Raw genomic sequence first — 56,505 nt, 5'->3', positions numbered from 1 at the left:
CCGTCCGATCCTCAAAGGCATCAGTTTTGAAGTTCCGGCAGGGAAGACAGTGGCGATTGTCGGACCGTCGGGTGCGGGAAAATCGACCATCTCGCGGCTCCTGTTCCGCTTCTATGATGTCCAGTCCGGGTCGGTCTCCGTCGACGGGCAGGATGTCAGGGATGTTACGCAGGAAAGCCTGCGCAAGGTCATCGGCATGGTGCCGCAGGATACCGTGCTGTTCAACGATACGATAGCCTATAATATTCGTTATGGCCGTCCCGATGCCACGACTGAAGAAGTGGAAAAGGCAGCCGAACTGGCGCAGATTTCGGGCTTCATCAAGCATCTGCCGGAAGGCTATCAATCCATGGTCGGCGAACGCGGCCTCAAGCTTTCAGGCGGAGAGAAACAGCGTGTTGCCATTGCCCGCACGATCCTGAAGGCCCCGCCGATCCTCATCCTCGATGAGGCTACCTCCGCACTCGATACGGCAACCGAGCAGGAAATCCAGTCGGCACTCGACATTGTCAGCCGGGGCCGGACCACGCTGGTTATCGCGCATCGCCTGTCGACGGTGATCGGCGCGGATGAGATCATCGTCCTGAAAGACGGCCTGATCGCCGAAAGAGGCACGCACCGCATGCTGCTCAAGCACAAGGGGCTTTATGCTTCCATGTGGGCTCGCCAGCGCGAGGCCGATGAGGCGGAAGAGCGTCTGCGCCAGGTGCGGCAAAGCGACGAACTGGGCGTCGTTTCGCGCGGTGTTCCGGCGGCGGAATAGCGGGTTCGCTGGTGGTTAGTTGTATTAGGGCATGATCACGTGCCCTAACAGCCGTGAATAATTTGCGAAATGGATTTTGATTCCGGATAGGATGAGGTAAATAACGGCCAAACTCAAAGGAAGAGCGATGAGCCTTACTGACACTATCCGCAATACTTTCGTGCCGATCCACCGGGAAGGCTATCCGTTTATCGCGGGCTTTTTCGTTGTTTCGCTCATTCTCGGCTGGCTCTGGGACCCGCTGTTCTGGATCGGCATGGTGCTGACCGTCTGGTGCATCTATTTCTATCGTGATCCCGAGCGCGTGACGCCGATGGACGACGATCTGGTCATCAGCCCAGCCGACGGCAAGGTTTCCTTCGTCGGTCTGGCGGTCCCGCCCGTCGAACTTGACCTCGGTGCCGAACCACGCATGCGCGTGTCGGTCTTCATGAATGTGTTTTCGGTCCACATCAACCGCTCGCCGGTGCGCGGCAAGATCGAGAAGGTCGTGCATCGTCCGGGCAAGTTCCTCAACGCGGAACTGGACAAAGCCAGCACCGAAAACGAACGCAACAGCGTCCTGATCGAAAGCCCGCACGGCAAGATCGGCGTTGTCCAGATTGCAGGTCTTGTTGCCCGACGCATTGTCTGCTGGTCCAATGAGGATGATGAATTGTCCGTGGGCGAGCGGTTCGGCCTGATCCGCTTCGGATCGCGCGTCGATGTCTATCTTCCGGCAGAAGCGACCGTTCGCGTCGCTGTTGGCCAGACGGCTGTGGCCGGTGAAACCGTGCTGGCCGATTACGGCAGCGTGCGCGGTGAGCCTGTGGTGCGGATCGGCTGAGCCGATGGAAACACCTTTTCCGCCTTTTGAGCCCAATGGCCGCGTGGATTCATCGCGCGGCCCGAAGCTGTCGCAGATACCCCTGCGTATCGTCGTTCCCAATGTCATAACGGTTCTGGCTATCTGCGCCGGCCTTACCGGCATCCGTCTGGCCTTCGAGAACCGTTTCGAGCTTGCCGTTATGATGGTGCTCGTCGCAGCTTTTCTGGACGGCATCGACGGACGGGTCGCGCGCATGATGAAGGGATCGTCGAAGTTCGGCGCCCAGATGGATTCATTGGCCGATATCGTCAATTTCGGCGTGGCGCCTGCCTTGGTGCTCTATGCCTTCATGCTTGATCAGGCGCGCTCTTTCGGCTGGATCGCGGCACTTCTCTACGCCATTGCCTGCTGCCTGCGGCTGGCGCGTTTCAATGTCATGCTGGAAGACCCGAACCGTCCCGCATGGCAAAGCAACTATTTCATCGGCGTGCCTGCGCCCGCCGGTGCGATGCTCGTCCTGCTGCCGGTCTATCTTGGCTTTCTCGGCCTCACCCCGACACGCGCGCTTGCTTTCGGGGTCGCGGTTTATACCGTGGCCATTGCGTTCCTGCTGGTAAGCCGCCTGCCGGTTTATAATGGCAAATCGGCTGGCAGCCTTGTCCGGCGCGATATCGTCATGCCGCTGATCCTGTTCGTGGTGGTGTATGTCGCGTTCCTGATGAGCTTCACCTGGCAGACATTGAGCATCACGGCGCTCGCCTATCTTGCGTTTCTTCCGTTCAGTCTGGCAGCCTGGAACAGGCGCGAAGCCGCCGACCGCAAGTCTGAGGAAAAGGCCAGCACCGAAGAGGATGTGCCGTCAGGCGACAACTGATGGCAAGGCCTGCTTGATGAAATCGACGCGCTCCTGGACCGACACTTTCGGCAGGAGCGCGATTTCATATCCGAGCCGCCTGTAGGTTTTGTCCATCGCATCGAAAGTGCGTTCGGCTTCCTCGAAATCCTGCTTGCGCTCTGCATCCTGCCCGAAGATTTCCGCCCATGGCGGCGCCAGGAACACGGTTCTGTTATATCTGACCTGGAGGGCAGCTTCTTCCATGTGTTGCTGAACCGGCAGGTCGCACAGCGTCAGATAGCCGATCACGTCGGGAACACCGCGATCGAAGAAAACCGTACCAGGCTGTTGTTCCGCCATCGCGTGCGAGCGCATCTCCCAGCAAAGCATCAACTCGGCAAAAAGCGTGCGATCCTTCCAGGGCAGGGCATTGCCGCTGATAGCGACCTGATCCTGAATAATGGCGCGTCCAGCTTCAACGGTACGGGCGAAGCCGTCCTTTTCAAGCGCATCGATCAGCGTACTTTTACCGGATCCCGGCCCGCCGCTGATGATGATGAAACGTTCGTGATTTCTGGTCATAGATCCTCCAATAGCAAAGGGCACGCGTGCCAAGATGGTTCGCGCGTGACGAAGGGGGCTGGAAGTGGGGGGAATTGTCCGCTGAAAGAAGCGCCGCCAGGCGGCAAGAAGCGGAAGACAATGCAATAAATAGAACCGGCCTCGCTTGCAGGCAAGGCCGGAAGAAAGAAATCAGCTCGGCAGATGATAGTCGAGGAAGCGGTCCTGTCGGACGTCGAAAAGTTTGCCGCTAACTTCGAGTTTCGGATCGGCAAGCTTGACGATCTTTTCTGCAACCGATTGCGGCGTCGGCAGTGTTTCCGGATCTTCGCCCGGCATGGCCTGCGCGCGCATTGCCGTACGGGTGGCACCCGGATTGACGGAGTTGATCTTGAGTTTCATCTGCTTCGTTTCTTCAGCCCAGCTGCGCGCCATGACTTCGACAGCAGCTTTCGAGGCAGCATAAGGCCCCCAGAAGGCGCGGCAGGTATGCGCCACGCCGGAAGAAAGCAGAATGGCACGCCCTGCATCGGAAGCGCGCAGCAGCGGATCGGTAGAACGAATGAGGCGCCACACACTGGTGACGTTGACGTTCATGACTTTCTCGAAAGTCTTGGCTTCGACATGGCCGATGGGCGATATCGTGCCGAGAACGCCCGCATTGGCGACCATGATATCGAGCTTGCCCCAGCGCTCATGAATGGAGCCGCCGAGGCGATCGATCGCTTCCATGTCGGTAATGTCGAGAGGCACCAGCGTTGCGCTGCCGCCGAGTTTGCGAATGTCGTCGTCCAGCTCTTCCAGTCCGCCGACCGTGCGCGCAACCGCGAGCACATGCGCGCCGCGTTTTGCCAGTTCAAGCGAAAGAAAATAGCCGATACCGCGCGATGCGCCTGTTACCAGTGCAATGCGGCCCGTAAGGTCGATGCTCATCTAGTCCCCATATGTCATTCAAACACAAGAAACAGGCGGCCTTTTGGGCCGCCTGCGTGAAAGGATTGGGCGATCAGCCGTTGCTGGCGAGGAGAGACAGCGTATGGACGTTGCTCTCGCCTTCCTGATCGAGAAGACGGGTTGGATATTCGCCCGTAAAGTAGTGATCGGTAAAGGCCGGTGCTTTCGGATCACGTGGCTTTCCGCCCACAGCCTTGTACAGACCGTCGATGGAAAGGAAGGCCAGAGAATCCGCGCCGATATAGCGGCACATGGATTCGAGGTCTTCATGCTGGTTTGCCAGCAGCTTATCGGCATGGGGGGTGTCGATACCGTAGAAATCCGGGTGGTAAATCATGGGACTTGCCACGCGAATATGTACTTCCTTTGCGCCTGCATCGCGGATCATTTGCACGATCTTGACGGAAGTGGTGCCGCGCACGATGGAATCATCCACCAGCACCACGCGCTTGCCTTCAATCATGGCGCGGTTGGCCGAATGTTTCAGCTTCACGCCCAGCGCGCGAATTTGCTGCGTCGGCTCGATGAAGGTGCGGCCTACATAATGGTTGCGGATGATGCCATATTCGAACGGAATGCCGCTGGCCTGCGCGAAGCCGAGAGCGGCAGGTGTGCCCCCATCGGGCACTGGCACAACGACATCGGCCTCGATACCGGCTTCCTTGGCAAGCTCCATGCCCATGTTCTTGCGCGCAACATAGACGCTGCGACCGCCGACGACCGAGTCAGGGCGGGCGAAATAGACATATTCGAACAGGCAGAGCCGTTCTGGCTGCGGATTTTCAGCCTTGATGGATTCGGTCGTGATGGAGCCGTCTTTCTGGATCTCGCAGATAATCACTTCGCCGTTTTCGACGTCGCGAATATATTTCGCTCCAATAATGTCGAGGGCGCAGGTTTCCGAGCAGAAGATTGGTTTCCCGTCCAGTTCGCCCATGACGAGGGGACGAATGCCGATTGGATCGCGCGCGGCGATCAGCTTGGTGCGGGTCAGCGCCAGCATGGCATAGCCGCCTTCAACCTGCCGGATGGCATCGACGAAACGGTCGGACGAGGATGAGTGGCGCGAGCGGGCAATCATATGCAGCACGACTTCCGTGTCGGATGTCGCCTGAAAGATCGCGCCGGAAGCGATCAGCTGCTTGCGGAGCGTGAGGCCGTTGGTGAAGTTGCCGTTGTGAGCGATGGCGATGCCGCCAACTTCCAGTTCCGCGAACAATGGCTGCACATTGCGCAGGATGGTCTCGCCGGTGGTGGAATAACGCACATGGCCGATGGCGCGGTCGCCTGGCAGACGGTGCAGCGTCGCCGCATCGGTGAAATGGTCGCCGACGAGGCCCATATGACGCTCGGAATGAAAACGGCGGTTGTGATAGGAAACGATGCCGGCGGCTTCCTGTCCGCGATGCTGAAGGGCATGCAGGCCCAACGCGGTCAACGCGGCTGCGTCTTCATGGCCAAGAATGCCAAATACGCCGCACTCTTCATGCAGGGTGTCTTCATCCAGCATAAAGGAGGCATTTTCAGAAGAATGGCTGGTCATTGCCGCAAGGCCTTTCGATTGCAGAGGCAACTAAAGCGCCTCTCTATCACAAGATGGCTTTTTGTTAAAAGCGAAGAGTTCGCCGCTGCGTCGATATAGTCTCATGAATATCAGTATCGCACGATGCTCGCGAATAATCTCGCAAATTCCCGCCTGAAATATGATCGCGGAACTGAAATGACAATGTTTGAGCGTCAACTTGGCTATTTTGGTTCCAGAATCAGAAAAGCCGCCAGTGTGGCTGACGGCTTCCCGATAATCGAAAACGGCTTATTGCTGCGCAGGCGTATCGTCCGGAACCGGCGCTTCTTCCTGCTCACCAGAAGCGGGAGCATTGTGCTGCGGCTTGAACCTGTCGATCATCTGGTCAGGATTGGCTGGAAGAAGATCAATCAACTGCTGGCCAAAGGAATCGAGCATCGGCTTGGATTTGGCATTGGTTACCCATGCTGGCTGGTTGGTCGGGACAAGCCAGTTGAAGAACAGCATGGCAACGACAACGAGAAGCACGCCGCGCACGCCACCGAACAGAAAGCCCAACGTGCGGTCGAGCGCGCCGATACGGCTGTCGATGATGAAATCGGCAATCTTCATGGTGATCAGCGACACGACAATAAGCACGACGAGGAAAACCGCGCCAGCGGCGGCGATCTTCGCAATGGTTTCGTTGTTGATATAGGGCTGCACGAAAGGTAGAACCGGCTGGTAGAAGAGATAGGCCGCAGCCGCTGCTGCCGCCCACGATACCAGCGACAGCACTTCGCGGGAGAACCCGCGAACCATCGCCAGAACGGCTGAAACCAGCGTTATCCCGAGTAGAATTCCATCAAGCATGGTTATCGGCATTCTGGCCTGTCCTCAGTTATTTTGCGCAATCATTTCAGTGCGCAGGGCAGTCAAAGATGCTGGAGCTTATCACCGGAAGGTTGACAGATTCTTCCAGTCATAAAACTCCAGATTTATTGCTTCTTTCCGGAGCCTGAAGCCGCAATACGCGCCACAAGATCGGGCAGAGCCGAAGTTTCCATCAGACGGAAGCTACGATCTTTCCAAAGTTCGCCGCTGCCGCCGGGCACTTCTGCCTGCCGGAAGCCGAGTTTCTCCGCTTCCTTGAGCCTCTGTACCGCATGCGTTACCGCACGAACAGCACCGGAAAGGCTGATTTCGCCGAAATAAACACAATCTGGCGGAAGGGCAATACCGGCCATGGATGAAACCAGTGCGGCAGCCACAGCTATATCCGCAGCAGGCTCGCTGATGCGATAACCGCCTGCAACATTCAGATAGACATCGTGCTGGCCGAAACGAACGCCGCAATGCGATTCGAGAACGGCAAGGATCATGGCAAGTCGCCCGCCATCCCAGCCGACGACCGCGCGACGCGGCGTGCCGAGCGAGGAGGGCGCGACAAGCGCCTGGATTTCCACCAGCACTGGGCGCGTGCCCTCCATACCGGCGAAGACGGCGGCGCCGGGAGCCTTGGCATTGCGCTCGCCGAGGAAAAGCTCAGACGGATTGGACACTTCGCGCAAGCCGCCATCGGACATTTCGAAAACGCCGATTTCGTCGGTCGGGCCGAAGCGGTTCTTCACCGTTCTCAGAATGCGGTAGTGGTGACCGCCTTCGCCCTCGAAATAAAGAACGCCGTCAACCATGTGCTCGACCACGCGGGGACCGGCGATCTGGCCCTCCTTGGTCACGTGGCCGACCAGCACAACCGCTGCGCCCGTCTGCTTGGCATAGCGGATCAGCGCCTGTGCTGACGAGCGTACCTGCGTGACCGTGCCGGGCGCGGAATCCGCCATGTCGGTCCACAGCGTCTGGATGGAATCGATGATGACGAGATCGGGCCGTTTGGCGTCTGAAATGGTGGCGATAATGTCTTCGACATTGGTCTCCGCAGCAAGCTCCACCGCCGACGAGGCCACGCCCAGACGCTGGGCGCGCAAGCGGATCTGTGCGACCGCTTCTTCACCTGAAACATAGACAATGCGATGACCGCGATTGGAAAGGGCAGCGGCAGCCTGTGTCAAAAGCGTGGATTTGCCAATACCGGGATCGCCGCCGATCAAAAGCGCAGAACCGCGCACGAAACCGCCGCCGGTAACGCGGTCAAGCTCGCTGATGCCGGAAATGATGCGTGGCGCGTCCTCTATATCGCCGGAAAGCGAGGTGAGGGCGACAGCGCGCCCCTTGCGCTTGGACAGCATGGCGCCCGGCCCGGAGCCGATGCCGCTATTCGTGCCTTCCTCAACGAGCGTGTTCCACTCGCCGCAGGAGTCGCACTTGCCCGCCCAGCGCGAATGGACCGTGCCGCAATTCTGGCAGATGAACTGAACACGCGCCTTGGCCATCAGACGCGCTCCATCGCGAATGTGAGTTTATTCATATTGTTCCGGAAGATAGGAACCCTCGGCCAAATCTGCAAATCGCGTGAATTCAGACTGGAACGCGAGTTTGACGGTGCCAGTAGGCCCGTGACGCTGCTTGGCGATAATGACGTCAGCAGTGCCGCGCACTTTTTCAAAATGCTGCTTCCATTCTTCATACTTCGGATCGAATTCGTCGCGCGGCTCAAGGTTCTTGACGTAATATTCCTCGCGGAACACGAACAGCACCACGTCGGCATCCTGTTCGATGGAGCCCGATTCACGAAGGTCGGAAAGCTGCGGGCGCTTGTCGTCGCGGCTTTCCACCTGACGAGAGAGCTGTGAAAGGGCAATGATCGGAACGTTCAGTTCCTTGCCGAGCGCCTTGAGACCGGTGGTGATTTCCGTGATTTCCTGCACGCGGTTTTGTGCCGAAGCTTTCGACGAGCCAGTCATCAGCTGCACATAGTCGATCACCAGAACGTCGAGACCGCGCTGGCGCTTGAGGCGGCGCGCTCGTGCTGCGAGCTGGGCGATGGAGATGCCACCGGTCTGGTCGATATAGAGCGGGATTTTCTGCATCACCTGTGAGCAGGCGACGAGCTTTTCAAAGTCGGTCTCGGTGATGTCGCCGCGGCGGATTTTCGAAGACGAAACTTCCGTCTGCTCGGAAATGATACGGGTGGCGAGCTGTTCCGCCGACATTTCGAGCGAGAAGAAGCCGACGACGCCGCCATTCACGGCCTTCATCGACCCATCGGCCTGCTGTTCGCCTTCATAGGCATTGGCGATGTTGAAGGCGATATTGGTGGCAAGCGAGGTTTTGCCCATGCCCGGACGACCGGCAAGAATGATCAAGTCGGAGGGCTGTAAACCGCCCATCTTGCCGTCGAGCGTGTGGATGCCGGTCGAAATGCCGGAAAGATGCCCATCGCGCATGAAAGCGGCGTTGGCCATGTCCACGGCGGTTGTCACCGCGTCCTTGAAGGGCAGGAAACCGCCGTCATATCGGCCCGTTTCGGCCAGTTCGAACAGGCGGCGTTCGGCGTCCTCGATCTGTTCCTGCGGCGCCATGTCGACAGGCGCATCATAGGCAACATTCACCATGTCTTCGCCGATGCCGATCAGCGCACGCCGGGTCGCCAGATCGTAAATGGCGCGGCCGTAATCTTCGGCGTTGATGATGGTGACGGCTTCAGTTGCGAGACGGGTCACATATTGGAAAATCGTGAGATCGCCCACCTTGCCTTCAGTGGGCAGGAAGGTCTTCATCGTCACCGGATTGGCCATCTTGCCGACGCGGATAAGATCGGTCGTGATCTCATAGATGCGGCGGTGCAGCGGCTCGAAGAAATGGGTGGGCTTGAGGAAGTCCGATACCCGGTAAAACGCATCGTTATTGATCAGAATGGCGCCGAGCAGCGCCTGTTCCGCTTCAATATTGTGGGGTGCTTCACGATAGAGCGCGTCTTTCTGCTCCCGCGCGTCGTCGAGTTTACGTACCGCCGCTTCCGCCATGATTCCAATTCCTGTCCCTGATGCAACCAGCTAACCCTCAAGCGATGCCAAACGCAACGACGCTTCGGGTGATTCCTGCTGGAAGAGACAAGCTATACCATGATTCACACTGATCCACAGTTGGGATCGTCGTTTGGTCAGCCCGCTATTGACGCGGACTGACATATCGAATCGGCGGAATTAAATTGAGGCGTTCATGCTTTTCTTGACTGCCCGCACCTCGCTATTGGCCCCTTTCGGTGCGCTGTCGAGGCGTTTGAGGCGCTTCTCCTCGGCCTCGATATAGTTGCGGGTCAGCGGAACGGATTCCTGCTTGTGCGCGATCTGGATGTGGAACACCATCATGTTCTGCCAGCGGAATGCGCTTTCCGATGCAGCAAGATAAAATTCCCACATGCGGCAGAAGCGCTCGTCATAAAGTGCCTTTGCCTTGTCGCGATTGGCCATGAATGCCTCTCGCCACGCCTTCAGCGTTTCCGCATAGTGCAGCCGCAGGATTTCTACGTCGGTGACATAAAGTCCGGCCTTCTCGATATGCGGCAGAACCTCTGAAAGCGCCGGGATATAACCGCCGGGGAAGATGTATTTGCGGATGAACGGATTGGTCGCTCCCGGCCCATCGGCACGTCCGATGGCGTGCAGCAGAAAAACGCCATCCGGCTTCATCAGCCGCGCTACATGCTGAAAGTATTCGGCAAAATGCCCGACACCGACATGCTCGAACATGCCGACAGAAACAAGCCTGTCAAACTTGTCATCGATATTGCGATAATCGGTCAGCTCGAATTTCGCCCTATCGGCCAGTCCCTCATCCTTCGCGCGCTGGTTGGCGATAGCGTGCTGCTCTTCGGATAAGGTTACGCCCGTGACATTGGCCTTGAGATGGCGGGCGAGATAAAGCCCCATGCCGCCCCAGCCGCAGCCGATATCGAGCACCTTGTCCCCTTCCTTCACCAGCATCTTGGCGGCGATGTGGCGTTTCTTGGCGAGCTGTGCTTCGGCCAGCGTGGCGTTTGGCGGATCGAAATAAGCGCAGGAATATTGCTTGTCGGGATCGAGAAACAGGTCGTAGAGCTCGCCGGACAGGTCATAATGACTTTTGATATTGCTCGATGAACGTGAAATCGTGTTCATCTGCTGGAAACGGCGGAAGAGCACGCGCAGTTTTCCCGCAGCTTTCATCCATGGCTCGGTTGCCGCCGTCGGTCCGGTATTTTCAAACACCACCTGAAGCAGCGTATAGATATCGCCTTCCAGAAAGTCGATCTCGCCATCCATGAAACATTCGGCGAGCTTCAGTTCCGGGTCGAGCGCAACGGCGCGCTCGGCATGCTTGGTCTTGAACTGTACATGAACCGGCGCGCCGGTCTTGTCGCCATACTGAAATCGCGACCCTTCGGAATCGGTGACAGTCAGATCACCGGTTTTAATCATATGCGAAAGAACAGTACGCAACATTCCATACATCGGCCCCATCTCCTCTCCAGGATTGAAGCGAGTGCACGTCCATGCGTTTGCATGGCAGGCGGCGGTGCATGGTATCAGAGCCGCTCTGTCATCAGATTTCAGGCAATATCCCAGTCGGTCAATCGGCCTTGGGAGTCGTGCCCAAGCAACGCAGACGTTTCCGTCGGCACCCTCTGCAATCCAACACTAATGAACAGAATAGGGAGTTTTACCGATCTGAAAAGAGAAAATGCCCGACGGAGGCCGCCGGGCATGATCATATAAAGTTTACCACGATGGGAATGCGAGCCATCGGGCAGGCCATTCCCACGGATAATAGGCGGCTAATTAAGCCTGATCTTCAGCTTCGTCTTCGTCGTCGAAAACTTCTTCCGACAGAGGCTGTTCTTCGATGCCGTAGATGGCTTCGATCGAGGTCAGGTCTTCACCCTTTGCCTGACGTTCGGCTTCTTCGGTCGAACGGGCGATGTTGACCGTAACCTGAACCTGAACTTCCGGGTGCAGCGAAATCGAGACTTCGTGCAGGCCGATCGTCTTGATCGGGTGGTTCAGTTCAACCTGATTGCGGTGCAGGGTGAAGCCATTGGCGGAGATGATCTCGGCAATGTCACGCGTCGAAACGGAACCGTAGAGCTGGCCGGTTTCACCAGCTGAACGCACGACGATGAAGCTTTCGCCATTGAGCTTTTCAGCAACGGCGCTGGCTTCGTTCTTGCGTTCCAGGTTCTGGGCTTCGAGCTGAGCGCGCTGGCCTTCGAACTTCTTCTTGTTGGCTTCGTTGGCACGAAGAGCCTTGCCCTGCGGCAGCAGGAAGTTGCGGGCATAGCCGTCCTTAACCTTGACGGTTTCGCCCATCTGGCCGAGGCGGCCAATGCGTTCCAGAAGAATGACTTCCATTGGAGTTTCCTTTCGAGTTTCTATTGGGTTTACTGACTGTCGGTGCCAGGCATTTTCGAAACCGGCGCGCCGCGCGAAGTGTCGAAAAGTCCAAGAACCATGAAGACGAAAAGCAGGAATGCGAAAAGTATGATCGCAAAGTAGGCAAGCCACAGCGCCACCGGACGCCAAATCTTGCCGCGTGTGCGAAAATGCATGATGGCAAGACCTGATATCATGAAGCCTGCGCTAAGAGCACCAGCGACGACGGTTGCAATCAATCCGGCGCCGCCGGGAAGAAATGCGACCGCAAGAGCGACCGCGAAGACAAGCAAAGCCGGACGCGGCATACGCAGCGTCGCAGGCCAGTCGTCACGCGGACGGCGCTGCCGACCCGACATGGAGATCAGACGCTGCGCCAGATAAAGATTGCCGACGAGAATAGCGAGGCACGTTGCCGGCTGGATTGCAGGCAAGGCGACCATCAGCAGCGCGGTCACATTGTCCCGAATGTCCTCGCTGGCCGTGAACTGGGGATCGGCTTCGGCAACCCGGTCAATGAGCGTGCTTGCAAGTTCGCGCGCCATGTCCGGGCCGAAGCCGAGAATTGCACCGATAACGACGAAGCTGAGCGCCACCATAAGGGCAAGCCGGAACACGATGTCCGACAGCGGATACCAGACGAGAATATCCTTTGGTCCGCCGACTTCTTCCGCTGGCCGCGCGAGGCCGGACAGATAAGCGCCGATTGCTGCTGGAATGAAGCTCGTCAATGCCATCAAGAGGGCTGCGAGCGGGACGGCGACAACGCCGACGGCAACCGTGGCGGTGGCAGCGGCAACGATACCGGCGCTCGACCCCCAGCCAAGGGCAACAACGAAGATGGGAAGCGGTGTCAGGAAATAGAGAACCATGGCCATGGCAGCGGCCATCGCGCCACCTTGAACGATGACGCCGGACGACATCAAGGCTGAGGCAAGCCCCGCCAATATGCCGATACCGATAATGGTTCCATTGAATTTCATCAGTTTCGCTGTCCTGCTCCGGTCTGGCCGGTCCTGCAGTTAGAGACGGTCGACAAGTGTCGTCTCAACTTGGGTTTTTGGTACGTCCGCCACGCCCATCGCAACGGAGGAAACGGGAGGAGGCGAGCCACCTCCCGAATTTAGTTCTTACTTCACAACGTAAGGCAGCAGGCCGAGGAAACGAGCGCGTTTGATCGCCTTGGCGAGTTCACGCTGCTTCTTCTGGCTGACAGCCGTAATACGGGAAGGAACGATCTTGCCGCGTTCGGAAATGTAACGCTGCAGAAGCTTGATGTCCTTATAGTCGATCTTCGGTGCGTTTGCGCCGGAGAATGGGCACGTCTTGCGACGGCGATGGAAAGGACGACGGGTCGGGATCTGATTGATATCAACCATGATTATGCTCCTTCACCAGCTTCGTTGTCACGCGGGCGGCGTGGGCCGCGATCACCGCGGTCGCCTCTGTCACCGCGGTCGAAACCGCCTTCACGGCGACGCGGACGATCATCACCATCGCGTTCGCGACGGTCGTCACGGCGGGTGAGCATGGCCGACTGGCCTTCTTCGTGTTCTTCAACGCGAACGGTGAGGAAACGAAGAACGTCTTCGTTGATGCGCATCTGGCGTTCCATTTCGGCAACGGCTGCAGCCGGAGCGTCAATGTTTACGAGCGTGTAATACGCCTTGCGATTCTTCTTGATGCGGTAGGTGAGGGGACGCAGACCCCAGCTTTCGACCTTACCGACCTTGCCGCCATTAGCTTCGAGGACACCCTTGAACTGTTCGACGAGAGCGTCGACCTGCTGCTGGGAAATGTCCTGGCGGGCAAGAAGCACATGTTCATAAAGAGCCATTGGCTTTGCCTTTCTTCTGTTACAACATGCTGACACCAGCGGCTAAGCCTCTGCGACTTCTCTTGATCCGGTAAACCGGAGAAGAAAGGACGCGCAAACTTGAGACGGTCGAGAGCGGAGACACGGGAGGCAGAAGCGCTTATGACTTCCACGGACAAAAGTGCAACTACTTGCACCATTTGACCGGCCCTCCGTTCAGCCCCCAGCTGGTGCCGAGCAATGAACGGGCGGCTATTACGTGTTTTTCCCCGGCTTTGCAAGGCGCAAACGGCACAAAAACCGGGAAATACTTGACTTTGCTGCCCGCGCTGGGGCACATCGCGCCAAATTGCGCAATTGGAGCGCATCCTGAAAAGTGTGAAACGGTTTTCGGATAAGATGCGCGTTATAATAAAAATTAGGGCGCCGTTCTGATTCAGTCAGATCGAAACGCGCTTTAATTGCAAAGATGAAAGAGGCTTTCATGGCGGTAGCATTCACTTTTCCAGGGCAGGGCAGCCAGGCTGTGGGCATGGGCAAGGCTCTGGCAGAGCAGTTTGCAGAAGCGCGCGCCGTCTTTGATGAAGTGGACGCGGCGCTTGGCGAAAAGCTTTCCGCTACCATGTTCGATGGGCCGGAAGATGTGCTGACCCTGACCGCCAATGCCCAACCGGCGCTGATGGCCGTCTCGATGGCCGTGTTGCGTGTCATGGAAGCGCGCGGCTTTTCGCTGAAGGACAAGGTTTCCTACGTCGCCGGGCACTCGCTTGGCGAATATTCGGCACTTTGCGCGGCCGGGACATTCTCGCTTGCCGATACGGCACGTCTCCTGCGCATTCGCGGCAATGCGATGCAGAAGGCTGTTCCCGTCGGTGAAGGCGCGATGGCTGCAATCATTGGTCTCGAACATGGCGATGTGGAAGCCGTCTGCGCGGAAGCAAAAGCTTCCGGCTCGGTCCAGATCGCCAACGACAATGGCGGCGGCCAGCTGGTGATTTCCGGCTCCAAGGCTGCGGTCGAATTGGCTGCAAAACTGGCGTCGGAAAAGGGCGCAAAGCGCGCAATCATGCTGCCGGTGTCCGCGCCCTTCCATTCGACTTTGATGGCGCCTGCTGCTGACGCCATGCGCGAAGCGCTCGCCTTGGTCGAAAAGCGCAATCCGATTGTGCCACTTATCGCCAATGTGCGCGCAGCACCGGTCACTGATGCCAATGAGATTGCTGATCTGCTGGTCGAGCAGGTTACGGGCCAGGTGCGCTGGCGCGAAACGGTGGAATGGTTCGCAGCCAATGGCGTGACCTCGCTTTATGAAGTAGGTTCGGGCAAGGTTCTGACTGGTCTGGCGCGCCGCATCTCGAAGGATGTGTCCGGTGCAGCCGTTGGTTCAGCGGAAGAAATCGAAGCGGCGCTCGACGCCCTCAACGCTTAAAAGGGACTTCGCATGTTTGATCTGACTGGCCGCAAGGCTCTGGTAACCGGCGCGACCGGCGGTCTTGGTGAAGCGATTGCCCGCGCACTTCATGCGCAGGGGGCAATCGTCGGCCTGCACGGCACGCGTGAGGAAAAGCTGAAAGAGCTTGCCGCTGAACTTGGCGAGCGCACTTTCATCTTTCCGGCCAATCTTTCCGACCGCGAAGCTGTAAAGGCTCTCGGCCAGAAGGCCGAAGAGGAAATGGGCGGCGTCGACATTCTGGTCAACAATGCCGGCATTACCCGTGATGGTCTTTTCGTGCGCATGAGCGACGAGGACTGGGATGCTGTTCTTAACGTCAACCTGACGTCCGTCTTTAACCTGACGCGTGAACTGACCCATCCAATGATGCGCCGCCGCAATGGCCGCATCATCAACATCACGTCCATCGTCGGCGTCACCGGCAATCCCGGTCAGGCGAATTACTGCGCATCGAAGGCCGGTCTTATCGGTTTTTCCAAGTCGCTGGCACAGGAAATCGCCAGCCGCAATGTTACAGTGAACTGCATCGCTCCCGGCTTCATCGAATCGGCCATGACCGACAAGCTGAATGAAAAGCAGAAGGATGCGATCATGAGCAATATCCCCATGAAGCGCATGGGCGTTGGCGGTGATATTGCGGCTGCGGTTGTCTATCTGGCAAGCGATGAGGCGGCCTATGTGACCGGCCAGACCTTGCACGTCAACGGCGGCATGGCCATGATCTAACCCTCCTTCTCCCCTCAATTATGGTATAAAATGCCTTAATACGGGGGGTGGAGAAGGAAAAGGCGCTTTGCCTTGCTCAAGAAGCATGGTAATGCGCCCATCGAGAATTGCGGCATTCTGAGTAGAAGCGCTGCGATCCTGTTCCGAAAGGAATATCCACAGGATGACTGTCCGGGCGGCTTCGCTCGAAACTTGGCAGACATCTTATAACTTGATTACAATCCTGCATGCCGCTAACCAAGGCAGAGCAACAAACACACAGGTCGAGGTTCCGACATGAGCGATACCGCAGAGCGCGTCAAGAAAATCGTTGTTGAACATCTGGGCGTAGATGCCGACAAGGTCACGGAAGGCGCAAGCTTCATCGATGACCTCGGCGCAGACAGCCTCGACACGGTCGAGCTGGTCATGGCTTTCGAAGAAGAATTCGGCGTTGAAATTCCTGACGACGCTGCCGAAACGATCCTTACGGTCGGCGACGCTGTGAAGTTCATCGACAAGGCTTCCGCCTAATCTGAACTTGAGCATTGGGCTGGGGTTCTCGCGAATCCCGGCCCTGCTTGTCTTTGGTCGTGCCTTTCGTCTTCGCGACCGGGACGCATATGAATGAAGGCCGTTCAAGGCCTGAATCTGCCCGAGCGTTGGTCGAGATCGCGTTCAATGTGGCAGGCTCCGTTTTAACAATTGGAGCATCATCCCTTCCAGTCAGGCCCGGACATCTGTTCTGCCGGTTAAAGCCTGCGGGGCGCGGTGCTCGTGACATAACAGAGTTTTAAGGGGTGGATATGAGGCGTGTCGTCATCACCGGTCTTGGTCTGGTGTCGCCGCTTGCCAGCGGTGTCGAAGAGACCTGGAAGCGTCTTATTGCCGGTGAAAGCGGTGCTCGCCGCATCACGGAATTTGACGTTGATGATCTGGCCTGCCAGATTGCCTGCCGCATTCCGGTTGGCGATGGCACAAATGGCACCTTCAATGCCGACCTCCATATGGAGCCGAAGGAACAGCGCAAGGTTGATCCCTTCATCGTCTATGCCGTCGGCGCTGCCGATCAGGCGCTGGACGATGCTGACTGGCATCCCGAAAGCGATGAAGACCAGGTTCGCACTGGTGTTCTGATCGGCTCCGGCATCGGCGGCATCGAAGGCATTGTCGAAGCGGGTTACACGCTGCGCGACAAGGGCCCGCGACGCATCTCGCCATTCTTTATTCCCGGCCGTCTGATCAATCTGGCTTCCGGTCATGTTTCCATCAAGCACAATCTGCGCGGTCCAAACCACGCCGTCGTCACCGCCTGCTCGACCGGCGCGCACGCCATTGGCGATGCTGCCCGCCTGATCGCTTTCGGCGATGCGGATGTGATGGTCGCTGGCGGTACGGAATCTCCCGTAAGCCGTATTTCGCTTGCAGGTTTCGCTGCCTGCAAGGCGCTCTCCACCAAACGCAACGACGATCCGACCGCTGCATCCCGTCCATATGATGAAGACCGTGACGGCTTTGTCATGGGTGAAGGTGCTGGCGTCGTGGTTCTCGAGGAACTAGAACACGCATTGGCGCGCGGCGCGAAGATCTATGCCGAAGTCATCGGTTATGGCCTTTCCGGCGATGCCTATCACATCACCGCGCCAAGCGAGAACGGCGAGGGCGCGCAGCGCTGCATGGAAATGGCCATCAAGCGCGCCGGAATCACGCCGGACCAGATCGATTACATCAATGCGCATGGCACTTCGACCATGGCCGATACGATCGAACTGGGCGCTGTCGAGCGCGTGGTCGGTGACGCCGCATCGAAGGTTTCAATGTCGTCGACCAAATCGTCCATCGGTCATCTGCTGGGTGCCGCCGGTGCTGCCGAAGCAATTTTCTCGACACTTGCCATCCGCGACAACATTGCGCCTGCGACGCTCAATCTGGACAATCCGGCGGTCTCCACGAAGATCGATCTGGTTCCGCATAAGGCCCGTGAACGCAAGATCGATGTGGCTCTGTCGAACTCCTTTGGGTTCGGCGGGACCAACGCTTCGCTGATCCTGCGCCGATATTCCTGAGCTATATCGCCGTAATAAAATCTCAGATTTAAAAAACGCGGGGATTTCTCCGCGTTTTTGCCAAATTATAACCGGATGCGATGTTTAAAATCGCGAACAGCGGTTAGTGTAGTCACAACTCCGAAGAGTTTTACCCGCTCTGAGGAAATCAAGTGCATAGCCGTTCTGGGCGGGCATTCGACGGGGATGTCGGAAGGCTGCGCCAAAATAGACAGACGGAGCTTTTCGTATAGTTTGGTTTAACTATTCAGAGCTCTGGACCGAGGTGATTGAGTGAATTCAGAGGCACCATCCGGAACACCGCCCGCGGACGAGCAGCCAACGGGCGCAACGCAGGAAACGAACGCGACTTCAAAGCCGTTCGTGCCCAAATCCGCGTCTGAAGCGCTGCGCCCCGAGCCGGGAACGCCGCCGCCGCGCAAGCGTTCGCGCCATGCGCGCAGCCAGATCGTGGTTTTCATGAATTTCATGCTGTCGCTGGTCGTGCTGGTTTTGCTCGGCGCGTCTGCCCTGTTCTATTTCGGCAAGATGCAGTTTGACGCTCCCGGCCCGCTCGCGACTGAAACGACATTTCTCGTCAAGCGCGGCGCTGGTATCGCTGAAGTCTCCAACAGCCTGGAAAACCGCGAGATCGTCAGCGATGCGCGCATCTTCCGCTATGGTATGCGCACGCTCGGACATGAAAATGATCTGAAAGCGGGCGAATACGCTATCCCCGCCGGTGCGACGATGCGCGACGTGATGAATATTCTCATCAGCGGCAAGTCCATCATGTATCCGCTGACCATACCCGAAGGTCTGACGGTGAAGCAGATATTCGACCGTATTTCGGTTGATCCGATTCTTGTTGGCGACATGCCGAAGGACATGCCGCCGGAAGGCTCGCTTTTCACCGATACGCTGAATTTCACGCGCGGCACGACGCGTTCGGAAATCATCGAACGTATGGTTGCCTCCCAGAAGAAGCTCGTGGACGAAGCTTGGGCGAAGCGTAATCCTGACCTGCCGGTCAAGGATAAGAACGAATTCGTGACGCTGGCCTCCATCGTGGAAAAGGAAACCGGCATCGCCTCCGAGCGCCCTCACGTAGCCTCCGTCTTTGTGAACCGCTTGAAGAAGGGCATGCGGATCCAGTCCGATCCGACCATCATCTATGGTCTGTTCGGTGGGGCTGGCAAGCCTTCTGACCGACCCATCTTCAAGTCGGACATCGAGAAGCCTACGCCTTACAACACCTATGTGATCAACGGTCTGCCGCCGACGCCGATTGCCAATCCGGGCAAAGCCGCGCTGGAAGCTGTGGCCAACCCGCTGGATACGGAAGACCTTTACTTCGTCGCTGATGGAACGGGTGGCCATGTGTTCTCCAAGACGCTGCAGGAACACAATGCCAATGTTCGCAAATGGCGTTCCGTGGAACAGCAGAGGAATAATGGCAGCGTTCCAAATCAGAGCGCCGGACAGTAGAGAGGCCTCTGGTGAGTTTGTTTTAACCGGAGCCGGCGGCAAATGTCGGCTTCGGTTTGGTTGTTGAGTAAATCCGCATCACTGCGGACCTGAGTTGAGGGGATGGATGCATGGCGCTCCAAAGCATGACCGGATTTGCACGCCATGCCGTGCAGCACACCGTGAACGGCGGAGACGTGCGCATTGTCTGGGAAGTGCGTTCCGTCAACGGCAAGGGGCTCGACCTCCGGCTGCGCCTCCCGCAAGGTCTGGAAGCGGCCGAACACCCGGTCCGCTCAATGCTGGCACGCCATTTTTCACGCGGGAATTTTCAAGCAAGCCTCAGCGTGGAACGCAGTGAAGCTCAGGCCGGTTTCACCATCAACCAGGCGATGCTCGCCGAGGTCCTCGAACTGGGTGCAGATTTACAGGCCAGGCACGGTCTCGCGCCTGCGAGCGTAGATGGCATTCTTTCGCTGCGTGGCATTATCGACCAGGTGCAGGTGGCTGACAACGAAGATGAACGCGGCGTTTTGGAAGCTGCCATCGTCTCAAGTTTTGAAGAGGCGCTCAAGGCGATTGCGGATGCCCGGAAGCAGGAAGGTAAGGCTCTTTTTGCCATTCTGTCCGCGCATATCGATACTATCGAGCGACTGACCGAGAGCGCCCGCCGTGATCCGTCACGCAGCACCGACGCGATCAAAGTCCGCCTCGCCGGTCAGGTGGCTCTGTTGCTGGATGCCGCGCGTGAACTCGATGAAGCGCGGCTCTATCAGGAAGCGGCGTTTCTGGCGACCAAGGCTGATATTCAGGAGGAACTTGACCGGCTGGAAACTCATGTGGCGTCCGCTCGCAAGCTTCTGGCTGATGGCGGTCCCGTTGGGCGCAAGCTCGACTTTCTTTCACAGGAATTTAATCGTGAAGCAAATACACTGTGTTCCAAATCGAATGCGGCGTCGATCACAGCCATCGGTCTGGAACTGAAGGCGGTCGTGGATCAGTTTCGCGAACAAGTACAAAATCTGGAGTAACAGGTATCATGGCCATCTCTTCGGTTGAAAATGGCGTCGCACGCAGAGGCTTGATGGTGGTGATCTCGTCGCCTTCCGGGGCCGGGAAATCGACCATCGCCCGGCTGCTGCTGGAAGACAAGAAGATGAACCTTTCGTTGTCGATCAGCGTGACGACGCGCCAGCGCCGCCCGAGCGAGATCGAAGGGGTTCACTACCATTTCAAGACGATCCGCGAATTTGAACGCCTGCGCGACAATGACGAACTGATCGAATGGGCCGAAGTTCACGGCAATTTCTACGGCACGCTTCGTGAAACTGCCGAGATTGCTCTGGCCGATGGTCAGGACATGCTGTTCGACATCGACTGGCAGGGCGCCGATCAGCTCCAAGCGAAGATGCCAGCCGATGTGGTTTCGATTTTCATCTTACCGCCCACCATGCGCGAACTGCAGCAGCGCCTGAACCGTCGTGCGGAAGACACACCGGAAGTTATTGAGACGCGCCTGCAGAATGCCCGCTTCGAGATCCAGAAATGGGTGAAGTACGATTACATCGTCATCAATGAAGACCTTGACCGCTCCTTTGCCGCGATCAAGTCAATCATCGAGGCCGAACGTCTTCGCCGCGACCGCCGCCCGGGACTGTTCGATTTTGTAACCGGTTTGCTGGAAGAAGAGCCGGGAATCTAAAGCATTTCGAGGAAATCAGTCCACCGAACTGATTTCTGATCCCGCAGGTTAAGGCGAAAATACAAAGAGCGGCTCCGACGATTCTGTTAAAACAGGAACCGCTCTGCCGTTGGCAGTGGCTCGTCAGTGCTCTATTTCTCTGCAATCAGTTTTATAGATGGACAGCATGTCAGCCTAGCAGGATCAGCAGGCCATCCACCATGCCAAGGACGAGGATGAGCGCACCCATGACGATGGCCGTCGCGACCAGCACCCGCCTTTGCCGGTCACGCTTTTCCGTTTGCTTGCCCGTCCAGTCATAGGGCGATTGAGGCATTTCTCTCTCCAGATCGGCGCGGCAATGAACGTCGCCATGCTGCCGTATCGGTAACCTGCACTTTACTGCCCTTTTTCGCAAGCAAGATAAGGCTGACAAATGCGCATCAGCCCGGGGCGTGACGGCTTGACTATACAGCCGTGCCGCCCACTGTTACCTGATCCATGCGCAGATGTGGCTGTCCGACGCCGACCGGCACCCATTGCCCGCCCTTGCCGCAATTACCGCTGCCCGTATCGAGCTTCATGTCATTGCCGATCATCGAAATACGTTTCATCGCATCCGGTCCGTTGCCGATCAGCATCGCGCCCTTGATCGGGGCGCCGACTTTGCCGTCCTCGATCATATAGGCTTCCGTGCAGCCGAACACGAACTTGCCGGATGTGATATCCACCTGACCGCCGCCGAAGGAAACCGCATAGATGCCTTTTTTCATCGAGGCGATGATCTCTTCAGGCGTCTTGTCGCCTGAAAGCATGTAGGTGTTGGTCATGCGTGGCATTGGCGCATGGGCATACGATTCACGGCGCCCATTGCCGGTTGCTTCCATGCCCATGAGGCGCGCATTCTGGCGATCCTGCATGTAATTGACGAGTTTGCCGTCCTCAATCAGTACGGTGCGATTGGTCGGCGTGCCTTCGTCGTCAATGGTGAGAGATCCGCGACGTTCGGCAATCGTGCCGTCATCGACGACCGTCACGCCCTTGGCGGCAACCTGCTGTCCAAGCAAACCAGCAAAAGCAGAGGTCTTCTTGCGGTTGAAATCGCCTTCCAGCCCATGCCCAACCGCTTCATGCAGCATCACGCCCGGCCAGCCGTTCGCCAGGACGATGTCGAATGTACCCGCCGGGGCAGGGATGGCGTCCAGATTGACGAGCGCCTGACGCAGCGCTTCGTCCGCGGCGTGCTGCCAGCTTTCGGTCGTGACGAATTCGCCAAACCCTTTGCGCCCGCCAACCGTATGCGAACCTGATTCCTGGCGATCGCCATTACCCGCCACCACGGACACGCTAAGGCGCACCATGGGCCGTATATCGCGCACGAAGTGACCGTCGGCGCGCAATATTTCGACCTGTTGCCATGAGCCTGCCAGCGAGACGGAAACCTGTCTCACCTTGGGGTCTTTGGCGCGCAGATAGGTATCGATCTGCTGCAACAGTTGCACTTTGGCGTCGAATGTCGGTGAACCGATGGGGTTCTCGTCCGTATAAAGATGACGATTGGTACCGGCAGGTGCCGCGGAGTAGTTTCCGCCATAGCCCTTCAAAGTCGCCGAAACGGCATCGGAAGCGCGTTTCAAGGCGGCGAGCGAAAGATCACCCGCATGGGCATAACCAATGGCTTCGCCAGCGACCGAACGCAAGCCGAAGCCTTGATCCTGATTGAAAGAGCCGGTCTTGAGACGGCCATTGTCGAAAACGAGCGCCTCGGCTTCGCGGTATTCCACGAAGAGTTCGCCATCATCGCTGCCTTTCAGGCTTTGGGCGACAAGGCGCTCGATGTCGTCGCGAGGTGCGTCGAAACTGTCGATCAGGCTTTTCATAAAAATACATCCTGCAGCATGTGTTTGCTGCAGGATGTAAGCCTTAAATCGGTTGAGAACAACTACGCGATGCAGTACTGTTGAGATTCTGGTGATGGCGAGGCGAAAACCCTGTGTCGCCAGCGCCGGAATATCGGTAGTTCTTAAGGGAGGGCGTCGAAGCCTTCGCCGAAGCCCTTCAGATCGACGGGAATGCCCACGCCTTCTTCCGGTGTCTGGAAGACGATGAAGGTGGCAGCCTTGCCCGAGCGCAGCGTCTTGAGGAGATCGTCTTCCAGGATCACCTCGGCGTAGCAGCCATCTTCAAAGCAACGGACGAAATAGGCGCGGCCAATATCCTTGCCGTCGACATTGAGGCCAAGCCCGTTGGGCAGCAGGACACCAAGCGGCGCCAGAACGCGAAGGATGCGGGCCTTGTTGTCTGCGGTTTTGAGAACGACAACCGAAAGGCCGAGCTCGGGGCGCTTTGCCGCGACCACGTTCTGGATCAGCGCGCATTGTTCAGTCTTTGCGCCAGCGGGCGTGTCACAGAGAACCGACCAGGCGCCGTGCTGCGACTTCAGCTTGCCGCTCTGCTGCGGGCTGGACGGAGCCGCCTGCGACTGTGCCGCAGGAGCCTCTTGCGGGGTTTGTAACTGCGCCGGTGCTTGCTGCGCAACCGTGGGAAGCGTTGCAACGGCGAGGGCCATGCTGGCGCCTGTTGCAAGAATTGCGAGGCGCTGGCTGATCGTGCGGCGGACAGGCATGCGAAAAGTCATGAAATCTCCAGATCGAATCACCGGGACGTTAACGCGCTGCATTGGCCATGAAAAGCGCCGTGACGGGCGTTTGTCGGTCCTGGCCATCATAGCAACGGTGATACCGTCTGTTGCATCGATTGTCACGCGGCACGTTAAAGGAAACGTCTTGTCAAATCATGGCTTCATTATGGGTTTCCTGCGGTTTTCCCAAGTTTTCGCGGAGGAAGCGGACGCTTCTGTTAAACCGAATAAACTTGAATATTCGCTCTTTCTCATGGGGCTGCGCGCAAAAATGCCGCACAGGAACATATTCGCCTTCCTTGCGGTGTGCGCTAAGGTGTGGTTTGAACGCCGACGGGGGATGCGGCCGTCTTTAACGTCCGGCGTCCAGCTCGAAAGGGCGAAAAGGGAGAGAGTTCTGGTGGATAAGATTGTTGCCACAACGAAGGGCGCCTTCGGCGGCGCTCTTGCAGTGCTGTGGACGACTGGTGCCGCTTTTGCGGACCAGCCACGTCCCTGGGAATGGAGATTTCAGGACGCAGCGACTGGGATTGCCGAACAGATTCATTGGTTTGAGCGCTATACGCTCTGGTTCATTATTCCGATTACCCTGCTGGTTCTGTTTTTGCTGGTCTGGGTCGTGCTTCGCTTCCGCGCAAGTGCAAACCCCGAGCCGTCCAAAACCAGCCATAATACCGCTATTGAGGTGATCTGGACCATCGGGCCGGTCATCATTCTGTTGTTCCTGGCGGTTCCGTCATTCCAGCTTCTGACGGCGCAATATTCGCCTGAGGATCCAACGCTGACGGTCAAGGCCACGGGATATCAGTGGTATTGGGGTTACGAATATCAGGTCGATAATCCGGTTAGCTTCGATTCTCTTCTGTTGAAGGATGGTGATCGCGCCGCTGCCGGAAAAGAGGATCATGCGCGTTATCCGCGTCTTCTGGCCGTCGACAATGAAGTCGTGGTTCCAGTCGGGGAAACGGTTCGCCTCCTCGTCACCGCCGCCGATGTGATCCATTCCTGGACCATTCCGGCTTTCGGCGTGAAGATGGATGCTGTTCCGGGCCGTATCAACGAGGCATGGTTCAAGGCGGACAAGGAAGGCCTGTATTACGGCCAGTGCTCCGAGCTTTGCGGCAAGGATCATGGCTTCATGCCGATCGCCGTGCGCGTTGTCTCGAAAGAGCAGTATCAGACCTGGATCGCCGCTGCGGGATCGGATCTGAATGGCGCGAACAAGGCGCTTCAGGCCGCTGTTGAAGGTGGCGCAAACGATAAGGTGGCTGCGGCGGGTCTGTAGATCCCGAACGCCAAGACTGTTGAAAAACGGGAGCGAATTCCATGGCTGGCACAGCAGCTCACGAGCATGGTGCCCACGACGATCACAAGCCGCACGGCTGGGTTCGTTGGGTATACTCGACCAATCATAAAGACATCGGTACCCTGTACCTGATTTTTGCAATCATCGCCGGCATCATCGGCGGCGCCCTGTCCATTGCGATGCGCGCCGAACTCCAGGAGCCGGGTATCCAGATTTTCCATGGTCTGGCACAGATGGTTTATGGTGTTGAGGGCGATGCGGCCCTTGATGCCGGCAAGCACATGTTCAACGTGTTCACCTCGGCGCATGCGCTTGTCATGATCTTCTTCATGGTCATGCCTGCGCTGATCGGTGGTTTCGCCAACTGGATGGTGCCGTTGATGATCGGCGCGCCGGACATGGCGTTCCCGCGCATGAACAACATTTCGTTCTGGCTTCTGCCGCCTGCGCTGCTTCTGCTTTTGATCTCGCTGTTCATGCCGGGTCCGGCAGGTGGCTGGGGTCCTGGCGGCGGCTGGACGCTCTATCCACCACTGTCGACTTCGGGTCAGCCTGGACCGGCGGTGGACTTCGCCATTCTGGCAATTCACATCTCCGGCGCGTCGTCGATCCTCGGTGCCATCAATTTCATCACCACGATCCTTAACATGCGCGCACCGGGCATGACGCTGCACAAGATGCCGCTCTTTGCCTGGGCCGTGCTGGTAACGGCGTTCCTGCTTCTGCTTTCGCTGCCTGTTCTGGCAGGTGGCATCACCATGTTGCTGACCGACCGCAACTTCGGCACGACTTTCTTCACGCCGGACGGCGGTGGCGATCCGATCCTCTACCAGCACCTGTTCTGGTTCTTCGGACACCCGGAAGTGTATATTCTGATCCTGCCGGGCTTCGGCATCGTCAGCCACATCGTATCGACCTTCTCGCGCAAGCCGATCTTCGGTTATCTCGGCATGGCCTACGCCATGGTCGCCATCGGCGTCGTCGGCTTCGTTGTCTGGGCGCACCACATGTATACGGTTGGTCTGTCTCTCGACACGCAGCGCTATTTCGTGTTCGCGACGATGGTCATCGCGGTTCCGACGGGCATCAAGATCTTCTCATGGATTGCGACGATGTGGGGCGGTTCGATCACCTTCCGCGCACCGATGCTGTGGGCGATCGGCTTCATCTTCCTGTTCACCGTTGGCGGTGTAACGGGCGTTCAGCTGGCCAATGCCGGTCTCGACCGTGCGCTGCATGACACCTATTACGTAGTGGCTCACTTCCATTACGTTCTGTCGCTGGGTGCGGTGTTTGCGATCTTTGCGGGCTGGTACTACTGGTTCCCGAAGATGAGCGGCTACATGTACAACGAGTTCACGGCGAAGCTGCACTTCTGGGTCACCTTCGTTGGTGTGAACCTGGTCTTCTTCCCGCAGCACTTCCTTGGTCTTGCCGGCATGCCGCGTCGTTACATCGACTATCCGGATGCCTATGCGGGTTGGAACATGGTGTCGTCCTACGGCTCCTATATTTCTGGCTTCGCCGTCCTGATCTTCCTCTACAATGTCTTCGAGGCATTCGCGAAGAAGCGCGAAGCGGGCGCAAATCCATGGGGCGAAGGAGCAACCACGCTGGAATGGCAGCTTTCATCGCCGCCTCCGTTCCACCAGTGGGAACAGCTGCCGCGCATCAAGTAATCGTGCGTTGGGCGGAGTCCGGAAAAGACTTCGCCCTTCCTTGCAAAATGTGCTATGGGCGGACAGCATTCTGTTCCGCCCGTCGCCGGTAGACTAAAGTCGGCCATCGAGTACGACATTTTCCGGCGGGAACAGAACGGTTTCCGGGAGGATTTTGTTGTGATTGTGCCGATCCGCGCTGTAGGGGCGTGGGGTTCGGACCGGTGAATTTGAGGTTTTTGTAATTAAATGTCTCTGGTGGAAAAAAACGCAGGTACTGACGATGCGCTCGCTCTCTCCGAGGCGACTGCGCGCGATTACCTTGTTCTTTTGAAACCCCGGGTGATGTCCCTTGTGGTCTTCACCGGGCTGGTCGGTCTCGTCGTCGCGCCGGGACATATGAATCCTGTCCTTGCTGTCATCAGCATCCTGTGCATCGCGGTTGGTGCTGGCGCGTCCGGCGCGCTGAACATGTGGTATGATGCCGATATCGACGCTGTGATGAAACGCACGCGTAACCGGCCCATTCCGGCAGGCATTATTGCGCCCAATCAGGTTCTGGCTTTCGGCCTGACGCTCTCCGCCTTTTCCGTCATCACGCTCGGCCTGATGGTCAACTGGCTGGCGGCCGCGCTGCTCGCTTTCACGATTTTCTTCTATGCCGTCATCTATACGATGTGGCTCAAGCGCTCGACACCGCAGAACATTGTCATCGGCGGCGCCGCTGGTGCATTCCCTCCGATGATCGGCTGGGCGGCTGCGACAGGCGAAATCACTTGGGACAGTGTTGTCCTGTTCATGATTATCTTCCTGTGGACGCCGCCGCATTTCTGGGCATTGTCGCTCTTTGCAGCCAATGATTATGAAGCGGCGCGCATTCCAATGATGCCTAACGTAAAGGGTGAGCTTTCGACCCGGCGTCAGGCGCTGTTCTATGCGCTCATCATGGCGCCGGTCGGTGTTCTACCTTGGGTACTTGGCTTCGCGGGTCCTGTTTATGGCGCGATTGCCTCGCTGCTTGGGCTGGCTTTCGTCTATTACGCATGGCGCATGTGGGTTGCCGGATCGCAGCCTGAAATGCTGGCGGCCGCCCGCAAGCTGTTCCGCTTCTCGCTGCTTTACCTGTCGGGAGTGTTTGCGGTGCTGCTTGTCGAGGCGCTGGTAATGAAGGCGCTGGTCGCCTTGGGAGTGGTCTGATGGATAAAACCGTACAGAATCCGGTGGAGAACAAGCTGGAATTGATCGTTCCGACGGAACAGCAGAAACGGGCTCAGCGCAATCGCTCCTGGGGGCTGGCAATCGCCTTGGTGTTGTTCGTGCTTCTTGTCTATGTCGGCACGATTGCGAAACTCGGCGCCAATATTCTGGTACGACCGCTTTAAAATATTATCTGGGAGGAGAAAATGGCGGATCTGCAGGAGAAGGATCAAAAGCTGAAAAAGCAGCAGCGTTCCAATGCAACGATTGCTTTTGCTTGCCTGTCTTTCTTTGTCTGTATGATCGGTGCAGCCTATGCGTCTGTTCCGCTTTACCGCATTTTCTGCCAAGTGACAGGCTATGGCGGCACGACACAGCGTGTCGAACAATATTCGGATACCATCCTCGACAAGACCATCAAGGTGCGTTTCGATGCGAATACCGCCAACGGGCTGCCATGGGATTTCAAGCCCGTGCAGCGCGAGGTCACGGTTCGTATCGGCGAAACGATGATGATCAAGTACGAAGGACGCAATCTGTTCAACGAGCCGACCTATGGCCGCGCGAGCTTCAATGTCGCGCCGGGGCGGGCAGGGGCCTATTTCAACAAGGTGGAATGCTTCTGCTTCACGGACACGACTTTGCAGCCCGGTGAAGACTTGGAAATGCCGGTTGTGTTCTTTGTCGATCCGGAGATCGTGAATGATCCTGATCTGAAGGACGTCAAGACGATCACGCTTTCCTATACATTCTTTCCGATCGAGAAGCCGAAGCCCGTGGCAAATGCCAAGGCCGAGATTTCAACCAACGGAAGCTGAAATCGAGCGCGGCACATAATGCCGCAAAGACAAAAGAATGAAGCGGTTTTATTCTGATACGAAATACCGCTTGTCACAGACAGACTTGCTTGGAACCCCTTCAGGGGTTTAAGCATGAAGGTACGAGAGAGGAGTCCCTAAGGGGATTTACGGGGAGAGACATGGCCGACGTCCATCAGAAAAATCACGACTATCATATCATCGCGCCCAGCCCTTGGCCGTTTTTGAGCTCTGTGGGTGCATTCGTGCTGGCCGTCGGCGGTATTGCCTGGATGCGTTACATCAATGCCGGTGAACTGCCGTTCTTTGGTCTCAACGTGGTGACGCCATGGATTTTCTTCATCGGCCTCGCGATTGTGCTCTACTGCATGTATGGCTGGTGGTCGGATACGATCAAGGAAGGGCATGAGGGACACCATACCCGTGTCGTATCGCTGCATCTGCGCTATGGCATGATCATGTTCATCGCCTCGGAAGTCATGTTCTTCGTGGCATGGTTCTGGGCATTCTTCGATGCGAGCCTTTTCCCGAATGAAGTGCATCAGGTAGCGCGTGCCACATTCACGGGCGGCGTCTGGCCTCCAAAGGGCATCGAGGTTCTCGATCCGCTGCATCTGCCGCTCTACAACACCGTGATCCTGCTTCTGTCGGGCACGACCCTGACCTGGGCTCACCACGCGCTGTTGCATAATGACCGCAAGGGCATGATCACCGGCCTGGCGATTACTGTTGCTCTGGGTGTCCTGTTCTCCTTCGTCCAGGCATATGAGTACATTCACGCTCCGTTTGCGTTCAAGGACTCCATCTACGGCGCGACCTTCTTCATGGCGACCGGTTTCCACGGCTTCCACGTTCTCGTCGGGACGATCTTCCTTCTGGTCTGCCTTTTCCGTGCCATTGGCGGTGACTTCACGCCAAAACAGCATTTCGGTTTCGAAGCCGCTGCCTGGTATTGGCATTTCGTTGACGTGGTCTGGTTGTTCCTCTTCTTCGCCATCTATGTATGGGGTGGCTGGGGCGCGCCGATGCACGCCGGCTGATCGTTGGATCACGTGTTCGAAAGGCGGCCCTGGCGACATGGCCGCCTTTTGTTTATCGAATGACGAAAAGGGGAAAACTGATGCCGGACCAGAATATCTATCCCGCAGTCGATCCGATCAAAAGTGGCATTGCCGGGCACTGCCCCCGCTGCGGCGAAGGAAAACTGTTCAATGGCTTTCTGAAGGTCGCCCCGCGTTGCAAGACCTGCGGACTGGACTACTCTTTTGCCGATTCCGGCGACGGGCCCGCGGCATTCGTCATTCTTATCATCGGTTTCATCGTCGTCGGTCTTGCGTTGTGGATGGAAGTAAATGTCGGGCCGCCTCTCTGGGTGCATTTCATATTGTGGGTGCCGCTCGCGATCCTTCTCAGCCTTGTAGCCATGCGATGGGCCAAGGGCATTCTCATCAATATGCAATATCGCCATAAAGCCGAGCAGGGGCGTCTGGACAGCAACAAATGACGCTGGAACACACAACGCGCCGTTTCCCGTGGGGCATCGTCATTGCGTCTGCCATCGCGCTCGTCATTTTGCTGGCGTTGGGCACATGGCAGGTCGAACGTCTGCAGTGGAAGGAAGCGCTTATCGCTTCAACTGAACAGCGCATTCATGAACCGCCATTGCCGCTTTCCGAAATGGAGAAAGTGTACAAGCAGGAAGGAACAGTCGAGTATCGTCCGGTGACTGTTTCGGGCACCTTCATGCATCAGGGTGAGCGGCATTTTCTCGCCACGCATGACGGGGCCGCCGGTTACAATGTCTATACGCCGCTGATGCTGGAGGACGGGCGCTTCGTTCTGGTTAATCGCGGCTTTGTTCCATACGAGAAAAAAGATCCGACGACGCGTATCGAAGGGCAGGTCGATGGTCCGGTCAGTGTGACTGGTCTTGCTCGTGATCCGTTGTCAGCGAAGCCGGGCTTCTTTCTGCCCGACAATGATACGTCCAAGAATATTTTCTACTGGAAAGACTGGACTGCGATGGCAGAAAGCGCTGACCTGCCAAATCTGGATGAGGTCGTGCCGTTCTTCATTGATGCCGACAACAAGCCCAATCCGGGTGGTCTACCCATCGGTGGCGTGACGATTATCGACTTTCCCAACAACCATCTGCAATATGCTGCGACGTGGTATGGCCTTGCTCTGGCCCTGTTGGGGGTTGTCGGAACGTGGTTGTGGCGCTATCGCTATCACAGGAAAAGTGGCGACCGGCTTTCCGTCCCGGACAGGGAGAAGAAAGACGAAGAGGGGTGAGGGGTTGACAATGGCTGCGTTGCGGCCCAACTCCCAGTCTGACTTTCAAGCTTAACTTTGCGAGCACGCTTCATGATCGATCAGCGACCACCACTGGAAATCCGCCTTTGCGGCCCACGCGGCTTTTGCGCCGGGGTGGACCGGGCGATCCAGATTGTCGTGCTGGCGCTGAAGAAATATGGCGCGCCGGTCTATGTACGCCATGAGATCGTGCACAACCGCTATGTCGTCGAGGGCCTGCAATCGCGCGGCGCGATCTTTGTCGAGGAACTGGATGAAATCCCGGCGGAGCATCGTGACCAGCCTGTGGTGTTTTCCGCTCATGGAGTGCCGAAATCGGTGCCAGCCGACGCGGAAGCCAAGAACCTGTTCTATCTCGATGCAACCTGTCCCCTTGTTTCCAAGGTGCACAAACAGGCCATGCGCCATCAGCGTCTCGGCCGCCATGTCATTCTGATTGGCCACTCCGGCCATCCGGAAGTGATCGGCACCATGGGGCAATTGCCTGACGGTGCAGTGACGCTGATCGAAACGGTTGAGGATGCGCGCAACTGCCATTTCGATGACGAGAACAATCTCGGTTTTGTGACGCAGACGACGCTTTCCGTCGATGATACGGCAGGCATTATCGAAGAATTGCAGGCGCGCTTTCCGAACCTGTCGGCCCCCGCTGCGGAGTCGATCTGTTATGCCACGACCAATCGGCAGGATGCGGTACGTTCCGCCGCGCCGGGATGCGATCTGTTTCTGATCGTCGGTGCGCCGAACTCTTCCAATTCCAAGCGTCTGGTTGAAGTAGCGGAAAAGGCGGGCGCGCGCATGTCGATGCTGGTTCAGCGTGCCGCCGATATTGAATGGGACCGCATCGGAGACATATCGGTGGTGGGCCTGTCGGCAGGGGCGTCAGCGCCTGAAATCATCGTCGATGAAATCATCGATGCTTTCAAGGCACGCTTCAATGTGAAGATCGAACTGGCGGAAACTACGGTTGAAACCGAAAATTTCCTTGTGAATCGTGAAATTCGCGACGTGGAACTGACTGTGCAGGACATGGCGTTCGTCAATGGGGAACATCGGGTGGTTGGCATTCCAAAACTGATGCCCAAGGACATATAAGGGAAATAAGCGGCATGGCCGTCTACACGGATATCAATGAAATCGAACTTGGCGCCTTCCTGCAGCAGTACGATATCGGCACACTGACATCTTACAAAGGCATTGCGGAAGGGGTGGAAAACTCCAACTATCTTCTGCATACCACGTCGGGTTCGTTCATCCTGACGCTTTACGAAAAGCGCACCAATCGCGAAGACCTGCCGTTTTTCCTCGGCCTGATGCAGCATCTGGCAAGCCGGGGCCTTGAATGTCCGCAGCCGGTGGTCCGCCGTGACGGCACGACAATCGGCGAGCTTGCCGGACGGCCTGCCGCGGTCGTTACTTTCCTCGAAGGCATGTGGATGCGCCGCCCAACGGTTGAACATTGCGAAGCGGTTGGTGAAGGGCTGGCCCATATGCATCTGGCGGGCGCCGATTTTTCGCTACGCCGCCGCAATGGCTTGACGCTTCCCGATTGGCGCCCGTTGTGGAACCTGTCGCGTGAGCGCGCCGATATGGTAGAGCCGGGTCTTGTCCGCGAGGCGGAAGCTGATCTTGATTTCCTTGAAAAGAAATGGCCTGCCGATCTGCCGCAGGGCGTGATCCATGCCGATCTTTTCCCGGATAATGTCTTTTTCCTTGGCGACAGGCTTTCGGGCTTCATCGACTTCTATTTTGCCTGCACGGATATTCTGGCCTACGACGTTGCCGTTTGCCTGAACGCCTGGTGTTTTGAAAAGGATTTTTCCTTCAATCGCACTAAGGGCGCAGCGCTTCTGCGCGGCTATACCTCGGTTCGTCCGCTTTCTGCGGCGGAAGCTGATGCGCTCCCGGTTCTGGCGCGCGGGGCGGCTATCCGCTTCATGCTGACCCGACTTTACGACTGGCTGAACGTTCCGGAAGGCAGTTTCGTGGTCAAGAAGGACCCGATGGAATATGTGCGCAAGATGCGCTTCCACCGGCAGATCGAAACCGCCGCCGAATATGGCCTTGAGCAGCGGGGAGCGGCTGCGTGAAGCGAATTGAAGCTTTTACGGACGGTGCGTGCTCAGGCAATCCCGGGCCCGGCGGTTGGGGTGCCATCCTGCGCTGGAATGGCAATGTCAAGGAACTGAAGGGCGGCGAAGCCGACACCACCAACAACCGCATGGAGTTGATGGCAGCCATCTCGGCCCTTTCGGCGTTGAAGGAACCGTGCGAAGTCGATCTTTATACGGACTCGGTCTATGTGCGCGACGGCATTTCCGGCTGGATCGAAGGCTGGAAGCGCAATGGCTGGAAAACAGCAGCCAAAAAACCGGTCAAGAATGCCGAACTGTGGCAGGCGCTCGATGAAGCGCGCAAGCCGCACAAGGTCAACTGGCATTGGATCAAGGGTCATGCCGGGCATCCGGAAAACGAACGCGCGGACGAGCTTGCTCGCGCTGGCATGGAACCGTTCAAATACACCGGCCACCGGACTTTGAAGGTGAAATAGCAAGGGCGACTTTCGCCGCCCTTGTCTTATGCTTAAAGCTGTTCAAGAAGCGCTGCGGCTGCGGATGTGACCGCCTGACCCGGCTGTTCCTCGATATTGAGAGATTTCACCACGCCGTCTTCGATGATGGCAGAATAGCGCTTCGAGCGCACACCGAGGCCGCCGCCGGAAAGATCGATATCGAGACCGGCCGCCTTGGTGAAGACAGCGCTTCCATCGGCGAGAAAGAGGATCTTGCCTTCGCCGCCGGTGCTCTGGGCCCACGCGCCCATGACGAATGGATCGTTTACCGCCACGACGGCGATCTGATCGACGCCCTTGGCAAGGATAGCGTCGCGGTTTTCGAGATAGCCCGGCAGATGATTGAGGCTGCAGGTCGGCGTGAAGGCACCTGGAACGGCAAAGAGAACGACCTTCTTGCCCTTGAAGATTTCGTCGGTCGTCATTTCCTTGACGCCATCCGCAGTCTTTACCTTGAAAGTCGCTGCAGGCAGCTTGTCGCCAACTTTGATCGTCATCTATTTTCTCCTCGGGGCAGGGGTTGTTCCGCTGCCAATTGTCAAAATTCTCATCCGCGCCGCGAAGCACGGGCGGCATAGTTAAACCGATAACAGGCCGATGGACAATTTCAAAACACGGATATGATCCGCAGCGGCTATTCCAGCCTCACTTGACCGGAGACGGCTTTTCCGTTCTGCACGATGGTATAATCGATCAAGGCATTATCTGCGTTTCCATGCACTCGGGCTGCAAACTGCTGACCCGATTGCCCGTTTTCAACTGCGACAGCGTCGGAAAGCCTGACCGTGTCGCTGGCGACGAACAGTTCCGCCCGTGCTGAAGGGTCGGGAACGGTAAGGTCAAAGACGGCCTTGTCTCCTTCCCGCTTCACCTTGCTTATGCCGAACGCCGCTGTTGCCGGTGCCGGAAGCCGGTCAAATGCGGTCTCGATGATCGTGTGGGCGGCAATCGTCTGCGGTGAGGCTTGCTGCTCTTTTTGTTCAAGCGCGAAATCGAATGCGGCCTGCACCGGAACGCAGATTTTCTCGCAAACGCCAAGAAAAACATCGCCCTTTAGCCGCGTGTCGCCGGATGCCAGGTGAAAGATTATCGGCAGCGAGACGGGTTCCTTATACCCGATCCCGCCTTCATCGCCCCCGCCAAACCGGACAGGCGCAGGAAAGCTGATCTGCGCTTTCGCATCTCCCTCGATATTGATCTGAGGCGGAACACCCGCATCACCCGGATTGCGCCAGTAGGTTTTCCAGCCCGGCTGCAATTCGATCTGCAAGGCACCGCGTCGTTCCTGGCTGGCCGCGTTGCCCGGGCCACTGTCTTCGAGAATGACGCGCACACGCCCACCGGGCGTCTCGGTCCAGCCGGAAGTTGTTGCCAGCGCTGGAAGTGCGAGCGATGCCAATAGAATGGGTGTGAGGGCGAATATTCGAATGTTCATGGGCGGAAGATGGAATGAAAACATGGTCGCTTCAAGTCCAATAGTGCTGGCCTGTGGTTGCACCGTTTTCAGAACGGGAGCAACTGCTATTCGAACGGATTTTATTCCATGACCGGTGGTCCAAACAAATGGCCATTGTTATTTTGCCCAGTCTTGCTACCTTCATATTCATGATCACTCTCAAGACGCCGAACAAGGAGCAGGGTTTTCTGAACGGGCAATTCCTGCTTGCCATGCCCGGAATGAGCGACGAGCGTTTTGCCCGGTCGGTGGTCTATATCTGTGCGCATTCCGATGAAGGCGCTATGGGTTTCATCATCAACCAGCTCCAGCCGGTCGAGTTTCCGGACCTCCTGCGCCAGATCGGGGTCATAGACGAAGATGAGCTGATTATTCTGCCAGATCGCGCGCAGCATATGATGGTGCGCAATGGCGGGCCTGTGGACCGCACACGCGGCTTCGTGCTGCATACCGACGATTATATGGTCGACTCGACCATGCCGGTTTCAGAAGATGTCTGCCTCACGGCAACGGTCGATATTCTGCGTGCCATTTATGGGGGCAGGGGGCCGTCGCGCGCCCTGATGGCGCTTGGTTATTCCGGCTGGGCGCCGGGCCAAATTGAGATGGAGCTTGCCGAGAATGGCTGGCTGACCTGCGACGCGCCGCTGGATATGCTGTTCGACAGCGATATCGAGGGCAAATATTCGCGTCTGATGCTCCATATGGGCATCGATATGTCCAGGCTGGTTTCCGATGCGGGGCATGCCTGATTTAAGGGAGTAAGGCAGTATGTTAAGGGAATAGGGGAGTAAGGGAGTAGGGGAATATGTTTTGATTGCGGACGACCGCGCCGACCATATCCTTTTCTGTCCTACTGTCCTACTGTCCTACTGTCCTACTGCCCTACTTCACGCCGCTGCCGCATCCAGCTGCTCGCGGATCATACGCGTTGCCTCGTCCCTGCTGGTCGGCTGGCCGAACATGAAACTCTGCACATATTCGCAACCCATCTGGCGAAGCTGAAGCGCATCGCTTTCGCTCTCCACACCTTCGGTCACGACGGCGAGGCCGAGATCGTGCGCCATGCTCACAATCGAGCGAAGCAGGGTGGCTTTTTGCGGCTGGTCGCCCTTCACGAAGGACCGGTCGATCTTGATGATATCGAACGGGAAGCGCGTGAGATAGGCGAGCGAGGAATAACCTGTTCCGAAATCGTCAAGGGACAAGCCGATGCCCATCGTTTTAAGCCGGGCAAGGACATGCGTCGACTGTTCGGGGTTTTCCATGAGGACGGATTCGGTCAGTTCAAGCTTCAGGCTGCCCGGAGTGAGATGAATGCGGGAAAGCACCGAGCGAACATCATTGATGAGATCCTGACGGATGAGTTGCGTGGATGAAAGATTGACCGAAACGAAAAGGTCGAGTTTCGGGAACAGTTCCTGCCACGCGAAAAGATCTTCCGCAGCCCGTTGCATCGCGAACAGGCCAAGCTGGATGATAAGGCCGGAGTTTTCCGCAATTGGAATGAATTCCGATGGCGAAATGGCACCCCGACGCGGATGCTCCCAGCGCATGAGCGCCTCGAAACCGGCAATGGTGCCTTCGTCAAGCTTGACGATAGGCTGATAGACAAGGCTGATCTCATCGCGCTCAAGCGCACGTCGCAGATCGGATTCAAGCTGGAGCTTGTCGCTGCCGATGGCTCTGAATGCCGGACGGAACGGCTCGATGCGATCGCCACCGAAACGCTTTGCCTGATACATGGCGAGTTCGGCGTCCTTCACGAAATCCTCGGCAGTCGTTGCCGTTTTTGTCCAGGTGATCAGGCCGATGGATGACGTCAGAACGATTTCGCGCTTTGCATAGGCAATCGGCGCTCGCACGGCTTGACGCAGGGCCTCGGCGAAGGCGGCGATGCGCCCCGGATCACTTTCGGAGGCGAGCAGCAGGCCGAATTGGTCCGAGGACAGGCGTGAGAGTGTATCCTGCGGCTTCATGAGGCGCGCCAGACGTCGCGAAATAGTGAGCAGGATCGTATCGCCTGCCGACATGCCAAGGCTGTCATTGACCTGCTTGAAGCGGTCTATATCGATGATGAACACGGTTGGATGGAGATTGCTCTCGCCACGCGCCATGTTCATGACATTGCTGAGACGGTCGAGGAACAGTTCGCGATTTGGAAGGCCAGTCAGATTGTCGTGCACGGCGTCGTGCAACAGGCGTTCTTCTGCCTTTTTCTGCTCCGTCACATTGACCAGCGTGCCCACGCAACGCACCACTTCGCCATCCGAACCGATGACCGGGCGGGCGCGAAGCGCGTACCAGTGATAGTGACCGTCATTGGCGCGAAGCCGGAAAATCTGGCCAATGCGTCCGCGCCGGTTTTCCAGAATGGCGTCAAGCGTGGAGCGGAACCGGTCGCGGTCATCGGCGTGCATGGCGGGAAGCCAGTTGCGCACCGGGCCTTGCAGGCTGTTGGCCGTATTGCCGAGATAATTGGCGATGTCGGGTGTCGTCACCACGCGGTCGCGCGGCACGTCCCAGTCCCACACAATGTCTCCCGCACCGATGACGGCGAGAGCCTGTCGCTCCATGTCGGATAGAAGACCCTGTTGCAGCGCACCGCCTGCGAAGGCGTGCTGCATGACGGTAAAGCCGATCAGAAGAACGATCAGGACAAGACCGCCGCCAAGCGCAGGCTGCACGATATCATTATCGAGGCTGCCCGAAACCGTCATCCAGGCACCCAGCAACCATATGAGGGTGAGAAGCCAGGCTGGTATCAGCATGACGGCGCGATCATATCCCTTGACCGCGAGATAACCGATGATGGCGACGCCGGACAGAACGGTTAGCGCCAGCGAGATGCGCGCAATGCCGGAAGCGACTGGCGGATCGAAAACGGCAACCCCGGCAAGAGCCAGCAGGCCCAATACCCATGTCACCGCGCCGTAGCTGAAATGATCGTGCCAGCGATTGAGGTTCAGATAGGTGAACAGGAAAATCACGAGCGAGGCGGCGAGAGCCACTTCCGTACCGGCACGCCAGATTTGCTCATTGCCCGGCGTTATCTCCATCAGCTTGTTCCAGAAGCCGAAATCCACGCAGATATAGGCCAGAACGGCCCATGCAAGCGCGGCGGTCGCGGGGAACAATGAAGTTCCCTTGACGACGAAAAGGATGGTCAAAAACAGGGCCAGCAGGCCGGAAATGCCAAGCAGGATGCCGCGATAGAGCGTGTAGGAATTAACCGCATCCTTGTAGGCTTCCGGCTCCCAGAGATAGAGCTGGGGCAGGTTGTGCGAGGACAGTTCGGCTACGAAAGTGACGACGCTGCCCGGATTGAGCGTGATGCGGAAAACGTCTGCATCGGCACTCGGCTGGCGGTCGAGCGCGAAGCCTTCGCTGGGCGTGATCGACGCAATGCGCAGAGAACCGAGATCGGGCCAGATGACGCCGGAGCCGACGAGACGGAAATGCGGAGCTACAATCAGGCGGTCGATCTGCTCGTCAGTCGGGTTCGCAATAGAAAACGCGGCCCAGTCGCCGGACGCCTTGCTGTTCTGGTCGGCCTGCACTTCGATGCGGCGGACAATCCCGTCAGGACCGGGAGCGGTCGACACTTGCACGCTTTCACCCTTGTTGCGCAGAAGTTCGACAGCGCGGGACAAGTCGAGGGCGGTATCTTCCTTGGAAATCTTGATCGGTTCGATGGCCGATGCCTGGATGACCGAAACGGTCAGAAAAACCATGAGTGCGAGAAACCGCACACCAGCAAAAAGCCACTTATCCGCAAAACCCGTCACGAGCGTCCAACCTTGCCATTGATCATGCGGCTATCCGACATACGTTTGTCGCTTTCTATAAGGGCGAAAAGCAGGTGATCCTGCCAGAAGCCATTTATCTTGAGATAGGAACGCAACAGTCCTTCTCTCTCAAATCCGGCTTTTTCGAGAAGCCGTATCGAGCGTACATTATGAGGGATACAGGCTGCTTCAATGCGGTGCAACCGCAGTTGGTCGAATGCGAAGGGGATAACCAGCGACAGCGCTTCCGTCATATAGCCCTTGCCGGCATGGGGCGCGCCGCTCCAATAGCCAATCATGCCGCTCTGGCCCACGCCACGCCTGATATAGCCGAGCGTTATGCCGCCGACAAGCGTGTTGTCGCTGTTGCGAAACACAAAAAACGGATAGCCGGTTCCGGCCGCAATTTCATCCTGGAAGCGACGCATGCGATGGCGGAACGCGCTCTTGGTCAGGTCGTCGTCGGGCCAGGTCGGCTCCCATGGCGTGAGAAAGGCACGGCTTTGTTCCCGCAAACTGGCCCAGCTGGCGAAATCGCTCATCATCGGTTCGCGCAGATAAATGCGCTGTCCACGCAGGACGGTCGGATTGCTTCTGCGGAAGGGCAGGCCGATCATGACAGGACAAGGCAATAGGGCAATAAGGCAGTAAGGCAATAGGGAAGGGTGGACGCATTCGCCGAGCTAAACATACTGCCCTACTCCCCTAATGCCCTATTGCCTTAATTAAACAGCAATTTTCCTCGCATGCGCGCTGGTCGAAAGTGCATCCGACAGGCCATCGAAGCTCATCAGTCGTCCAACTGGTCCGACGCCGGCAATAGTGGGCTTGCTGTCGAGGAACAGGCGCCCGGCCAGATCGGTCAGCCGTTCAGGTGTAATCAGCGAGAGACGGTCCATCAGTTCGCTATTTTCGACGGGACGACCATAGAGCAGGAACTGGCGTGCCATTTGCCCCGCACGGCTTGCAGCGCTTTCCTGCGACATAAGAAGGCTTGCACGATATTGGGCGCGGGCGCGATCTACTTCTTCCAGACTGATGGAGTCAGCTGCCTTGTGCAGTTCATCGATCAGAACGGGAACCAGTTCGACAAGTTCGTCGCGGCCCGTTGCGGCATGAATGCCGAACAAACCGGTATCCGAGAAGCCCCAATGGAAGGCATAGACCGAATAGCAGAGCCCGCGCTTCTCACGCACTTCCTGGAACAGGCGCGAGGACATGCCGCCGCCAAGCACCATGGAAAGAAGCTGCGAAGCATAGAAATCGCGCACATGATAGGCGCGTCCCTCGAAGCCGATCAGAACCTGAGCATCCATGAGTTCGCGATTTTCACGGAAATCGCCGCCGACATAATGCGCGAGGTCGAGCGTGGGCGCCGTATTATGGGCGCGGAAACCGCCGAGGCGTTTTTCCACTTCCTTCACGAAGGCATCGTGATCCACGCCGCCAGCGGCCGTCACCACCATACGGTCGGCACTATACTGCTCGTCCATATATTGGCGCAGATCGTCGGAGGTGAAAGACATGACTGTTTCAGGCTCGCCGAGAATGGCGCGTCCAATCGGTTGGTGACGATAGGCTGTTTCGGTGAAGCGGTCGAAGACGATATCGTCGGGCGTGTCGTGCGCCGCGCCGATCTCCTGCATGATGACCTGCTTCTCGCGTTCCAGTTCCGCTTCATCGAACTTGGAAGCGGTCAGGATGTCGGAAAGAATGTCGATAGCCAGGGGCACGTCATTGCGCAGAACGCGCGCATAATAAGATGTGGTCTCGACGCTGGTGGCGGCGTTGATCTCGCCGCCGACATTCTCGATATCCGATGCAATTTGCCAAGCTGAGCGGTTTTCGGTTCCCTTGAACGCCATATGCTCGAGAAGATGTGCAATGCCATGCCTGTCGGCAGCTTCGTTTCGCGCACCGGCCTTGACCCAGATTCCAAGCGCCACGCTTTCCACGTGAGACATTGTATCGGTGGCTATCGTCAATCCGTTGGAAAGACGCGTTACTTCAACACCCATAAGCAAACTGCTCCCTGCATTCCCGCTCTGGTTCTCGTCTCGGAGCCGGTCTTTTAGGCTCTCGAATGGCGGCGAACGTATTCTTCCACGATTTTCAGGTCGTTGTGAAGAACTGTGAAGCTTTCTTTTCGTTGCATCAAGTCCGAAAGCCATGCGGGAAGCTGCGGTTCGACGCCGCTGGCAGCCTTGACTGCATCGGGGAATTTGGCCGGATGCGCGGTCGCAAGGATAACCATTGGTGCTGCATCGGACACATTTTCGCGAGCGACCTTCACTCCGATCGCCGAATGCGGGTCAAGCAGATAGCCATCCGCTTCAAGCACGGATTTGATCGTTTCCGCGGTTTCTTCAACGGTGGAACGGCCAGCGGAAAATTCGCTGCGGATCGCCGCAAGCGGCTTTTCAGAGATCGAGAAGCCGCCCGACTGCTTCAGGCTTTCCATCAGGCCGCGCAATGCCGCGGCGTCGCGTCCATGCGCTTCAAACAGGAGACGTTCGAAGTTCGAGGAAATCTGAATATCCATTGACGGCGATGTCGTCTGTGCGACGCCGCGCATTTCATACGCGCCGGATTCGAGCGTGCGCGAGAGAATGTCGTTGTCGTTGGTGGCGATAATCAGCCGGTCGATGGGCAGACCCATGCGCTTGGCAACATAGCCTGCGAAAATATCGCCGAAATTGCCGGTCGGTACCGTAAAGGAAACTGTGCGATCCGGCGCGCCGAGGCTCAGTGCCGCCGTAAAGTAATAGACGACCTGCGGCATGATCCGCGCCCAGTTGATCGAGTTCACACCCGAAAGCGACAGCGCGTCACGGAACTGAAGGTCGTTGAACATGCCTTTCACCAGGTTCTGGCAATCGTCGAAATTGCCTTCGATGGAAAGCGCGTGAACGTTGGAGAAGCCGGATGAGGTCATCTGACGCTGTTGCACCGGCGAGACGCGGCCGTTCGGGAACAGGATGAAAATATCGGTATTGTCGCGCCCGCCGAAGGCTTCGATTGCCGCGCCGCCTGTATCGCCGGACGTGGCGCCGACGATCGTTGCCCGTTCACCGCGCTGCGCCAGAACATAGTCCATCATGCGAGCGAGAAGCTGCATGGCGACGTCCTTGAAGGCAAGCGTCGGGCCATGGAAAAGCTCGAGCACGAATTCATTCGCGCCTGTCTGGACCAGCGGGCAAACCGCATCGTGGCGGAAAGTACCGTAGGCTTCATGCACCATGCGGCGGAAATCCGAATGCGGAATTTCGCCATCGACAAAAGGCGTGAGCACGGCCAGAGCAATATCGACATAGGATTTTCCGCGCAGCTCGCGGATCTGTTCTGGCGAAAACTGGGGATAATCCTGCGGCAGATAGAGACCGCCATCCCGGGCAAGACCGGCGAGCAATGCATCGCTGAACCCCAGGACTGGCGCTTCCCCTCGCGTGCTTACATATTTCATTTCTTGGGCCTTCATTTCAGATCGGCGCGGTTTTGAGCCGCGTAATGCAATAGAGCCTCCCTAAAAAAGCCGCAAGGTTTTAAAGCATGTTGACGGGGATGGGGGTTGCTCTCTGGAGCAAAAAACGGGAAAACGTCATCGCGCTACACGCATGCGTGATGTAGAAGACAGGTTGATCAGTGCAGGGAAGCCCGCTTTATGCAAACAGCACCACAGAATCGTTCATCGTTGTTTCCAGTCTTTGCAACGGTTTTGCTCGCAGCCCTTGCTGGCTGCACAACCAGTGGCACTGACAAGGCGGCAGACGGCGCCCCAGGGGCTTCGTTGACCACACCTGCCGCTTCCGGCGATCAGCGTGTCAAGGAATCCGAGCTTCGCGCTTTCTGCCCGTCTGTTTCGTTGCGCGACGGCACAGCCTTTTTCAACACATATGAAAAGGGCGGCGATAAAGACTCCGCGCGCGTAATCTATCAGGCCGCCCTGACCGACACGACACGCGCCTGCCAATACGGCTCCGGCACCATGACGATCGATGTCGCCGCGGCCGGCAAGGTTGTTCCTGGACCGAAATACAAAAGCGGCACCATTACCATGCCGATCCGTGTCGCCGTACGTCAGGGCGATCAGGTGATCTATTCGAAGCTGCACAAGCAGGCGGTTACGGTAGCCAATGCCGACACCGCGACGCAGTTCGTTTTCAACGACAAGGCAATCACTGTGCCGATGACGGATCAGAAAAATATCCAGATTTTCGTGGGTTTCGACGAAGGTCCATATAATACCAAATAACACCTTCTCGACAGACGCATTTCTGATATTGGAATTCAGTGAAATGGTGCGCCGGAATCTATTTCGGCGCACCATTTTATTTTAGATAATCGTGAAATATAGATGTTTCGATGCTTTTTTTGAATAAGAAATGAATGGAATTTTAGGATGTACTCATCCAAACCCTGATTCTTTTCTTTGATTTTCTGATATATGGGTTTATCACGTCATAATTAGGCAGAATGATAATCCCCTAAGCATACTGTGATATATTTAAGGTAAGGGATCGCATGCGATTTGATCGCAGTAAAATTCTAAATCCTACTCCGCTTGTTTTGCTTTTCATCCTGTTTCTCGGCGCGGTTTCCGGACAGTGGATAGGAAACTGGCTTCGAATTATCGATGAAGAGCGGCACATGAATAATCACATGTCCGCATTGCTTTCCCATGCAAATCGTCTGGCTGTCTCTGCCCGGGAAACCATCGAGGCTGCCAATCGCTCGCCCTATGAAATGTGTTCTCCGCAAGAAATGGCTTATCTGCGCAAGCTGGTTTTTTCCGGATATCACATCAAGGATATAGGCCGTCTCCGTGATAATCGCCTGATCTGCTCTACGCTGCTCAGTGACATTCCGGAACAATCTGAGCGTCCTCCCGCCGATATCAATTTGCCTGATGGCACCTATGTTTATGGCGAAGGATACCTGATCACACCGGGCAGCCGAGGTTTCGTGATAGGCAAGGATGCAGCCAATGTGGTGTTGAGTTCGGCTGCGTTCGATTTGCTCCTCACGAAGCAATACAGCTTTGCTGTCTATATGCGCGATGCAAAGCGTAAGCATTTCGCACGTCTATACGATTATCGGTCTGGTAATTTCCCAGCCCCGGATTTCGACAATCTTGAGCGGCAATATGACGTGTTCGGCAGTGTTATCAAGGAATATCGTTGCGACGGCAAAATGGGTATTTGCATTGCCCTCAAGGCGCAATTGGATACGTCCGGCAATTCAGCCCGGTGGAAGTCTTTTATCGCGACCAGTCTCGGATTGCTGGCGGGCGCAACAGTAGGCCTGGGCGGAATTGCTTATCGTACTCGTGAACGCCCCTTGGCTTCCATGCTCAACCAGGCGCTGAACGCCCGGCAGCTTGAGGTCGTCTACCAGCCGGTGATCAATGTGGCGGACGCCAGTCTTACGGGCTTTGAGGCTCTGCTGCGCTGGCAACTTCACACAGGAGACATGATTCCGCCCGACGTATTTATCGCTGAGGCCGAAGAGAAGGGCATGGCAGGACGGGTAACCGCCTATGTCGTGGATCGGGTTTTGGACGACATGGGGGATTTGTTGCGCCTTAACCGGAATATCCAGATCAATATCAACATCACTGCAAGCGATGTTCAGGCGTCCGCGTTTCAGAAAAGTATCCAGGCGAAATTGGCGAGCGCGGACGTCGAACCCCGCCAGATCGGTCTCGAATTGACCGAACGAACGGCAGTGGATTTCTCGAAAGCGTCGGAAGGCATCAGGCAGCTGCGCGAACAGGGGCACAAGGTCTATATCGATGACTTTGGAACGGGCTATTCAAGTCTTTCCTATCTTGGCGAACTGCATATCGATGCGATCAAGATAGACAAAGCCTTCACCCGCACTGTCTGTGCGGAGGGAGATATGGTGTCGATCGTTCCAGAGATCATATCGATGGCGCGGCAGCATGATCTTGGTATCGTGGTTGAAGGCATCGAAACGGAAGCCCAGGCCGATTATTTTCGCAAAATGGACACGCCAATGACTGCGCAAGGCTGGTTTTACGGCAAGCCTCTGCCAGCGGGCGAGGCGGCTGCGCTGCTGATGGGCGGGTTACCCAAATCCAGACGGAAGCGCAGCAGAGCTTTTCAGGAAAAAGCCTGACTGGACCGATGCTGTGGATAAATACAGACCGATAAAATTCTAATTAAATGCAACTGCCTGCGTGAAATGAATGGCAACAGGTTTCGGCTAGTGTGTTCTCATGAAACAGAAATATGAACGCATTCTTGAACCAACGGACACCTGGGCGATCTTCGATACGTCCACCGGCGAACCCGTCATCATGGGAACCCGCTTGCTGATCGGCCTCTCCGAAAGTGAAGCCGAAGAGCTTTTGGCAATTCTCAATGCCCCGCCCAAGGGACGCAACAAGCAGTCCGCCGCCTGACCAAAGCCAGGCGTCGGATTATCTCATTCAGGCATCGGTCCATATAGACAGGGCTTCGATAACGCTGGGCAGATCCTTGTGGCGATGGATGACGGTCTCCGCACCGGCATCGGTCAGCTTGTCGGCATGGCCGGGATAGGTGTGAGCACCGCCCGTAAAGCCAATCACACGCATGCCAGCGGCGCGCGCGCCCTGAATGCCATGCGCGGAATCTTCAATGACGATGACGTTCTTCGGGTCGACCCCGAAATGCTTGGCGGCATACAGAAAAACGTCAGGCGCGGGCTTGGTTTTTTTTGTGCCGACTTCCTTCGCCGAAAAGATGTCGGGTGCAAACAGTTCATAGAGGCCAACGCGCTTCAGCATGCTTTCCAGACGCTGCCCGGTCGAGTTGGAACAGATGCATTTCGGCAGCTTCAGTGCCGATACCACTTCCACAATATCTTCAACCGCCTGAACCTCGTTCGCGAGCCTCTCGTCCAGAATTTTTTCGGACTTATCGAGAAGCGATGCTGAAAGCGGAATCCCGGCTTCGCGCTCTACGGTGAGAAGAATATCCTGCCACGTCAAACCAGCGAAACGTTCAGCCATTTCATCCGCGGCGATCTGATAACCGGCTTCGGTGAGAAGAGTGGACTCGACTTCGGCCGCGATGATTTCGGAATCCACCAAAACGCCATCGCAATCGAAAATGATGAGGGACGGTGCCGCCATGATCATAGCCTTTTTATTGGGAGGAGTTGGCACCGGCAGCAGCCGGAAATACCGAGCTTGAGCTACACCTTTATGGTGGAGCCGTCAAATCGGGTCCGCTCGATTCAGACCTCACCGGAAACTTCGCGCCGTCGCCGGTCCAGCTCTTCACTGTAGCGGCGCAGCGTGTGTGCTTCACTCAGGAGGCCAAGAACCTTGCGTTCCTGTGCGTTGTTCACCACGGCCAGCGCTTCGCTTTCTGCCCGGTCGAAACGGACAACGGCTTCCTTGGCGTTCATCTGCGGCAGCAGGAACTCATCCTGATATTTGAGAAGCTCGCGGATGCTGTGTTCGCCATTGGATGTATCGAAGCTGTCGGCATACACTTCCGGAACCGGAATCATGCCGACATAGCGCCCCTCAGCATCCACCGCGATCACGCGCTGCGTCGATCCAAGCGGAAAATCGTGGCGGAATGTTTCGATATCGGTATCGATCGGCACGGTCCGCACATCGTGTCGCATCATCCGGTTGACGGTGAGGTTCCGTATCCATCCAATATCGTGAGCGGACCGGATGGCTTCGCCGCGCAGATGGAAGCGCCACGTCGCGAAGGAATAGCCGAATGTCTTTCGTACCATCAGCGAGGACGAAACCACAGCGCCGAGCACGAGCATGGAGATCGGAAAGTCGCCGGTCAGCTCCAGCGCGAGGAAAGTCATGGTCATCGGTCCGCCAACGACTGCAACCGCAAGCGAGCTCATGCCGATGACGGCATAGACTTCCGGTGCAAGAGCGAGTCCGGCTGGCAACACCGCTCCGGCCACTGCGGCAAACAGCTTGCCGGTCAGCGCACCGAGAAACAGCGACGCGAAGAACAGACCGCCACGAAAGCCCGAGCCGATGGAGACGGCAGAAGCGAACGATTTGGTGAGGATCAGGAGCATAAGCGCGGGAATGGTGATGTTTGCGTTCAGGTCGAGGTGCAGGGCGCCATGGCCTGAAGCCAGAACCTGCGGAGAAAAAAATGCAATCATTCCAACGATGGCGCCGCCGATTGCGGGCGCCATTACGTTGGGCACCACGCTGCGCCGGGCAAACGTTTCCACAAAAGTAACACCACGCATGATGAGAATGGCGATGCCTGCCGAAAAGAAACCCAGAACGAGTGCAGGCACATAGTCGCGTGGCGTGACATCATTGATCTGGCCGATATCAATGATGAAAGGGGCCCCGCCGATTGCCTGTGTCACCAGAGCTCCGATGATCGCAGCCACAACGACAGGAGCCAGGGTGGCAATGGAATAGACGCCGATGATGAGTTCGAATGCGTAAAATGCCCCGGTGAGAGGCGCATTGAAGGCGCTGGCGATGGCTGCCGCAGCACCACAACCGACTAGCGTTCGCAAATCCGCGCGACGAAGTTTTAGCGCCCGGCCAATGCGGGACGCGAAGCCGCTTGCAAGCTGCGTATAGGCTGCTTCCAGCCCGACCGATGCACCGAAGCCGTTGGCAATCAGGTTCTGACCGACGAGAATAAAGCTGTCCGTGAGCGACAGGCGCCCGCCGTGAAGTGCATTTGCTTCGATCGGGTCAACGATGGGGCGCTTGCGCCAGCGCGCGAGAACCCAGATGACGATCCCCATAAGAATGCCGCCCGCAAGGGGAGCAATATAAGCGCTTGGTTGCAACGATGCAGCTGAACTGAGTTTTTCACCGGGTTCCAATGCGAAGATTGCCTGGTGCATCCATTGCGAAATGCTGCCGATCGCAGCAACCATCAGCCCGGAGATGATGCCGATGATCGTACCGGCGATGACGAGACCGATTTCGCTGCCGCGAACCAATGCGCGCATGCGAAAGGGGACAAAGAGGACACGCAAATATCGATTATGCCGTAGTTCAGCGATATTCATCACAAAATACACCGGACAAACGGGCCGCTCGCGTGCCCGCTACGCAAATTCAGAAGTTGACGGTCGATCATAGTCAAAAAGGGATAACCAAGCCTTATCGATGGCGAGACGATAACGCCACCATTGCATAGCGATAGCGGCGTTAAGATGACAGGCGGCAAAATGTTGGGAACACTTGGCACCGCAAAAGCCCGCAACCGCGGACATTTTCCGGAGATTAAGAAAAGATTTACGATTTCAATCACTTGGCGTTAACTGCATATTTACCCTACCCGGTAACCATAAGGACAAGTTTTTTGCGTCCACAGGTAATCGAGTATCCCATGTCTCTTGTACGTCTTGCACATGAGTTGCCCATCGAGGCTCCGCGTACCGCCTGGCTTGACTCCATCATCAAAGGTGATTGCGTTGCGGCTCTGGAACGCCTGCCGGATCATTCCGTGGACGTCATCTTCGCCGATCCTCCCTATAATCTCCAGCTTGGCGGTGATTTGCATCGTCCCGACCAGTCGATGGTCAGCGCGGTTGACGATCACTGGGATCAGTTCGAAAGCTTCCAGGCTTATGATGCATTCACACGCGCCTGGCTCATGGCTTGCCGCCGCGTCCTGAAGCCGAATGGCACCATCTGGGTCATCGGTTCCTACCACAATATTTTCCGCGTCGGCTCGCAGTTGCAGGATCTCGGTTTCTGGCTTTTGAACGACATCATCTGGCGCAAGACGAATCCGATGCCGAATTTCCGTGGCCGTCGCTTCCAGAACGCCCATGAAACGCTGATCTGGGCCTCGCGGGACCAGAAGGGCAAGGGCTATACCTTCAACTATGAAGCGATGAAAGCCGCCAATGACGATGTGCAGATGCGCTCGGACTGGCTGTTCCCGATCTGCACCGGTTCAGAACGCCTCAAGGATGAAAACGGTGACAAGGTTCACCCCACCCAGAAGCCGGAAGCGCTGCTCGCCCGCATCATGATGGCATCCAGCAAGCCGGGAGACGTCATTCTCGACCCGTTCTTCGGGTCCGGCACGACGGGTGCGGTTGCAAAGCGCCTCGGACGCCACTTCGTCGGCATCGAGCGCGAACAGAACTATATCGACGCGGCAACGGCGCGCATCGACGCCGTTGAACCGCTCGGCAAGGCCGAACTGACGGTGATGACCGGCAAGCGAGCCGAGCCGCGCGTGGCATTCACCAGCGTTATAGAGGCCGGTCTTCTTCGTCCGGGCACGGTGCTTTCCGACGAACGCCGCCGTTTCGCTGCCATTGTCCGGGCTGATGGTACGTTGGCTGCCAATGGCGAAGCGGGTTCGATCCATCGTATGGGGGCAAAGGTCCAGGGTTTCGATGCCTGCAATGGATGGACTTTCTGGCACTACGAGGAAAACGGTGTGCTGAAGCCAATCGACGCCTTGCGCAAGGTCATTCGCGACCAGATGGCAGTAGCGGGCGCGTAAAACGTGTTCGAACTGCCTGCTCGCTGCTCTTAATTCTTTATCGGACGGCCTCCAGCACAGTCTGATGGTGAGGCGTTCGAAGCTTCGGCTTCGAACGCCTTCACTGTTTTGAGACCATGGGAAATCAGGCTCAGAAAGCGAGACCCAGTGCTTTCAAATCAGCGCCAAGCTTGCTCGCATCCGTAAAGTGCACCGCCTGCCAGCCAGCCTGTCTGGCACCATCCACATTGTGCATCGTGTCATCAATGAAAAGGGTTGCCGCCGGATCGAGGTCGAATGAGGCAACGTGATGATCGTAGATTTCCCGGTCCGGTTTCAGCATGCGGATGTCGCCGGATACGGTGACGCCCCGGCTTTCAGTGAGAAATGGAAACCGGCCTTGCGCTTCACGGAAAGTATCCGAAGCGAAATTCGTCAGCATGGTGACGTCATTGCCGTGGGCGATCAAGCCCCGTAGAACGTCGACGCTGTCTTCATAGGCGTGCGGTACCATGCGGTTCCAGTTCTGCCGGAACGCGCGGATATAATCGCTTTTCTCGGGATAGGTATCGATCAGAAGCGCTTCCGCTTCCTGCCAGGTCCGGCCCCGATCCTGTTCGATATTCCATGCGCTGGTGCAAATATTTTCCAGGAACCAACGCCGTTCCGAGGCGTCAGGAATGATGTCCAGATAGGCAAGTTCAGGGTCATAATGAATAAGAACCCGGCCTATATCGAAGACTACGTGTTTGATGGGACTGCTCAACGGTATTTTCTCCCCTGTTTGAAAGCTTCAGGCACGGCGGCGGCAATCGCTTTTTTCATGACAGTCGGCAGTGCTTCATCGGCAAGTTCGTCCGGCCCGGACCACCAGCCTTCATTGGATGCAGCCTTGCTGACATTGTCCGATCGATAGACAGAGAGCCGCAGTTCGAAATGTGTGAAGACATGCGTGATCGAACCGGTGGGGGTCCATCGCGCCGGGAATGGCGCAGCGCTGACCGTCGCATCTCCGTCAATGCGCGCGGTCCAATGGCTGCCCGGAACCTCGGTCATCCCGGCGAGCAGGCCTTCCCCTTTTCGCTTGCGCAGAAGGATTGAGCCATCGTCTGCGATGGCAATGAATGCTGCTCCGGTGCGTATGGGTTTTTCGGCTTTGGGCGCCTTGACCGGAAACTCCTCCGGGTCGCGCGAGCCAAGAGCCATGCAGCGGTCATTCAGCGGACAGATCGCGCAAGCTGGACGCCTTGGCGTGCATATGGTTGCGCCCAGATCCATCATCGCCTGCGCAAAATCGCCGGGCCTGTCGCTTGGGGTCAATTGCGCCATGAACGTGCGGATTTCCGGCTTTGCTGCGGGCAGTGGCGTGTCGATTGTGTAAAGCCGCGAGATCACACGTTCCACATTGCCGTCCACGACTGCAACCGCTTCGCCAAACGCGATTGCGGCGATTGCCGCCGAAGTATAGTCGCCGATGCCCGGCAGTTCCTTCAAAGCTGCGGCATTGTCTGGAAACGCGCCGCCATGCTGCATGACGACGGCGTCGGCGCATTTTTTCAGGTTGCGCGCTCGCGAATAGTAGCCAAGTCCGGCCCACGCACGCAGGATATCGTCCTCGCTCGCCTGTGCCATATCCTGAACGGTGGGCCAGCGTGCTACGAAACTTACAAAGTAGGACTTGACCGCCTCGACCGTTGTCTGCTGAAGCATGATTTCGGAGAGCCAGACGCGATAGGGATCAGGCTTAACACCCGATGCCTGTTCAGATGGACTCACGCGCCATGGCAAAACACGATGGTGCCGGTCATACCAGTGCAGGAGCTTTGTGCTTTGATCGGAAGTGGCGGAATTCAGCATGAGAAGGGTATCGGGTAACAGTTGGGCAGCATTCTGATTAATGCCTTATTTTTACAATTGATAGAAACAATGCTGTGCATATTTGAACCGTGCGCATAGAAGTTTGTCTATGAGTCTCCTGACATGCCTCATTGCTTTCAGCGGAAAGAGAATAAGTGGACCGTTCTGTACCTGTCTATGTCATCAATCTTGCCCGTTCTCGAGACCGCTGGGACAGGTTGAAGTCCAGCGCAGATCGGTTTTCCATTGATTTGAGGCGCATTGAAGCGGTCGAGGGCAAGCTGCTACCTCCTGAGGAACTTGTAGATTTCGATGAGGCAGGGTTCCGCCGCTGGCACGGAAAAATTGCAATGCCGGCAGAAATAGGCTGTTATTTCAGTCATATCCGGGCATTGGAAACTATAGTGGATGCACCTGAGCCCTTTGCGGTGATTGTGGAAGATGATATCGTTTTTACTCCCGCTTTTGCGCCATTCCTCACGCATTTGACAAACACAACAGGCTGGGATGCCGTGAAACTTGTCAATCACCGAACCGCTGCTTTCCGGCCTTTCAGGAGTGTTGATAGCCGGTTTTCAATTGGCCGTTGCCTGCATGGGCCGCTCGGGAGTTCTGCGGCTTACGTTGTCACCCGGGAAGGGGCTTCGAAATTGCTGAAAGCGCTTCGTCCCATGCGCCTTCCCTACGATGTCGCATTGGAAAGAGGGTGGGCTGGCGCGTATCAGATTTTCACGACCGACAAGCCGGTCGTTGAGTTTTCGAATATCGCGATTTCCACCATCGCTGAGGGACGCTCAGCTTACGCCAAGAAACGTTTACCCGCATACAAAAGGATTAGTACGCTTGTCTTTCGAGCGACTGACTATGTTCGGCGAATCGCTTACGCTTTAAATAAGAAGGTGCTAAAAGAGGCAGAAGGTTGAGTTATTTCAAAAAGTCTTTTCTCTTGCGGCGCCGGGTGGATTCCTGGGTTCTCGGAGTTGCATCGGCGGCAATGCCCATTCGTGTTGGCTTAGGTCCGCTGATCCTTTTCGTCTTTTCATGTATCGGTATTTATCTGGCATGCGCTCGTCATGCGACCACGCGCATGTTCGCCAGGAAATTCTATTTGTTCATAATTTTATATGCTGTCTGGTCGTTGGGCCTGATCCTGTTCCGGGGGGAGCCTTTCAGCGATAACCGACAGATCGGCTATACGCTGTTGATTGCGATTTTCGCTTTCGCCGGTTCGGGAATGGTGCTTGTCCGGGACCCTCTGCGAGCTTATGTGCTTGGCGCGCGTGTTGGAACGCTGCTCGCCGTGATAGTCGCGCTCTATCTTTCTGTGACGGATGGGGGGCGTATAGGCGTCGGCGGCAATCAGGCAGTCTTTGCATTCGTTGCGGGCGTTGCGGCGATTTCGGCGGCGATCCCGTTGCGGGCGGCTTCGCGTTACTTACCGAATGGTCCGCAGTGGCTGGTATTGGGTTTTGCAGCGGTTTTGACGTCCGAAACCCGGGCGGTCATCGTGGTGTTGCCGATTTTCGCAGCCGTGGAAATTCTCATCTTCCTGAAGCGCTTCAGTATCAGGCAACAAGGAGCGGCCTATGCGGTACTGTTTGCAGCAATAGCGGCTCTCGTTGTGGTGGGGCCGGTTGGCAGCATCATTTCCAAACGTTTCTCTGGAATGATCGAATATTACGATACTGGGCACGCGGCTGACTGGGAAGACAAGGTTTCGGCAGATATTCGCGAGGTCATGTGGAGGAGTGCGTCTAATGTTATCGCCGCCCATCCTCTTGCGGGTGTCGGTTCCTATTCAAAGATGGACTATGTGAGGGCTGAGGCGGGCGACAAGGCGTCGATGCTTGACGGCTTCCGCCATGTCCATAATACGGTGCTCGACGAGTTGCTGAACGACGGTGTTGTCGGTCTCATCTTCATGGCCTGTGCGTTTATCTCCATCTTCCTCTATTTGTGGCGAACCGCCGATAGCTGGGCAATGCGGCGAGCCTTGATCTACTTCGCCCTCGTGTGCGGCAGCTACGGGATGTTGCACAATCCGCTGTTGCACGAGGTGACGATCTCCTCGACCATGTTCTTCCTTGCAGCGCTGAACGCGGCTGCATCAAGGCGTATCATGGCGGCACGACGCGCCGGACTCACCTCATATGTTTTAGGAAAGAAATCACCTGCATGAAAGCGATCGTAACGGGTGCCGCCGGGTTCATCGGTTTCCATACCGCGCAACGTCTGCTGGATGAGGGCTGGCAGGTCGTAGGCATCGACAATGTGAACGGCTATTATCCTGTGGCTCTAAAGGAAACGCGTCTTTCCAGGCTGCATATGCGTGAAGGCTTTCGGTTCGCAAAGGCGGATATCTCGGATGTGGAAGCGTTCAATGCCGCAATTGGAACTGACCGGGATGCCGATATCATCGTGCATCTGGCTGCGCAGGCGGGCGTGCGTTATTCCATCGAAAACCCTTCGGCCTATATTTCTGCCAATGTTCAGGGACAGGTCACCGTTTTTGAAACTGCACTGAGACTGGAGAAGCGACCGCCCGTGGTCTATGCCAGTTCGTCGTCTGTCTATGGCGCAAACGAAAAGGTGCCTTTTTCCGAAGCCGATCCTGTCGATCATCCGGTTTCGATCTATGCCGCGACAAAGCGCTCGGGTGAATTGCTGGCCTACTCCTACCGCCACGTACACAAACTCCATTCCACGGGCCTGCGCTTCTTCACGGTCTACGGCCCCTATGGACGACCGGACATGGCGCCGTGGCTGTTCACGGCCGCGATCCTCAAGGGGGAGCCAATCCGCGTATTCAACAATGGCGAAATGCAGCGGGATTTTACCTTCGTGGAGGATATCGTCAGCGGCGTGGTTGGCGCGGTGCGACGCATGCTCGAGACGCCGGAAGATACAGCGCCTGTCTACAATCTCGGCAACAACCGGCCAGTCATGCTCAACGACTTCATATCTGCGATCGAAAAAGCGACCGGCAAGCAGGCGATCCGCAAGCTGGAACCCATGCCAGCTGCCGATGTGCCGCGCACCTATGCCGATATTACGCTCGCCGCCCGCGACCTTGGCTTTAGTCCGAAAACGACACTCGATCAGGGGATTTCTTTGTTTGTGGAGTGGTTTCGCGGCTATAATGGAGCGCGATGAGCGAACAAACCTCCAGGCGCGGTTTCAGGCCGCTTGCGGATATGGCTTCGGGTCTGGTCGACCCGATGCTGCAGAAACGTGCCGGTATCAATCTCGCCTTGCTTCAGTCGTGGGAAGATATTGTCGGCCCCGCCATTGGCGCAAGCTCGCGCCCGCTGCGCATCATCTGGCCGCGTCGCCTGCATGAGGATGATCCTTTTTCCCCCGCAACGCTGATTATTGCATGCGAAGGCTTCGCAGCCTTGCAAGTCCAGCATGAAACAGGCGAAATCATCAGTCGTATCAACGGGTTTCTCGGTTTCTCGGCGGTCGGGCGCATCCGCATCGAGCAGAAGCCGCCTCTTATACCGGCCAAACGCCGGGTCAAGCGGCTGGCGCCGCTCGGGCCTGCAGATGAGCGCCGTATCGACAAGGCGACAGACGCTATTGAAGACGATGCGCTTCGCGCCGCACTTGCCCGTCTTGGCAAGAACATTCTCGCAGAGAAGCGGACCACTGGCCGAAAGGGCGTCAAGGACAATTGAATTGTGCTGGCCGCCATAAATTTGATGCAAGCTTTCAGCAGTTTATAAGCGGCACCCTAGTTAATTGTCGCAAATATGAAGACAAAAAATGCAAGGCGCTGACTTTCATGTGAACGCTGCGGGTCTAGCGAAGTGCGATCTGCCGCTTTAGATTGTGTGTCGAAGTCAACTATTGAAACAGGACTGGATGATTCGGATGCCTGCAGCGTTTAATCGCAGACACGTTATTTCTCTTGCCGGGGCGGCGGCTGCCGGGCTGGCTTTTGCCGGTGGCGCGAACGCGCAGCAGCGTAGCCCGGAAGGCACTGTCGATGCTGCCAAGATTGCCGAAGCAGGCAAGCTGAAGGACATGGTCTACGGCAAGGCCGACGCGCCGGTCACCATCGTTGAATATGCTTCGCTGACCTGCCCGCATTGCGCGGATTTCACGATCAACACTTTCCCGAAAATCAAGGAAAAATATATCGATACGGGCAAGGCGCGGCTCATCTTCCGTGAGTTTCCATTCGACCCGCGCGCGACGGCCGCCTTCATGCTGGCGCGCTGCGCACCGGAAGACCGTTACTTCCCCATGGTCGACGTTTTCTTCAAGCAGCAGCAGCAGTGGGCGACCGCCGACGACGCCAAAGCCGCTCTCCTGCAAATTGCGAAACTTGCCGGTTTTACACAGGAGTCCTTCGAGGCTTGCTTGACGAACCAGCAACTTCTCGATGATGTGAGAGCAACGATGGAGCGTGGATCGACGGATTTCGGTGTGAATGCAACGCCGACTTTCTTCATTAACGGACAAAAATACGCTGGAGCGCTTTCGGTTGACGAAATGTCGGCAATCATCGACAAGCTTCTCTGATCCGTTTTTCAGATCGAAAAGCGGGCGCTCCTCTGCGCCCGCTTTTTGCGTTTCTGGGATAATAGCGGGAGGAGCTTGCTGATGCGCTTCTCCAAGCTGCGCCTTGTCGGTTTCAAATCCTTCGTCGAGCCGATGGAATTCGTCATCGAAGGCGGGCTGACTGGCGTCGTCGGTCCGAACGGTTGCGGTAAATCCAATCTGGTCGAAGCGCTGCGCTGGGTGATGGGTGAAAACTCATACAAGAACATGCGTGCCTCCGGCATGGACGATGTGATTTTCTCGGGCTCTGCCACGCGGCCTGCGCGCAATACGGCGGAAGTCACGCTTTTTCTCGACAATTCGGATCGTAGCGCGCCAGCCAGCTATAATGATGCAGACGAGTTGCAGGTTTCACGCCGCATCGAACGCGAATCCGGTTCGGTCTACCGCATCAACGGCAAGGAAGCGCGCGCCAAGGATGTGCAGCTTCTCTTCGCGGATCAGTCGACAGGCGCACGTTCGCCCTCCATGGTCGGGCAGGGGCGTATCGGCGAGCTTATTCAGGCAAAGCCGCAGGCCCGTCGCGCGCTTCTCGAAGAAGCGGCTGGCATTTCCGGCCTGCATACGCGCCGCCATGAAGCCGAGTTGCGGCTGCGTGCCGCCGAGACCAATCTGGAGCGTCTGGACGATGTGGTTGGTGAATTGGGCAGCCAGATCGAAAGCCTGAAACGCCAGGCACGTCAGGCGAACCGCTTCAAGGCGCTTTCCGCAGATATCCGCCGGGCGGAAGCCGCACTGCTGCACTTGCGCTGGTCGCAGGCAAAGGCGCAGGAAGGCGAGGCGCAAAGCGCATTGGCACAGGCAACCTCCGCTGTGGGCGACATGGCGCAGGCGCAGATGAACGCTGCAAAAGCGCAAGCAGTCGGCGCGCACAAGCTGCCCGAACTGCGCGAGGCCGAAGCGAAAGCTGCTGCCGCATTGCAGCGCCTCTCCATTGCCCGGACCCAGCTTGACGAGG

56 protein-coding genes (2 of these 56 running past the window's edge) are annotated in these 56,505 nt (G+C 57.0%); 32 read left to right on the top strand and 24 right to left on the bottom strand.

All coding sequences use genetic code 11. The features are described from left to right. The 3 genes from AC0TNJ_RS06960 to pssA form a co-directional block, all read left to right on the top strand. Window positions 1-763 carry the 3' end of an ABCB family ABC transporter ATP-binding protein/permease gene (locus AC0TNJ_RS06960; RefSeq protein ID WP_473768699.1) on the top strand. It extends 1,124 nt beyond the left edge of the window, so only the last 763 of its 1,887 coding nucleotides appear in the window; the start codon falls outside the window, past its left edge; its stop codon occupies window positions 761-763. Window positions 764-890: 127 nt separating this feature from the next. Then, window positions 891-1,589 (top strand): phosphatidylserine decarboxylase, encoded by a 699-nt coding sequence (locus tag AC0TNJ_RS06955; RefSeq protein ID WP_473770669.1) that lies wholly within the window; start codon window positions 891-893, stop codon window positions 1,587-1,589. A 4-nt stretch (window positions 1,590-1,593) separates the two neighbouring features. Then, window positions 1,594-2,445 (top strand): CDP-diacylglycerol--serine O-phosphatidyltransferase, encoded by an 852-nt coding sequence (pssA, locus tag AC0TNJ_RS06950; protein ID WP_473770668.1) that lies wholly within the window; start codon window positions 1,594-1,596, stop codon window positions 2,443-2,445. Here the strand turns inward: pssA and AC0TNJ_RS06945 are convergent. From AC0TNJ_RS06945 to rpsF, 11 genes are all read right to left on the bottom strand, one after another. After that, window positions 2,431-2,988, bottom strand: coding sequence for an AAA family ATPase (locus AC0TNJ_RS06945; RefSeq protein WP_473770667.1), 558 nt, complete (start codon window positions 2,986-2,988; stop codon window positions 2,431-2,433). The genes pssA and AC0TNJ_RS06945 overlap by 15 nt on opposite strands. A gap of 171 nt (window positions 2,989-3,159) precedes the next feature. Further along, window positions 3,160-3,900 (bottom strand): SDR family NAD(P)-dependent oxidoreductase, encoded by a 741-nt coding sequence (locus AC0TNJ_RS06940; protein WP_122003202.1) that lies wholly within the window; start codon window positions 3,898-3,900, stop codon window positions 3,160-3,162. 73 nt (window positions 3,901-3,973) lie between these two features. Then, on the bottom strand, window positions 3,974-5,464 hold the full coding sequence (gene purF, locus AC0TNJ_RS06935) for an amidophosphoribosyltransferase (protein ID WP_122003203.1): 1,491 nt from the start codon (window positions 5,462-5,464) through the stop codon (window positions 3,974-3,976). A gap of 270 nt (window positions 5,465-5,734) precedes the next feature. After that, window positions 5,735-6,310 (bottom strand): CvpA family protein, encoded by a 576-nt coding sequence (locus AC0TNJ_RS06930; RefSeq protein ID WP_122003204.1) that lies wholly within the window; start codon window positions 6,308-6,310, stop codon window positions 5,735-5,737. 113 nt (window positions 6,311-6,423) lie between these two features. Next, the gene (gene radA, locus AC0TNJ_RS06925) at window positions 6,424-7,818 is read right to left on the bottom strand and encodes a DNA repair protein RadA (protein ID WP_021586124.1); all 1,395 of its coding nucleotides are present in this window, start codon (window positions 7,816-7,818) and stop codon (window positions 6,424-6,426) included. Window positions 7,819-7,845: 27 nt separating this feature from the next. After that, window positions 7,846-9,351 (bottom strand): replicative DNA helicase, encoded by a 1,506-nt coding sequence (locus AC0TNJ_RS06920; protein WP_122003205.1) that lies wholly within the window; start codon window positions 9,349-9,351, stop codon window positions 7,846-7,848. A 180-nt stretch (window positions 9,352-9,531) separates the two neighbouring features. Continuing rightward, complete coding sequence (locus AC0TNJ_RS06915) at window positions 9,532-10,818, bottom strand: class I SAM-dependent methyltransferase (RefSeq protein WP_473770666.1); 1,287 nt, start codon at window positions 10,816-10,818, stop codon at window positions 9,532-9,534. A 327-nt stretch (window positions 10,819-11,145) separates the two neighbouring features. Beyond that, window positions 11,146-11,715, bottom strand: a complete 570-nt coding sequence (gene rplI, locus AC0TNJ_RS06910) for a 50S ribosomal protein L9 (RefSeq protein WP_006470673.1) — start codon at window positions 11,713-11,715, stop codon at window positions 11,146-11,148. A 29-nt stretch (window positions 11,716-11,744) separates the two neighbouring features. Further along, window positions 11,745-12,719: a DUF2232 domain-containing protein gene (locus AC0TNJ_RS06905; RefSeq protein WP_122003208.1), complete on the bottom strand. Its 975-nt coding sequence runs from the start codon at window positions 12,717-12,719 to the stop codon at window positions 11,745-11,747. 147 nt (window positions 12,720-12,866) lie between these two features. After that, on the bottom strand, window positions 12,867-13,115 hold the full coding sequence (gene rpsR, locus AC0TNJ_RS06900) for a 30S ribosomal protein S18 (RefSeq protein WP_006466219.1): 249 nt from the start codon (window positions 13,113-13,115) through the stop codon (window positions 12,867-12,869). A gap of 2 nt (window positions 13,116-13,117) precedes the next feature. Next, on the bottom strand, window positions 13,118-13,573 hold the full coding sequence (rpsF, locus tag AC0TNJ_RS06895; protein WP_122003209.1) for a 30S ribosomal protein S6: 456 nt from the start codon (window positions 13,571-13,573) through the stop codon (window positions 13,118-13,120). Between the two features lie 463 nt (window positions 13,574-14,036). Here rpsF and fabD point away from each other — a divergent pair, with 463 nt between their 5' ends. The 7 genes from fabD to gmk all read left to right on the top strand — a co-directional run bounded on the left by fabD (window position 14,037) and on the right by gmk (window position 20,924). Continuing rightward, window positions 14,037-14,981, top strand: a complete 945-nt coding sequence (fabD, locus tag AC0TNJ_RS06890) for an ACP S-malonyltransferase (RefSeq protein WP_122003302.1) — start codon at window positions 14,037-14,039, stop codon at window positions 14,979-14,981. A 12-nt stretch (window positions 14,982-14,993) separates the two neighbouring features. Next, window positions 14,994-15,731: a 3-oxoacyl-[acyl-carrier-protein] reductase gene (gene fabG, locus AC0TNJ_RS06885; protein WP_122003210.1), complete on the top strand. Its 738-nt coding sequence runs from the start codon at window positions 14,994-14,996 to the stop codon at window positions 15,729-15,731. 276 nt (window positions 15,732-16,007) lie between these two features. Continuing rightward, window positions 16,008-16,244 (top strand): acyl carrier protein, encoded by a 237-nt coding sequence (locus AC0TNJ_RS06880; protein ID WP_002963616.1) that lies wholly within the window; start codon window positions 16,008-16,010, stop codon window positions 16,242-16,244. A 272-nt stretch (window positions 16,245-16,516) separates the two neighbouring features. Continuing rightward, window positions 16,517-17,776: a beta-ketoacyl-ACP synthase II gene (fabF, locus tag AC0TNJ_RS06875; RefSeq protein ID WP_473770665.1), complete on the top strand. Its 1,260-nt coding sequence runs from the start codon at window positions 16,517-16,519 to the stop codon at window positions 17,774-17,776. Window positions 17,777-18,049: 273 nt separating this feature from the next. Continuing rightward, window positions 18,050-19,243, top strand: coding sequence for an endolytic transglycosylase MltG (mltG, locus tag AC0TNJ_RS06870; RefSeq protein ID WP_473770664.1), 1,194 nt, complete (start codon window positions 18,050-18,052; stop codon window positions 19,241-19,243). A 110-nt stretch (window positions 19,244-19,353) separates the two neighbouring features. After that, window positions 19,354-20,253 (top strand): YicC/YloC family endoribonuclease, encoded by a 900-nt coding sequence (locus AC0TNJ_RS06865; RefSeq protein WP_122003212.1) that lies wholly within the window; start codon window positions 19,354-19,356, stop codon window positions 20,251-20,253. A gap of 8 nt (window positions 20,254-20,261) precedes the next feature. Further along, complete coding sequence (gene gmk / locus AC0TNJ_RS06860) at window positions 20,262-20,924, top strand: guanylate kinase (RefSeq protein WP_122003213.1); 663 nt, start codon at window positions 20,262-20,264, stop codon at window positions 20,922-20,924. 169 nt (window positions 20,925-21,093) lie between these two features. Here gmk and AC0TNJ_RS06855 read toward each other — a convergent pair whose 3' ends face one another. From AC0TNJ_RS06855 to AC0TNJ_RS06845, 3 genes are all read right to left on the bottom strand, one after another. Beyond that, complete coding sequence (locus AC0TNJ_RS06855; protein ID WP_162997383.1) at window positions 21,094-21,240, bottom strand: hypothetical protein; 147 nt, start codon at window positions 21,238-21,240, stop codon at window positions 21,094-21,096. 130 nt (window positions 21,241-21,370) lie between these two features. Then, window positions 21,371-22,783 (bottom strand): metalloprotease TldD, encoded by a 1,413-nt coding sequence (gene tldD / locus AC0TNJ_RS06850; protein WP_473770663.1) that lies wholly within the window; start codon window positions 22,781-22,783, stop codon window positions 21,371-21,373. 143 nt (window positions 22,784-22,926) lie between these two features. After that, window positions 22,927-23,541 carry an invasion associated locus B family protein gene (locus tag AC0TNJ_RS06845; protein WP_473768686.1) on the bottom strand — a complete coding sequence of 205 codons (615 nt, stop codon included), beginning with the start codon at window positions 23,539-23,541 and terminating at the stop codon, window positions 22,927-22,929. 403 nt (window positions 23,542-23,944) lie between these two features. Here AC0TNJ_RS06845 and coxB point away from each other — a divergent pair, with 403 nt between their 5' ends. From coxB to rnhA, 11 genes are all read left to right on the top strand, one after another. Next, window positions 23,945-24,829, top strand: coding sequence for a cytochrome c oxidase subunit II (gene coxB, locus AC0TNJ_RS06840; protein WP_122003216.1), 885 nt, complete (start codon window positions 23,945-23,947; stop codon window positions 24,827-24,829). Window positions 24,830-24,870: 41 nt separating this feature from the next. Next, a complete protein-coding gene (gene ctaD / locus AC0TNJ_RS06835; protein WP_006466231.1) occupies window positions 24,871-26,529 on the top strand; it encodes a cytochrome c oxidase subunit I in 1,659 nt (552 codons plus the stop codon). A 228-nt stretch (window positions 26,530-26,757) separates the two neighbouring features. Continuing rightward, window positions 26,758-27,705, top strand: coding sequence for a heme o synthase (locus tag AC0TNJ_RS06830; RefSeq protein WP_473770662.1), 948 nt, complete (start codon window positions 26,758-26,760; stop codon window positions 27,703-27,705). Beyond that, window positions 27,705-27,890, top strand: coding sequence for a hypothetical protein (locus tag AC0TNJ_RS06825; protein WP_122003218.1), 186 nt, complete (start codon window positions 27,705-27,707; stop codon window positions 27,888-27,890). Before AC0TNJ_RS06830 ends, AC0TNJ_RS06825 begins: the two co-directional genes overlap by 1 nt. A 21-nt stretch (window positions 27,891-27,911) precedes the next feature. After that, entirely contained in the window at window positions 27,912-28,523 is a 612-nt protein-coding gene (locus AC0TNJ_RS06820) for a cytochrome c oxidase assembly protein (protein ID WP_473768683.1), read from the top strand. A gap of 161 nt (window positions 28,524-28,684) precedes the next feature. Further along, window positions 28,685-29,563: a cytochrome c oxidase subunit 3 gene (locus AC0TNJ_RS06815; protein ID WP_122003220.1), complete on the top strand. Its 879-nt coding sequence runs from the start codon at window positions 28,685-28,687 to the stop codon at window positions 29,561-29,563. 80 nt (window positions 29,564-29,643) lie between these two features. Further along, window positions 29,644-30,027 (top strand): DUF983 domain-containing protein, encoded by a 384-nt coding sequence (locus AC0TNJ_RS06810; protein ID WP_473770661.1) that lies wholly within the window; start codon window positions 29,644-29,646, stop codon window positions 30,025-30,027. Beyond that, complete coding sequence (locus tag AC0TNJ_RS06805) at window positions 30,024-30,818, top strand: SURF1 family protein (protein ID WP_473770660.1); 795 nt, start codon at window positions 30,024-30,026, stop codon at window positions 30,816-30,818. The genes AC0TNJ_RS06810 and AC0TNJ_RS06805 overlap by 4 nt, the downstream gene beginning before the upstream one ends. A 72-nt stretch (window positions 30,819-30,890) precedes the next feature. Further along, window positions 30,891-31,934, top strand: a complete 1,044-nt coding sequence (ispH, locus tag AC0TNJ_RS06800; protein WP_473770659.1) for a 4-hydroxy-3-methylbut-2-enyl diphosphate reductase — start codon at window positions 30,891-30,893, stop codon at window positions 31,932-31,934. Window positions 31,935-31,948: 14 nt separating this feature from the next. Continuing rightward, entirely contained in the window at window positions 31,949-32,929 is a 981-nt protein-coding gene (locus AC0TNJ_RS06795; protein WP_473770658.1) for a homoserine kinase, read from the top strand. Next, a complete protein-coding gene (gene rnhA, locus AC0TNJ_RS06790) occupies window positions 32,926-33,390 on the top strand; it encodes a ribonuclease HI (RefSeq protein WP_473770657.1) in 465 nt (154 codons plus the stop codon). Before AC0TNJ_RS06795 ends, rnhA begins: the two co-directional genes overlap by 4 nt. 32 nt (window positions 33,391-33,422) lie before the next feature. Here rnhA and AC0TNJ_RS06785 read toward each other — a convergent pair whose 3' ends face one another. Continuing rightward, window positions 33,423-33,908, bottom strand: a complete 486-nt coding sequence (locus AC0TNJ_RS06785; protein ID WP_473768679.1) for a redoxin family protein — start codon at window positions 33,906-33,908, stop codon at window positions 33,423-33,425. A 137-nt stretch (window positions 33,909-34,045) separates the two neighbouring features. Further along, window positions 34,046-34,846, bottom strand: coding sequence for a protein-disulfide reductase DsbD domain-containing protein (locus tag AC0TNJ_RS06780; protein ID WP_473770732.1), 801 nt, complete (start codon window positions 34,844-34,846; stop codon window positions 34,046-34,048). A gap of 170 nt (window positions 34,847-35,016) precedes the next feature. Between AC0TNJ_RS06780 and AC0TNJ_RS06775 the strand changes: the two genes are divergently transcribed. Then, entirely contained in the window at window positions 35,017-35,619 is a 603-nt protein-coding gene (locus AC0TNJ_RS06775) for a YqgE/AlgH family protein (protein ID WP_122003304.1), read from the top strand. A gap of 138 nt (window positions 35,620-35,757) precedes the next feature. On the opposite strand, the gene pdeA is transcribed toward AC0TNJ_RS06775, so the two are convergent. The 4 genes from pdeA to thrC all read right to left on the bottom strand — a co-directional run bounded on the left by pdeA (window position 35,758) and on the right by thrC (window position 42,118). Next, complete coding sequence (gene pdeA / locus AC0TNJ_RS06770) at window positions 35,758-38,601, bottom strand: phosphodiesterase PdeA (protein ID WP_473768963.1); 2,844 nt, start codon at window positions 38,599-38,601, stop codon at window positions 35,758-35,760. Window positions 38,602-38,651: 50 nt separating this feature from the next. Next, on the bottom strand, window positions 38,652-39,272 hold the full coding sequence (locus tag AC0TNJ_RS06765) for a GNAT family N-acetyltransferase (protein WP_473770656.1): 621 nt from the start codon (window positions 39,270-39,272) through the stop codon (window positions 38,652-38,654). A 108-nt stretch (window positions 39,273-39,380) separates the two neighbouring features. Continuing rightward, window positions 39,381-40,673, bottom strand: coding sequence for a M16 family metallopeptidase (locus AC0TNJ_RS06760; protein WP_473768677.1), 1,293 nt, complete (start codon window positions 40,671-40,673; stop codon window positions 39,381-39,383). A 53-nt stretch (window positions 40,674-40,726) separates the two neighbouring features. Further along, window positions 40,727-42,118, bottom strand: a complete 1,392-nt coding sequence (gene thrC / locus AC0TNJ_RS06755) for a threonine synthase (protein ID WP_473770655.1) — start codon at window positions 42,116-42,118, stop codon at window positions 40,727-40,729. Window positions 42,119-42,316: 198 nt separating this feature from the next. Here thrC and AC0TNJ_RS06750 point away from each other — a divergent pair, with 198 nt between their 5' ends. From AC0TNJ_RS06750 to AC0TNJ_RS06740, 3 genes are all read left to right on the top strand, one after another. Beyond that, complete coding sequence (locus AC0TNJ_RS06750) at window positions 42,317-42,907, top strand: hypothetical protein (protein WP_122003230.1); 591 nt, start codon at window positions 42,317-42,319, stop codon at window positions 42,905-42,907. A gap of 269 nt (window positions 42,908-43,176) precedes the next feature. Next, complete coding sequence (locus tag AC0TNJ_RS06745) at window positions 43,177-44,793, top strand: EAL domain-containing protein (RefSeq protein WP_473770654.1); 1,617 nt, start codon at window positions 43,177-43,179, stop codon at window positions 44,791-44,793. A gap of 100 nt (window positions 44,794-44,893) precedes the next feature. Then, the gene (locus tag AC0TNJ_RS06740) at window positions 44,894-45,079 is read left to right on the top strand and encodes a hypothetical protein (protein WP_104754751.1); all 186 of its coding nucleotides are present in this window, start codon (window positions 44,894-44,896) and stop codon (window positions 45,077-45,079) included. Window positions 45,080-45,106: 27 nt separating this feature from the next. Here AC0TNJ_RS06740 and AC0TNJ_RS06735 read toward each other — a convergent pair whose 3' ends face one another. Beyond that, entirely contained in the window at window positions 45,107-45,793 is a 687-nt protein-coding gene (locus tag AC0TNJ_RS06735; protein ID WP_473768674.1) for an HAD family hydrolase, read from the bottom strand. A gap of 104 nt (window positions 45,794-45,897) precedes the next feature. Further along, window positions 45,898-47,688 carry a chloride channel protein gene (locus tag AC0TNJ_RS06730; RefSeq protein ID WP_473770653.1) on the bottom strand — a complete coding sequence of 597 codons (1,791 nt, stop codon included), beginning with the start codon at window positions 47,686-47,688 and terminating at the stop codon, window positions 45,898-45,900. Window positions 47,689-48,011: 323 nt separating this feature from the next. On the opposite strand from AC0TNJ_RS06730, the gene AC0TNJ_RS06725 reads away from it, so the two are divergent. Next, the gene (locus AC0TNJ_RS06725; RefSeq protein WP_473770652.1) at window positions 48,012-49,145 is read left to right on the top strand and encodes a DNA methyltransferase; all 1,134 of its coding nucleotides are present in this window, start codon (window positions 48,012-48,014) and stop codon (window positions 49,143-49,145) included. 130 nt (window positions 49,146-49,275) lie between these two features. On the opposite strand, the gene AC0TNJ_RS06720 is transcribed toward AC0TNJ_RS06725, so the two are convergent. Next, window positions 49,276-49,890 (bottom strand): HAD family hydrolase, encoded by a 615-nt coding sequence (locus tag AC0TNJ_RS06720; protein WP_473770651.1) that lies wholly within the window; start codon window positions 49,888-49,890, stop codon window positions 49,276-49,278. Further along, on the bottom strand, window positions 49,887-50,981 hold the full coding sequence (gene mutY, locus AC0TNJ_RS06715; RefSeq protein ID WP_473770650.1) for an A/G-specific adenine glycosylase: 1,095 nt from the start codon (window positions 50,979-50,981) through the stop codon (window positions 49,887-49,889). Before mutY ends, AC0TNJ_RS06720 begins: the two co-directional genes overlap by 4 nt. 155 nt (window positions 50,982-51,136) lie before the next feature. On the opposite strand from mutY, the gene AC0TNJ_RS06710 reads away from it, so the two are divergent. From AC0TNJ_RS06710 to smc, 6 genes are all read left to right on the top strand, one after another. Beyond that, a complete protein-coding gene (locus AC0TNJ_RS06710; RefSeq protein WP_473770649.1) occupies window positions 51,137-51,904 on the top strand; it encodes a glycosyltransferase family 25 protein in 768 nt (255 codons plus the stop codon). Between the two features lie 185 nt (window positions 51,905-52,089). After that, window positions 52,090-53,160 (top strand): O-antigen ligase family protein, encoded by a 1,071-nt coding sequence (locus AC0TNJ_RS06705; RefSeq protein ID WP_473770648.1) that lies wholly within the window; start codon window positions 52,090-52,092, stop codon window positions 53,158-53,160. After that, a complete protein-coding gene (locus tag AC0TNJ_RS06700) occupies window positions 53,157-54,134 on the top strand; it encodes an SDR family NAD(P)-dependent oxidoreductase (protein WP_473770647.1) in 978 nt (325 codons plus the stop codon). The genes AC0TNJ_RS06705 and AC0TNJ_RS06700 overlap by 4 nt, the downstream gene beginning before the upstream one ends. Next, window positions 54,131-54,658: a DUF721 domain-containing protein gene (locus AC0TNJ_RS06695; protein WP_473770646.1), complete on the top strand. Its 528-nt coding sequence runs from the start codon at window positions 54,131-54,133 to the stop codon at window positions 54,656-54,658. Before AC0TNJ_RS06700 ends, AC0TNJ_RS06695 begins: the two co-directional genes overlap by 4 nt. A gap of 196 nt (window positions 54,659-54,854) precedes the next feature. Beyond that, window positions 54,855-55,508 carry a DsbA family protein gene (locus AC0TNJ_RS06690; protein ID WP_122003308.1) on the top strand — a complete coding sequence of 218 codons (654 nt, stop codon included), beginning with the start codon at window positions 54,855-54,857 and terminating at the stop codon, window positions 55,506-55,508. A gap of 81 nt (window positions 55,509-55,589) precedes the next feature. Then, window positions 55,590-56,505: the 5' end (the start) of a chromosome segregation protein SMC gene (gene smc / locus AC0TNJ_RS06685; RefSeq protein WP_473770645.1), read on the top strand. Its footprint extends 2,543 nt past the window's final position; the window shows 916 of its 3,459 coding nt (coding positions 1-916); the start codon lies at window positions 55,590-55,592; its stop codon lies off the right edge, out of view.

Source organism: Ochrobactrum sp. PL_is483, assembly GCF_055816855.1.
The sequence above is the reverse complement of the archived record's forward strand: the minus strand, read 5'-3'. Positions and strand labels throughout refer to the sequence as shown.

Excerpts from the sequence above, each read along its gene's own strand:
- AC0TNJ_RS06745 (WP_473770654.1), top strand. The coding sequence starts at position 43,177 with ATGCGATTTGATCGCAGTAAAATTCTAAATCCTACTCCGCTTGTTTTG.
- AC0TNJ_RS06880 (WP_002963616.1), top strand. The coding sequence starts at position 16,008 with ATGAGCGATACCGCAGAGCGCGTCAAGAAAATCGTTGTTGAACATCTG.
- gmk (WP_122003213.1), top strand. The coding sequence starts at position 20,262 with ATGGCCATCTCTTCGGTTGAAAATGGCGTCGCACGCAGAGGCTTGATG.
- AC0TNJ_RS06730 (WP_473770653.1), bottom strand. The coding sequence starts at position 47,688 with ATGAATATCGCTGAACTACGGCATAATCGATATTTGCGTGTCCTCTTT.
- ispH (WP_473770659.1), top strand. The coding sequence starts at position 30,891 with ATGATCGATCAGCGACCACCACTGGAAATCCGCCTTTGCGGCCCACGC.
- ctaD (WP_006466231.1), top strand. The coding sequence starts at position 24,871 with ATGGCTGGCACAGCAGCTCACGAGCATGGTGCCCACGACGATCACAAG.
- AC0TNJ_RS06775 (WP_122003304.1), top strand. The coding sequence starts at position 35,017 with ATGATCACTCTCAAGACGCCGAACAAGGAGCAGGGTTTTCTGAACGGG.
- purF (WP_122003203.1), bottom strand. The coding sequence starts at position 5,464 with ATGACCAGCCATTCTTCTGAAAATGCCTCCTTTATGCTGGATGAAGAC.
- AC0TNJ_RS06750 (WP_122003230.1), top strand. The coding sequence starts at position 42,317 with ATGCAAACAGCACCACAGAATCGTTCATCGTTGTTTCCAGTCTTTGCA.
- AC0TNJ_RS06795 (WP_473770658.1), top strand. The coding sequence starts at position 31,949 with ATGGCCGTCTACACGGATATCAATGAAATCGAACTTGGCGCCTTCCTG.
- AC0TNJ_RS06735 (WP_473768674.1), bottom strand. The coding sequence starts at position 45,793 with ATGGCGGCACCGTCCCTCATCATTTTCGATTGCGATGGCGTTTTGGTG.
- AC0TNJ_RS06785 (WP_473768679.1), bottom strand. The coding sequence starts at position 33,908 with ATGACGATCAAAGTTGGCGACAAGCTGCCTGCAGCGACTTTCAAGGTA.
- AC0TNJ_RS06820 (WP_473768683.1), top strand. The coding sequence starts at position 27,912 with ATGGCGGATCTGCAGGAGAAGGATCAAAAGCTGAAAAAGCAGCAGCGT.
- AC0TNJ_RS06780 (WP_473770732.1), bottom strand. The coding sequence starts at position 34,846 with ATGAACATTCGAATATTCGCCCTCACACCCATTCTATTGGCATCGCTC.
- AC0TNJ_RS06945 (WP_473770667.1), bottom strand. The coding sequence starts at position 2,988 with ATGACCAGAAATCACGAACGTTTCATCATCATCAGCGGCGGGCCGGGA.
- AC0TNJ_RS06765 (WP_473770656.1), bottom strand. The coding sequence starts at position 39,272 with ATGATCGGCCTGCCCTTCCGCAGAAGCAATCCGACCGTCCTGCGTGGA.
- mutY (WP_473770650.1), bottom strand. The coding sequence starts at position 50,981 with ATGCTGAATTCCGCCACTTCCGATCAAAGCACAAAGCTCCTGCACTGG.
- AC0TNJ_RS06940 (WP_122003202.1), bottom strand. The coding sequence starts at position 3,900 with ATGAGCATCGACCTTACGGGCCGCATTGCACTGGTAACAGGCGCATCG.
- AC0TNJ_RS06955 (WP_473770669.1), top strand. The coding sequence starts at position 891 with ATGAGCCTTACTGACACTATCCGCAATACTTTCGTGCCGATCCACCGG.
- tldD (WP_473770663.1), bottom strand. The coding sequence starts at position 22,783 with ATGAAAAGCCTGATCGACAGTTTCGACGCACCTCGCGACGACATCGAG.
- rplI (WP_006470673.1), bottom strand. The coding sequence starts at position 11,715 with ATGGAAGTCATTCTTCTGGAACGCATTGGCCGCCTCGGCCAGATGGGC.
- AC0TNJ_RS06760 (WP_473768677.1), bottom strand. The coding sequence starts at position 40,673 with ATGGGTGTTGAAGTAACGCGTCTTTCCAACGGATTGACGATAGCCACC.
- AC0TNJ_RS06920 (WP_122003205.1), bottom strand. The coding sequence starts at position 9,351 with ATGGCGGAAGCGGCGGTACGTAAACTCGACGACGCGCGGGAGCAGAAA.
- AC0TNJ_RS06700 (WP_473770647.1), top strand. The coding sequence starts at position 53,157 with ATGAAAGCGATCGTAACGGGTGCCGCCGGGTTCATCGGTTTCCATACC.
- thrC (WP_473770655.1), bottom strand. The coding sequence starts at position 42,118 with ATGAAATATGTAAGCACGCGAGGGGAAGCGCCAGTCCTGGGGTTCAGC.
- AC0TNJ_RS06855 (WP_162997383.1), bottom strand. The coding sequence starts at position 21,240 with ATGCCTCAATCGCCCTATGACTGGACGGGCAAGCAAACGGAAAAGCGT.
- pdeA (WP_473768963.1), bottom strand. The coding sequence starts at position 38,601 with ATGGTTTTTCTGACCGTTTCGGTCATCCAGGCATCGGCCATCGAACCG.
- fabG (WP_122003210.1), top strand. The coding sequence starts at position 14,994 with ATGTTTGATCTGACTGGCCGCAAGGCTCTGGTAACCGGCGCGACCGGC.
- AC0TNJ_RS06865 (WP_122003212.1), top strand. The coding sequence starts at position 19,354 with ATGGCGCTCCAAAGCATGACCGGATTTGCACGCCATGCCGTGCAGCAC.
- AC0TNJ_RS06905 (WP_122003208.1), bottom strand. The coding sequence starts at position 12,719 with ATGAAATTCAATGGAACCATTATCGGTATCGGCATATTGGCGGGGCTT.
- pssA (WP_473770668.1), top strand. The coding sequence starts at position 1,594 with ATGGAAACACCTTTTCCGCCTTTTGAGCCCAATGGCCGCGTGGATTCA.
- AC0TNJ_RS06740 (WP_104754751.1), top strand. The coding sequence starts at position 44,894 with ATGAAACAGAAATATGAACGCATTCTTGAACCAACGGACACCTGGGCG.
- AC0TNJ_RS06805 (WP_473770660.1), top strand. The coding sequence starts at position 30,024 with ATGACGCTGGAACACACAACGCGCCGTTTCCCGTGGGGCATCGTCATT.
- AC0TNJ_RS06810 (WP_473770661.1), top strand. The coding sequence starts at position 29,644 with ATGCCGGACCAGAATATCTATCCCGCAGTCGATCCGATCAAAAGTGGC.
- fabD (WP_122003302.1), top strand. The coding sequence starts at position 14,037 with ATGGCGGTAGCATTCACTTTTCCAGGGCAGGGCAGCCAGGCTGTGGGC.
- AC0TNJ_RS06825 (WP_122003218.1), top strand. The coding sequence starts at position 27,705 with ATGGATAAAACCGTACAGAATCCGGTGGAGAACAAGCTGGAATTGATC.
- radA (WP_021586124.1), bottom strand. The coding sequence starts at position 7,818 with ATGGCCAAGGCGCGTGTTCAGTTCATCTGCCAGAATTGCGGCACGGTC.
- AC0TNJ_RS06915 (WP_473770666.1), bottom strand. The coding sequence starts at position 10,818 with ATGTATGGAATGTTGCGTACTGTTCTTTCGCATATGATTAAAACCGGT.
- fabF (WP_473770665.1), top strand. The coding sequence starts at position 16,517 with ATGAGGCGTGTCGTCATCACCGGTCTTGGTCTGGTGTCGCCGCTTGCC.
- rpsR (WP_006466219.1), bottom strand. The coding sequence starts at position 13,115 with ATGGTTGATATCAATCAGATCCCGACCCGTCGTCCTTTCCATCGCCGT.
- AC0TNJ_RS06695 (WP_473770646.1), top strand. The coding sequence starts at position 54,131 with ATGAGCGAACAAACCTCCAGGCGCGGTTTCAGGCCGCTTGCGGATATG.
- AC0TNJ_RS06690 (WP_122003308.1), top strand. The coding sequence starts at position 54,855 with ATGCCTGCAGCGTTTAATCGCAGACACGTTATTTCTCTTGCCGGGGCG.
- rpsF (WP_122003209.1), bottom strand. The coding sequence starts at position 13,573 with ATGGCTCTTTATGAACATGTGCTTCTTGCCCGCCAGGACATTTCCCAG.
- AC0TNJ_RS06830 (WP_473770662.1), top strand. The coding sequence starts at position 26,758 with ATGTCTCTGGTGGAAAAAAACGCAGGTACTGACGATGCGCTCGCTCTC.
- AC0TNJ_RS06725 (WP_473770652.1), top strand. The coding sequence starts at position 48,012 with ATGTCTCTTGTACGTCTTGCACATGAGTTGCCCATCGAGGCTCCGCGT.
- AC0TNJ_RS06845 (WP_473768686.1), bottom strand. The coding sequence starts at position 23,541 with ATGACTTTTCGCATGCCTGTCCGCCGCACGATCAGCCAGCGCCTCGCA.
- AC0TNJ_RS06930 (WP_122003204.1), bottom strand. The coding sequence starts at position 6,310 with ATGCCGATAACCATGCTTGATGGAATTCTACTCGGGATAACGCTGGTT.
- AC0TNJ_RS06815 (WP_122003220.1), top strand. The coding sequence starts at position 28,685 with ATGGCCGACGTCCATCAGAAAAATCACGACTATCATATCATCGCGCCC.